The organism is Actinacidiphila paucisporea (assembly GCF_900142575.1).
Classification (GTDB): Bacteria; Actinomycetota; Actinomycetes; order Streptomycetales; family Streptomycetaceae; genus Actinacidiphila; species Actinacidiphila paucisporea.
This window is the reverse complement of sequence record NZ_FRBI01000016.1, coordinates 56,560-114,230: the sequence shown is the minus strand read 5'-3', so window position 1 is coordinate 114,230 and position 57,671 is coordinate 56,560. Positions and strand designations below refer to the sequence as shown.

Here is a 57,671-nt window from a genome sequence, read left to right as displayed (position 1 = left end):
GGCACCTTATCCGCGTCGCGCCGACGCCGATGCCCACCCGCCACGTTTGCCGCCCGGGCCCCAAGACCTCGCACCGGGCGAACGCCTCCGTCACCGGGTCCTCGCCGCCGAGGAGGCCGAGTGCCATTGCGATGTCGTGCGGGCCGTAGTCCCAGAGGACGTCGCAGTCCGCGCGCACCGGCCCGTCACCGCCGGCGGCGCTCGTTATCGCGGCCACCGCGCGTCCCGCCGTGCGCTCGCGCAGCTCTTGGAACGCCGGTGCGTGCATATGCTGGTGGCCGACCATGACCGTGCTTCGCCGGGATGCCGCCAGGACCCGGATGGAACGGGTCTCGTCCAGGCTGAGCGCTACCGGCTTCTCGACCAGCACGGGCAAGGCGGCGTCGAGCGCCAGGGCCGTGATCGCGTAGTGGGTCGCCGCCGGTGAGGCGATGATGACCCCGTCGACCGCGGCGTTCCGGATGAGCGCGGCAGGCGAGTCCCAGCGCACCGCGTCGCCGCGCCCGGCGCCGGCGCCTCCGGCCGTGTCGGAGACCAGTACCGCACCGTCCGGCCAAAGGCGGCCGACGGTGTCGAGATATCTCGAACCCCACCGCCCGGTGCCGATGAGTCCTAGCTTCGTCTGCCGCACGCGATCACCGGTAGGACTCCTGGGACCACTTGATGAATTTCCGCAGACCGTCGGCAAAGGGAACGGAGGGACGGTAACCCAGCTGGTCAGCGGCCTTGGTCAGGTCGGGGCATCGCCGCATCGGCTCGTCACTGGGGTAGCTGTCCGGATAGTCCCGCACGGTGAATTCGAGGTCGGGTGCCGGCACTTCATCGCGTATGAAAGTCAACAGGTCGATGATGGAGATCTCCGGCTCGGAGGCACCGACGTTGTACGCCTCGCCCGGCTGCCCGCGCAACAGCGCCAGCAGGAACCCGGTGATCGCGTCCGTGGCGTAGCAGAAGGTACGGGTCTGGCTCCCGTCGCCGTAGACGTCGATCGGCTCCCCGCTGGAGAGCCGGGCCGCGATGTTCGGCATGATGCGATAGTCCTCGCGGCTCAAGCCGGGCCCGTAGACGTTGAACGGCCGCGCGATCACCGCGTCTACGCCGAACTGCTGCACGTAGACCCGCAGAAGGCTCTCCCCGAATCGCTTCGACTCGTCGTAGCAGCTGCGCGGACCGAGGCACGAGACGTTTCCGTTGTAGTCCTCGGCGGTCGGCACGTGCGCGGCGTCGGGATTCCCGTAGATCTCCGATGACGACAGAAAGACGAGCCGCGCATTGTCGTCGCGGGCGATGTCGAGCATGTTCCGCAGGCCCTGGGTGGCGACGTCCATGGTCTCCAGCGGGAACTTGCGGTAATAGTGCGGGCTGGCGATGCCGGCCGCATGCACGACGAAGTCGACCTTCGAGTCCGGCCGGAAGGTCTGGACCACGTCGTGTTCGACGTAGGCGATGTGCGGGTCCTGGTCCGGCGCGGTGCCGGTATCGGCGGGCGTCCGCAGGTTGTCCATCGCCAGCACCTGGCAGGGCTCGCGCAGATACGCCGAGTTGAGCCGCTGGAAGACGGCCGCCAGGTACTGGCCCACGAAGCCGCGGGCGCCCGTCAGCAGGACACTCTTGCCGCTGAACTGGTGCGCGTCCGCCCCGAGGCCGATACAGATGTCGTCGATATCCGATTCGATGAGCGAGCTCAATAGACTGCCTTTCCGTCCAGCAGGTCCAGAGTCAGGGGATTGAGCCAGGCACCGGACCAGCTCTCGTGGCTGGCGACGATGTTCTCGTAGTAGTTCCAGGCGAAGACCAGCGAGCAGTACCGCCGGCCGGACACCTCCGCCAGCCGCTCGGCGCCGACCACGGGTATGTGGGTGCCGGGCGTGAAGAGCCCTCGCTTGAGGGGGCTGTCGTCCACGATGAACTCGAAGTCGTCCGCGTCGAGCGCGAAGGAGTACATGAGGGTCGTCAGCTTCGCCGGCGCGCCGTAGCCGCACAGGCGCCAGCCTTTTCCCTTCAGGGACGCGATCTGCTCACGCAGGCTCTGCCCCTGAGCCCGGATGCGCTTCCCGAAGCTCTCGTACGTCGAGGTGGAGAAGAGAGCCGCTTCTTCCTCCGATTTCACGAGTTCAGCCACCCGCGGACTCACGGAGCGGTCGCCGCTCGCCACGTAGACACGGATCGAGCCGCCGTGGGTGGGAACCCGCTCCACGTCGAACAACGTCATTCCCATGCGCGCGAAGAAGCCGACCAGCGGCCGGACCGTGTGGTAGGCGACATGCTCGTGATAGATCGTGTCGAAGAGCAGATTGTCGATGACATCGGCGAGGTAGGACACCTCGAAGATGAACACCCCGTCGGGGCCGAGCAGGGTGCGAACGGCGGCGGTCGCCTGCTCCAGGTCGCCGATGTGGGCGAAGACGTTGTTCGCCGTGACCACGGCCGCGGGCCCGAACCGCTGCCGCAGGTCCCGCGCGACGGCGGGGTCCAGGAAGGCCACCGTCGTCGGGATTCCCCGCGATTCGGCGATCTCGGCTATGCCGCGCGCCGGCTCGACACCGTGCACCCGGGTCGACCCGTGCTCGGCGAACTGCCGCAGCAGCGTTCCGTCGTTGGCCCCGACGTCGATGACCAGCGAAGTATCGTCGAGGCCGAACAGGTCGATCACCCGCTTGGCGTAATCCGAGAAGTGCTGGACGAACGACGGGGACGTCCCCGAGGCGTACACGTAGTTGTCGAACAGGGTCGACGGGCTGACCACCCCGGCCAACTGCAGGTGCCCGCAGTGCGGCGAGGGGCAGAGCTGGAGGTCCAGCGGGTAGCGCGCCTGCCTCTGCGACTTGTCCACGACGAACTCGTTCGCGCAGGGGGTGGGCGGCAGCGACAGGACCACCTGGCCGGCCGTTTCCGTACCGCAGAGCGCACACGTACGGCGTTGTCTCATCGAGCTCACGACCGAGGTCCGCCGCTGGGCTCGAAGCCGTCGGCGCCGATGGTGAACTGCCCGGTGAAGGGTGACCACCTGGCGTCGAAGATCGGTGGTAGGCGCACCACGTCGCCCTCGTGGGAATCGTGGTCGCGCTTGTTCCGGGCGAAGGTCATGAACGTGGTGCGTTCCGGGAAGTACATCACGTGCGCGACGCGGGGTGGCGTGAAGAACATCTGGCCCGTCGTGAAGGTCCTCACCTGAACGTTTTCGGTGCTGTCCGCGGGCCTCCACCCGTAGACGACGCTGCCGGACAGGACATACGCGTAGTGCCAGTCGGTCTTGTGGTAGTGGTTGGCCCGGACGGCGCCGGGGTGGCTCTCGATGAGCGCCACCGAGGTGAACCTCTCGAGAAGGACGTTGAGAATGCTGCCCGCCGCGTTGACGAACGGCTCGTCCAGCGGAACGTGCGGATCGTCGGGGTAGCGCTCCTCATCCACGCTTCTCGTGTACTCGGCGTGCGACAGTGGGTGTGGCTGCGAGTTCATGGTTTCCTCTCAGGTGGATCCGCTTCCGGTCAGTACGCCTTGTCGTGCAGCAGCTTCGCGGCGAACCGCCCCGCCCTCGCCGCGATCGCCATGATGGTGAGGGTCGGGTTCTGCCACCCGCCGGAGGGAAAGCAGGCACCGTCAGCGACGAAGACGTTCGGCGCGTCCCAGCAGCGGTTGTCCCGGTCCACGACGGAGTCGGCCGGCGACCGGCCCATCCGCGCGGTACCCAGGTCATGGACGTTGCGGCCGGGCGCCGTCAGGGTGTCCCCGACCGAGGTGAGCCGCAGCCCCGCGACGGACGCGGCCCGCTCGATCTCGCCGCGCATGGCGTGATAAAGCCGCCCCTCGTGCGGCCCGTATCCACACTCGATGATCGGCACGGGAACGCCCCACCGGTCCAAGGCGTCCCCGAGCCGCACCCGGTTGTGCCAGTACGGCAGCATCTCTCCCTGCGCGTCGATCGTGCCCGTCGCCGGAGCGGAGCCTCCACGCTGCAGCGATACCCAGAGGGCGAAGGGGCGGCTGTCGCCGGTCGCCGGCTGCGGCGGTGGGACGAGCAGGCCGCTCTGGCGCCCGGCCGGCGGGTGCGTGGGCATCGGCGGATAGCCGTCCAGGACGCCGGAGGCTGTGACCAGCGGGTGATCCATCAGACCCCGACCGAGCCAGCCGCTGCTGTTGCCGAGCCCGTCCGGATGGCGCGGGCTGTGCGAATTAAGCATGAGCCTGGCGGTCTCGATGGTGCCGCCGCAGAGGAACACGACCCGGGCGCGAGCGTGGTGCCGCGAGCCGGAGACGACGTCCACGTAGCGTACGCCGGTCGCGCGGCCGTTCTCCGGGTCGACAGTGACCGAGGTGACCCGGGCGTCCGATCGCAGCGTCACCCGGCCGGTGTACTCGGCCCTGGCCAGGGCGGTGGCCTGCATGGTGAACCCCGGCCAGCGGTCCTCGCCTTGATCGGCCGAGACGAAACGCACCGGGATCGGGCGGGTGTTCAGCCGGCGGTAGCCGTGCTGGAAGGACACTTCAGCGGGGGTGAGCTCCGGCGCCTTGCCGCGGAAGCGCCCGTCGGGCAGTTGCGCGAGCCCCTCAGCCGTGCCCCGCAGGTCGACCAGGTCCTCCACCGCACCGTAGACGGCGGCCAGGTCGTCGTAGCCGATCGGCCAGCTCAGCAAGCAGTCGTCGACTTCGCCGGCCGCCAGCTCGAACGGGGACAGGCGCAGCGCCGACCCGCCCCACAGCAACGACCGCCCGCCGACCTGCATGCCACGGATCCAGGTGTACGGCTTGCCTGGCGGCGTCTCGTACGCCTGCTCCAGGTCGTCGACGAACAAGTGGGGACCGCGCGGGGCGAAGTTGAAGTGGGTGCGCTGCACCGGCTGCCGCGTCCAGGTGCGCTCATCGTGATGGCCGGCAGCGTACGGGGCGGCGCGGTCCGGGACCTCCTCAGCGCGGCGTACCGGCCCGGCCTCGACGACGAGGGTGCGGAATCCAGCCTCGGCCAGCTCCTTCGCCGCCCAAGAGCCGGCGAAACCGGATCCCACGACGATCGCGTCGTACGCCGGACCGGGCTCGGTAACGACGTCGGTCACGTCGCGTGCCATTCGATGGGGCCGCCGATGCCGGTGTGGTGTGGCGTGGCCAGTCCACCGCGGAAGACGGACGCGGGGATCACCCGCAGGTCGAGGCTGACCCGGGTCCGGTCGGAGGCGTTGCGGACGTTGCCGTGCATGAGGTTCGCGCTGTCGAACGCGAGCATCTGCCCGTAGCGCATGGGATGGGGCCGGAAGTCCCCGGCACCCTCGCTCGACTCGATCCACAGGCAGTTCTCCGGGGTCACGTCGGTCAGCGGCACCCAGAACGTGATCTCGCAGGGGTTGTGGCCGCCGCTCCGGTCGCAGTGATAGCTGCCGACACCGTGGCGTCCCGGCCACTGGATGCGCCAGTTCGGCACGTGTTGGTAGCGGACGTCCTCGCCGACCAGCTCGGTGATCACCGTCAGGACGAACTCCCGGTACATCGAGGAGATCTCCTCGATGCCGTAGAGCCGCTGATGCGCCGCGGAGGCCTGGTCACCGAAGCCCGACACCTCCTCCGTTTCGGCGGCCGGGTGGTTGTGATGCCAGTGCGCGAGATCCGCCACGCCGGTGGCCGCGCTCACCGCGGCGGCGAAGTCGAACCGCTGCTTGTCGTAAGGAACGATCAGTTTGTTCAGCACGGGCTCCCACCTTCGTCGCGGTGCGGGGTGATCGTGAAACGCGGCTCGAAGCCGATGAGGTGGCTCAGCTGGAGATCGACGCCGCCGATGTTCGTGAAGTCCTCGCCGTGGAACAGGCTCTTGCGGGCGAAGGACGCGGTCTTGCGGCGATATCCGGAGCGCGCCAGCAGCACGGCGAGCGTGGCCAGGTGCCGCGGCGTGCCGCGGCGGTGCAGCGCGGTGAACGAGTGGCGCAGCCTGCCGATCATCCGGTCCGCCGTAGTGGGGTCCGGCGGCAGGTCCAGCCCGCGCATCCGGATCCGGTCGAGGAAGGCCTGCTGGACCGCGGTAGGCGCCGACGGCGCGACGGACACGTCCCCGCGGATCAGATCGAGCAGGAGGCGGTCGTGCCCGGCGTAGTGGGTGTGCCCGCGCCCGGCGGGCGGAATCGCTCCGGCGACGAGCAGGTCGGCCGCGTGCGCAACGTCCACGTCACCCAGGCGGGCGGCGAGGTGGGTGGTGAAGCCGACGTTCTCGCGCAGGGTGGTGGGCAGCAACGACTCGGCCGGCAGCAGCTCGGAGGCTGCCGCGTGCGTGGAGGCCAGCACGGGCGTCCCGACGAACGACGCCTCGACAAGCACACGCCCGAAGGTCTCCAGCGACGATGTGCTGGGGAAGAACAGCACGTCCATCTCCCGGTAGTCCTGCCACAGGCGTGCCCGGTCCACCGGCGGCCGGCAGGTGTAGCCCGGGACCGCCGGCTCGCCGGCCGCCCCGCCCTCGCCGATCGCCACCGTCCGGAAGGCGCCGGGAGCGCGTCGTCTCAGCTCGCGCTGCAGGTCGACCGCCTGCGAGTGGTTCTTGTCGTCGGTGTGCCGGCCGACGAACCCGATATGCGTGGTGGCGCCTCCCGAGCCGGTCCACGATCCGGCCAGCTCCTCGGGGAACCAGCGCAGCAGCGGATAGCAGACGGCCTGCCGGGAAGACGCGAGCCCCGGGAACAGCATGCTGTAGAGCGCGAGCGAATACCGCGACGAGTGGTAGAGCACGTCGTCGGGGCGCAGGTAGGGGGCCGAGAGCCACTCCTGCTGCAGATAGCCGTTCCACAGTGCGGTGCGGGCGTCGCGGACGATCCGGAAGTCGAGCCCGAGCCGTTCCCGCAGGTAGAAGTAGAGGTAGGCGTGCGGGCCGACCGTTGCCACCACGGCGTCGCAGCCAGTCAGCGCCTCCCGCGCCGCCTCGTCGGTGCGGAACAGCTCCACCACGTCGTGCGGTCGGGGCCGGACCTCGGCGCTGTCACCGAGCAGCCGCCCGACCTCGGTGTAGGCGAAGTTCGCCCCGTCCCTGCCCGGGTGGCCGGCGTAGCTGCGGAAGGTGTGGAAGCCCACCGCCGGTGCGGGCCGGCCCTCAGCGCTCATCGCGGGCGGCTGAGGCCATCAGGTCACTCAGCGCGTCGTCCGGGCGCGCGCGGGCGCGCAGCACGTCCGCGCGCTTGCGCAGCAGCGTGACCTTGGTGGCGTCCCAGTCGTCCGCGCGCAGCGCCGCCAGTACGATGTCGGCGAGTTCGGCGACGTCCTCGTCGTCGTACCCACGCGAGGTGATCGTCGGCGTGCCGAGCCGCAGACCGCTGGCGACGAACGGCGGCCTCGGGTCGCCGGGCAGCATGTTCCGGTTCGACAGGATGCCCAGATCCTGCAGCCGGCCCTCGGCGTCACGCCCCGTCAGCGCGGTGCGGGTGAGGTCGACGACCAGCAGGTGGGTGTCGGTGCCGCCGGTCAGCAGGTCGAGCCCGCCGTCGAGCAGGATCCCTGCCATGCGCCGCGCGTTGCTCACCACCCGCCGCTGATAGGCCCGGAAGACGGGGCTGGCCGCGTCCTTGAGGGTGGCCGCGAGGGAGACCAGCCCGGCCATCCCCACCGAGGACTGGAGTCCGGGGAAGACCGCCGAGTCGATCCGCGCCCGCAGCGACGCCGGGCACAGGAGGATCCCGCCGCGAGTACCGCGCAGCGTCTTCTCCACCGAGGTGGTCACGACGGTGTCCGGGTAGGCGCTCGGGTTGTCGTGCAGCCCGGCCGCGACCAGGCCCGCGATGTGCGAGATGTCGGCGATCAGGGTCGCGCCGACCTCCTGTGCTATCCCGCTGAACCGGGCGAAGTCGACGGCCCGCGGGTACGCGGAATACCCTGCGACGATGACGCGCGGGCGCTCCCGTTCCGCGATCCGCCGGATGTCGTCGTATGGCAGCAGGCCGGTCTCAGGGGCGACGGTGTAGGTCACGACCCGGTACAGCTCGGAGACGATGTGCTTGGGATGGCCGTGCGAGAGGTGGCCGCCGGAGGTCGTCGCCATCGCCATCATCGTGTCACCGGGCTTCATCAGCGCCCGGTAGGCGGCCAGATTGGCCAGGGAGCCGGAGACGGGCTGCACGTTGGCGTGCTCGGCGCCGAACACCGCGCGGGCCCGCTCCACCGCCAGCCGCTCCACCTCGTCGAAGATGGACGTGCCGGCGTACGGCTTGTTCCCCAAGTGTCCCTCGGCGGAGCGGAACTGGGCCACACCCCACGCGTGGTTGTCCCGGACCGCGGCGATCGGCGCGTTGGAGGCGGCGATCAGGTCGATGCTGTCCAGATAATGCTGGTTCTCGCGGGTCAGCAGGCGTTCGAGCTCAAGGTCATGCATGGGCAAGTCACCTCAAGGTGTCCGGCGGTTGGAAGGCCCGGGGAGGGTGGCGCGGATCAGCTGGCAGGTACGACGCGCAGCAGCGTGCCGACGCCGGCGATCTGCCGGCTCGTGACCTGGTAGACCGGCTCGACCAGCTCGGCGAAGTACCGGAGGTCCACCAGCGCATCCAGGCCCAGCTCGGGACCGCGGGCGATCAGGTCCTCGGAGGCGGCAAGGTACAGCTCGTCGGCGACGAGCAGCGCCGTGGTGATGAAGGCGAGGAGGTCCGGCATCCGCAGCAGGCGCCAGAAGTCGAAGGAGAACGCGGCCCGGAACGTGCCTTCGGCGAACGGCACGTCGACCCCGAGCAGGTGCAGGTTGTCCGCGTCCGTGTCGCGGCCGTAGTCGAAGGTGATGAGGCGCTGCGGGCCGAGCCCGCTGGTGCCGTAGCCGACGACCAGGTCGGGACGCTGCGGGTCCTGCCCGAGCAGCGACTCGACGGCGGCGCGCCAGGGTGCTATCGAGCACAGGCCCGCTTCGGCGCACACCGCCATGACCCGGCGGTATTCGGTGACCCGTTCCGCGATGTCGGCGAGCGAGCCGGCCAGGACCTCGGGCAGCCCGGCGATGAGCTCGACCTCGTAGTGCCGGTGCTTGTCCCGCAGCAGCGCCAGACTGGCGAAGTGGTCACCGATGGACTTGCGCAGATTGCGGTAGTGCGGCACGTGCCAGACGCGCAGTGTGGGCTCGTAGTCGAACCGCGAGCGGTCACGGCCGAAATGGCGGTACAGCTTGTAGGAGATGTCCAGGTCCTCGCCGCCCCACCGGGCATCGAAGTCCACGTCGAATGCGCCCACCGCCAGCGCGTCCGCCCGGTTCAGGCCGAAGTTGTTGGTGAAGCCGTACATCCAGGGTTCGGACGGCGCGGACCGGGCCCGCACATCGTGTTCCACGGGGAAGGTGTCGGCGACGCCCTTGCCGTTCATCACGGCCTGGAGCGCGGCCCAGCCTTGGACGCCCAGTTCGCCGCGGCCGCCCATCACCACGCTGTGCGGATCCTTCTCGGCCAGGCGCCAGTGGCGTTCGAGCAGGTCGGGCGGGCAGAGCGAGTCGTTGTCGAGCAGCAGCAGCCGCTCGGCGGTGGCGGCCAGGATGCCGGTGTTGCGCGCCTGGGACCAGCCTTTCGGCGAGGTCAGCTCCCGCAGCAGGTACGGCGTGTTCGCGCGCAGCTCGTTGAGCCGGGCCGGCGGCTCGCAGCCGTTGTAGACGACGATGACCTCGAATTTGTCCGCGGGCATCGTCTGGCCGGCCAGCGACTGCAGCACCAGTTCGAGGCACTGCACGTTGTAGTAGCTGGGGATGACCACGCTGAGCACGATGTTTCCCCGACGATCCATGCTGGCTTCCACGCGTTACCCCCGCATTAAGTCCAGATGTTGCATTAATCGAAGCACGCAGTGATCACGGTCGTCAATATCGGTGTCGTGCCGTCCTGTCAGGCCAGCGTGGACAGCCCGGTGAGCACGGCCCGTGCCACGTGATCCCCGTGCCGGAAGGTGATGGCGTTGGTGCCCGGGATGGCGAACGCCCGCGCCCCGCGCAGCGAGGTGTTCCAGCCCAGCGCGTAGCGCGCCCGGTGCGCGGTGCCGCCGGCGTCCACCAGGCGCCCGCGGTCGTCGACGGCGATCCGCCCGGTCGGCAGGCGACAGCCGGTCTCCGGATCGGCCAGGAACTCCTCCGAGACGGCTCCGGCGGCGTACAGCCCCCTCAGCAGCTCGTCGGCTGTGCCCGCGAGCGTCGGGTCGGGCAGCCGGGCGTCGATCAGCACGCCGGCCGGAACCTCCTCCCGGAGGTTGGCACCGCCGGCCCGGAAGCGGCCGGTCGAGGCGTCGAGCCGCACACGCATCCCCGAGCCGAGCGGCCGCACCACCCCCGCGCGGCACAGCGCCAGCAGCTCCTCCATCCGGAAGGCGGGCGGCCCGCTCGCCACCAGGTTGAACAGGCCGAACCATGCCCCGTCCAGCTCCTCGGTCCGGTCGCCGGGCGACAGGCGGGGCCGCAGGCGCGCGAGGTGCTCGAAGAAGAGCAGCTGGGCACCGTAGAGGGCGGTGTCGGCGGACCGGGCCGGGTCGGCGCTGCGCCGCAGTTCCTGTTCCAGCAGCGCGATGAACCGGACACCGAAGCCGGCAGTGGTGTTCGGTTCGAGGTGCCGCAGCGGCGCGCGCAGGTCGTCCACGTTCCATCGATGGGCCGGGTCGGGAACCGCCTTCTCGACGAGAGCGTCCAACTCGTCCGCGGTGCAGGCCGCGTGCAGGCGCTCGAAGTCCTGCCACGGCATGGCGGTGTGCCGCGCGGCGGCGGCGAACAGCTCGCGGTAGTACGCGTAACTCAGGTCCTTCACAACGAGCGGCCAGACGTCCCGGCGGAAGTCGAGCATTCCGTCCCCGGCGAGCGACTGCCCGAGCGCCTCCGGGAAGTAGCGCAGGTCGTGCACAGGGCCGTGGATCAGCCGGTGACTCGGCTTGCACCGGTACGGCATACCGCGGCGGGAACCGGCCAGCAGCCGCGGCTCGCGTCCGGAACGCACGTAGCGAAGCTCTCCGCCGGCCGTGCGGGCATACCGGCCGCCGCGCCCCTCGGTGACCAGGGCCATCAGGTCGAAGAAGGCCAGCCCCATGCCGCGGACCAGGACGTCCTCTCCGGGCGCGAACATCGCGAGGTCGGCATCGGTGACGAATCCGGGCGGCAAGTACCCGAGCCCGTGGCGCTCGGCGAACGCGGCCGTCTCCGCCTGCTCGCCCTGCGGCCGAGCGTCCAGGTGACCGAGGGCGAGGACCACCGCGTCGGCGTCGAGCCGGGCACCATCCGCCAGGTGCACGCGCTCGATGCCGTCCGGTGCGCCGGTGAGCGCCACCGCGCGGCCCTCGTGCACGGTCACCCGCGTGCCCGGCGGCGCCTGCCGGATCACGTCGCCGAGAAACCAGGACAGGTAGGCGCCCTGCAGCCGCCGGGTCGCGAACGAGGCGGGGCCGGTCTCGCGTACCTCGCCGGCCAGCGAGGGATCCACGGGCGGGAGCGTCCCGGCGGCTGTGGCCGCCGCCCAGTCGGCCAGCGACGGCCCTGGGCGCGGCGGGCCGGCGCAGCGCACGGCCTCGCCGGGAAACAGGGTGACGTCCTTGGCCAGCGAGTTCATCCGCATCAGCGGCGACTGCCCGTGCCGCCAAACCCGCCCGGGACCGGCCGGGTGCGGATCGATGAGGACAATCTCGAGAGTCCGTCCAGGTGCCAGCGTTCCGGCGTTGGCCAGCAACCGTTCCACCAGACCCACACCGACCGGGCCGGCGCCTATGACTGCAATGCGAGGCATGGCGGGCAGGCTAATCCACGGTGACGTCCATCGTGGGGCGGGCGTCAGCGGAGCAGGACCGCCGGATCGGCATAGATGGCCTCGATGACCTGCCCGGCCGCGCCGAGGATCACCGCGTCCCCGCCGAGCGGCGAGATGGCGACGGTGGGCACCTGCCCGTACAGCGCGCCGGCCCGCAGCGCCGCCTCGGTGGGCTGGAGAATCCAGGCGCCGAGCCGGGAGAATGTGCCGCCCAGCACGATCGCGCCCGGGTCCAGCGCCTTGACCACGCAGGTCAGCGCGCGCCCGAGCGCGTCGCCGGCCCGCCGCACCGCTTCCAGGGCGCCGGGGTCGCCCGCCTCGAGCAGCGCGATCAGCGCGGAGATCCGCTCGTCCGGGCCTGACCAGGTGGCCAGCGGCTTGAGCCCCACCGCGCAGAGCATCGCCTCCCGGCCGGCGACGAGTTCCAGGCACCCGCGGGCACCGCAGGCGCACCGCGGCCCCTCCGGATCCACCTGGATGTGGCCCAGCTCGCCGGCGAACCCGTGGGAGCCCCGGAAGATGCGGCCGTTCAGGATGATGCCGCCGCCGATGCCGACCTCGCCGGAGACGTGCAGCAAGTCGCCGAGCGGGCCTCCCACGCCGAACCTGAGTTCGGCGAGCGCCGCGAGGTTCGCCTCGTTCTCGACCTTGGTGGGCAGCCGCAGCTCGTGAAGGTCGTGGTCGAGCAGCGCCCCGGCCGGCACGTCGCGCCAGCGGAAGCTGGGAGCGCGCAGCATGTCGGAGTGGTCGAGCATGCCGGGCACCGCCACGACGGCCCCGACCACGGTCAGGCCCTGGTCTCGCGCGGCGGCGATGGCCTGCCTGGCCAGCAGGGACACCGCTGCGGCGATCTCCTCGGGCCGGCGGTCCCGGTTGTCGGTCGTCACCTGGTGCCGGTAGCGCACCCGGCGGCTGAGGTCGAGGACGCAGGCGGCCAGGTAGTCGACGGTCACCTCGAGGCCAAGCCCCGCGGCGCCCTCGCCGTCGATCAGGATGCCGGTTCCCGGGCGCCCGCGCTCTCCGTCGTGCACCGTGCCGCCGCTGTGCACCAGGCCGACCTCGGTGAGCACCGCGATCAGGTTCGACACCGTGGTCTTCGTGAGGCCGGTCAGCGCGGCGAGCTGTGCCCTGGTGGCCGGCTGGTGTTCCGCAATGACGCCGAGCAGAACGGCCAGGTTGCGCTCCCGCATGGTGGCGTGGCGTATGGGCGCACCAAGGTCGATCTGCATGGGGAAACGTTACAGGGCTGCCCCCGCGGAAGGTCGCCGGAGCACCACGCGGCCTCTCGGGGGCCTTGGCAGCCCACCGCCCGGGCCCTACCGTGGTCCAAATAGTTGCCTAAATAGCCGAAGGTGGTCATGCGTCATCGACGACAGCCGATAGTGGCGGCGGGCGGACCCCTGTGTCGGTGACGTCGCGGCCCGGCCTCCCGGCCGCCCCTCCGGCGCCGCCACGGGCCGCCTGGGCGGTCCTGTTCACCGTGCTGGGCGCGGCGATGGCGGACCTGCTGGACGCCACGGCGATGAACGTCGCCGCCCCGGCGATCCACAACGACCTCGGCGCGTCCGGTGCAGAGTTCCAGTGGATCAGCATCGGCTACCTGCTGGCCTTCGCGGTGCTGCTCCTCGCCGGCGGCCGCCTCGGTGACATCGCCGGCCGCCGCCGCATGCTCCTCATCGGCCTCGCCGGCTTCGCGCTCACGTCGGCGGCGTGCGCGGTGGCGCAGTCCCCGGTCCAACTGATCGTCGCGCGCCTGCTGCAGGGCGGTGCCGCGGCGATGATGGTCCCGCAGTGCATCAGCCTCATTCGCGAGAGCTTCGGCGAGGAGCACAGCGCGAAGGCGTTCGCCGTCTTCGGGCCCTTCATGAGCCTCTCCTCCGCCGCCGGCCCGATCCTGGGCGGCACCCTGATCACGTACGCGTCTTGGCGGTGGATCTTCGTCATCAACCTCCCGGTGTGCCTGGCCGTGTACCTCGCCGCCCGTCGCACGCTGCCCGCCGGGCAGCGCCCCGGGACTCGGCCGAGGCTCGACTGCGTCGGCATGGTCCTGTGCTCGGTGGCCGTCGCGCTCTTCGTCTATCCGGTGATCCAGGGCCGCGAGTATCAGTGGGCCTGGTGGACCTGGGCGATGATGCTGTCCTCGGTACCGGCTCTCGCGCTCTTCGCGCTCCACGCCCGCAACCGGCACCGGCGCCGGCTCGACGCGTTCATCGAGACGAGCCTGTTCCGCCGGCGGTCCTTCACCGGGGGGGCGGTCGTCGTCTTCCTGTTCTTCGGCGCGTGCTCAGGCGCCTTCATCATCTATCCCGTGCTGGTCCAGCTGTACGTCGGCTGGTCGCCGATCCGCAGTGGGCTGACCGGCACCTGGTGGCCGGTGGGCACCATCGCCGCGATGGGCATCGGGCACCTGCTCGCGAAGCGAAGCCCGCGCCTGGTGCTCCAGATCGGCATCCTGGCCCAAGCGCTGGGCATGGGTCTCGCGGCGCTGACCGTGGCGGCCACCGCCCGCACCACCACCCACCAGGGTCCGCACGGCCTGCTGTTCGACTCCGGCCTGACCAGTTTCAACCTGGCACCGGCGCTGCTGGTCGCCGGCGTCGGCACCGGTCTCTTCTTCGGGCAGTTCCTCAACCTGGTCCTGTCCCGCGTCAGCGACCGCGAGCTCGGGTCGGCCACCGGCGCCGTCAACGCCCTCCAGCAGCTGGGCGGCGCGGTGGCGGCGGCGATCTTCTCGACGGTGATCTTCGACCGGATCGGCCGGGGCGCGTCGCCGTTCGCCGCGGGCGAGCTGGCTTATTGGCTCTGCGCCGCGCTGCTGGTGGTGACCTGGGCCGCGTCCTTCGCTCTTCCGAACGGCTCCGCGACGGCGGACGGGAAAGGTACCGACTGATGCTGAGCTCCCCGGCGGTCAACCTGTGGACTATCCGTGACGCGCTGGCGGCCGACCGGCGCGCCGCCCTGCGCCGCCTGGCCGATCTCGGATATCGGGGCATCGAGCCGTTCGAGGCCCTCGACGACCCGGCCGGCCTGCGCGCGACGGCCGAGGACCTCGGCCTCGCCATCTGCAGCGCCCACTCGCACCGCTTCTTCGGCGCCGACCGCGACGCGGCTCTCGAAGCCGTGGCCACCCTCGGCGCCGGCCTGGCGATCGTGGGAACCGGCCTCCCCGACGACGCCTTCACCGGCCGGGCGGCGCTGGCCCGCACCGCCGACTCGCTCAACGCCCTCGCCGGCCGGGCCGCCGGGTACGGCCTGCGGATCGGTTACCACAACTACTGGGCCGAGTTCGCTTCCCGGATCGACGGCCGGCACGCCCTGGAGGTGCTGGCCGACCTGGTGGACCCGGAGATCTTCTTCGAGATCGACTGCTACTGGGCGGCCCTCGGCGGCGCCGACGTGCCTGCCGTCGTCGAGCGACTCGGCGAGCGGGTGCCAGCCCTCCACCTCAAGGACGGCCCGGTCACCGAAGGCGCGCCGCACGTCGCGCTTGGGCGGGGCGCCATGCCGACGGCGCGGATCCTGGCCGCCGCTCAGGCCGGGGCGCTGCACATCGTCGAGATGCATACCAGCGAGGGCGACGTCTTCGCGGAACTCGCGGAGAGTCGCGCGTACCTGGAGTCGGCCGCGGCCCGGCGCTGAGCGGCCGCGACGGCTCAGCCCGCCCGCCGCAGCCAGACCGCCGGGTCGTCCCGCACCTGCTGCACCGCCGTGTCCGCTGCCCCGCGCACCGCGGCGTTCGTGCCCAGCCGAGCGGCCCGCAGCGTGACCGGCGCGAGTTCCGAGGTCAGCACCCGGCGCCGCAGCTCAGCCTCGATGCCCTCGCGCAGCCGATCAAAGTACGTCGCGTAGACCCCGCCCAGCACGATCGCCGGCACGTCCAGCAGGTTGACCACCGCGGACAGCGCGATGCCCAGCGCGGCGGCGGCCCGGGGCTCGTCCTCGGCGAGCGCCTCCTGGCCGGCGTACTGCTCCAGGCAGCCGGCCGCGCCGCAGCGGCAGGGCGGCCCGTCCGGGAAAACCGTCACGTGCCCGATCTCGCCGCTCCAGCCGCGCGCGCCGCGGTACAGCTCGCCGTCGATCACCAGGCCGGCGCCGATGCCGATCTCGCCGGAGACGTACAGGAAGGTCGGCTCGGTGCCGGTGACCCGCAGCTCGCCGAGGGCGGCGAGGTTGGCCTCGTTGTCGACGGTGATCGGCAGGTCGGCGAGCTCGGGCAGGCCGCGCAGCAGCGCCGGGGCGTCCACGTTCTGCCAGCCCAGGTTGGGCGCCTGCAGGACGAAGCCCGTGGAGACCAGGCCGGGGACCGCGAGCGTGGCGCCGACGACGACCAGGCCGTCGGCCTTGGCGGCGAGCCGGGCCCGGGCACCGAGCCGGCCCAGAGCGGAGAGCGCCGCGTATGGTCCGGCCGGGCGCTGGTCGGCGTGCTCAATGAAGCGGTGACGCACCGCCCCGGTCAGGTCGACCACGCAGGCGGCCAGGTAGTCGACGTTGATCTCCAACCCGAGCCCGGCCGGGCCGGTCGCGCTGAGCGTGAGCCCGACCGCGGGTCGGCCGGCGCCGGTGCGCGGCGGCGGGTCCAGCTCAGTCAGCAGGCCACCGGCGACCAGCTCGTCGACCAGGGCGGACACAGTCGCCCGGGTGAGCCCGGTGGTGGCCGCCACCGCCGACCGGGACATCGGATCCGCGCTGTTCGCCACGGTGTGAAGGGCCAGCGCCAGATTATGGGCTCGCACGTTTGACTGTCGGACGGGGGCACTCGAAGAGGTCAAGCGAGCCATCATGGCTTGACAATGCTATACCTCGGACAAATAATTCAACCACTAAATAAATCTCATGCGTTTCCGGAGGAAGCCGTGTCTGTGCAGCCCACCCGTGATGACAAGTTCTCCTTCGGTCTCTGGACCGTCGGGTGGCAGGCGCGCGACCCGTTCGGTGAGGCGACCCGTCCCGCGCTCGACCCGATCGAGACCGTGCACAAGCTTGCCGAGCTCGGTGCGTACGGTGTCGGGTTCCACGACGACGACCTGGTGCCGTTCGGCTCCGACGCCGCCACCCGGGACGGCATCATCGCCAAGTTCAAGAAGGCGATCGCCGAGACCGGCCTGATCGTCCCGTCTGTGACCACCAACCTCTTCAATCACCCGGTGTTCAAGGACGGCGGCTTCACCAGCAACGACCGCTCGGTCCGGCGCTACGCGGTGCGCAAGGTGCTGCGTCAGATGGACCTCGGTGCCGAGCTGGGCTCCAAGACCCTGGTGCTGTGGGGCGGCCGCGAGGGCTCGGAGTACGACTCGGCCAAGAACGTCCAGGCCGCCCTCGACCGTTACCGTGAGGCGCTCAACCTGCTCGCGCAGTACTCGGAGGACCACGGCTACGGGTTCCGCTTCGCCATCGAGCCGAAGCCGAACGAGCCCCGCGGCGACATCCTGCTGCCCACCGCCGGCCACGCCATCGCCTTCACCCAGGAGCTGGAGCGGCCCGAGCTGTTCGGCATCAACCCCGAGGTCGGGCACGAGCAGATGGCGAACCTCAACTTCACCCACGGCATCGCGCAGGCGCTGTGGCACAACAAGCTCTTCCACATCGACCTCAACGGCCAGCACGGCCCGAAGTACGACCAGGACCTGGTCTTCGGCCACGGCGACCTGCTCAACGCGTTCTCGACGGTCGACCTGCTGGAGAACGGCCTCCCCGGTGGCCGCGCCTACGACGGCCCGCGCCACTTCGACTACAAGCCGTCGCGCACCGAGGACGTCGAGGGTGTCTGGGAGTCGGCGAAGGCCAACATCCGGATGTACCTGCTGCTCAAGGAGCGGGCCAAGGCGTTCCGCGCCGACCCGGAGGTGCAGGAGGCGCTGGCCGCGGCCAAGGTCGGCGAGCTGTCCACCCCCACCCTGAACCCGGGCGAGTCGTACGCCGGCCTGCTCGCCGACCGCAGCGCGTTCGAGGACTTCGACGTGGACGCCGCCGGCGCCCAGGGCTACGGGTTCGTCAGGCTCAACCAGCTGGCCGTCGAGCACCTGATCGGTGCCCGCTGACCTGTGGCGCTCGTGGCTGGGATCGACAGCCCGACGCAGTCGTGCAGGGTCGTGATCCGCGACACCGGGACGGGGCGCTGGTCCGGCAGGGCCGTGCCGCGCATCCGGTCCGGACGCCACTGAGATGCGTCCGGACGCCTGGTGGGCCACGCTGCGGCAGGCGATCGACGAGGCGGGCGGCTGGACGACGTAGCCGCCGCCTCGGTGGTGGGTCAGCGGCCGGGCATGGTCGTGCTGGACGAGAACGGTGGGTCGGCCGCCCGGCGCTGCTGTGGAAACCACACCCGCAGCGCCGGGGCGGCCGCCGCCCTGATCGCCGAACTCGCGGTGGCGCGGCATGGGCCGAAGCGGTCGGCATCGTGCCGGCCGTCGGTTTCACCCTGACCAAGCGGCGGTGGTGCGAAACGAACCGCACCCATGGGCAAAGGAGCCACCCAGCCAACGGTTGGACAGCCCCTCAACAAGATTTTCACGGCCTGCCCGCGTGGTCGTGGCCACGCTCAGCGCGAGCCGGAGACCTGGCCGGGCGGCGGGTAGCGGACGCCGATCCGTTCGCGGACCGTGTCGAGCACGCCCATGATTTCCAGCGTCGTGGCCTGCGGCATCAGCGGGCTCTCCGGCTCGCCCGCGGCCAGGCAGCGCTGCACCTCCTCGGCCTCGAACTGATAACCCCTGCCGGGGAAATCCAGGTCGACGACCTCGGCGCCGGCACCGCGGTGCAGTGTGAACGAGCGAGGCGCGAAGAAGCCGCGCGGCAGATCGACCCGGCCGGCGGTGCCGGTGATCATCGCCGCGTTGCCGGTCCCGCCGACCAGGCCGCACGTCAGCGCGGCCACCGCGCCGGACCGGTAGCCGAGCAGCAGGCCGGTGTTCTGGTCGACGCCCTCGGGCGACAGCCGCGCCCACGCCTGCACGGAATCCGGCGCGCCCAGGATCATCTGGGCCAGGTTGACCGGATAGACGCCGAGGTCCAGCAGCGCGCCGCCGCCCAGCGCGGGGTCCATCAGCCGGTGCGTGGCCGAGAACGGTCCCTGCAGCCCCAGATCCGCGTGCACCGCGGTCACCTCGCCGATGGCACCGTCGGCGACCAGGGCGGCAACCCGCCGGATGACCGGGTTGCAGCGCATCCACATGGCTTCCATCAGGAAGACGCCGCGGGAGCGTGCCCGCTCGACCAGTCTCGCCGCCACCGTATCGGTCCGCCGCTCGCCCCTGAACTTGAATCTGCCGGGGATCTTGAAGCTTCCCCGACGCCGGGAACCTCCTGTCCGCCGCCACCAACGCCGACACACCTCCAACACCTGCGGCTCAGATGAGATCCACGAACACCTGGACAACGACGCGAGCGAACTGAACGCCCCGCCGCGCACCCCTCAAGGCAACAGCCCCTGGGGCTACGACGCGGCTGGCGACGAGACCTACGGCGCCATCCTCGCCGGCCTGCTCCACCACCTCCCTATCGACAAGCTGCACCAGCTCCTTCTCCTAACGCGATCTTCAACCTCGTGGTCCGAACGAGATGTCGTACTTGATCACTCGGACCGGGATCTGCGGTACGTGGGGGCGGCCTTCGGCTGAACATGTGGTCCGACCAAGGAACACACAAGCTCAGCACGAAGGCCGTGCGGATGAGTCTGTCGCGTGGGCTGGCGGGTCCGGTATTCCAGTGCGGGTGAGGTGGCCGGCTACCAGGGTCTGGGCGCCCAGACCGGTGGCCGGGTGGTGACGCCACCGCACCGCACGTTCAAGAAGAACGCCCCGGACTGGTACGAGGAGATGCACGAGCACCAGCGCAAAGCGCACTCCTCCCGACACATCCGCGTCGAGCGCGGCATCGCCCACCAGAAGAACTGGCGTGCCCTGGCCCGTCACCACGGCCGCCGCGAGCACATGAGCGACACCGCCCAGGCCGTCGCCAGCCTGCTGTCCCACCAGCAAACCGCAGACCTGACCTCAGCGCGGCAGATGCCAACACAGAGACACATCGAAGCTTTTCGACGCCTCACCGCCAACCATGCACGAGCTCGTTAGCGCCGCCTGCTCGCAAGGGAGTTCGGTCGTTGGCCGATGTCCTTGCGCGGTAGGATCTCATCATGGCGGTTACCGGACCCAATGCCGAGAAGTTGTTTTATGTCACGACTCCCATTTACTACGTCAATGACGCCCCACACCTGGGCCACGCCTATACGACCATCGTCGGAGATGTATTGGCGCGCTGGCATCGTCAACGTGGCGACCAGGTCAGGTATCTGACCGGGACGGACGAGCACGGCCAGAAGATCATGCGCACCGCGGAGGCTCATGGGATGAGCCCGCAGGAGTGGTGCGACAAATTGGTCGAGGAGTCCTGGAAGCCGTTGTGGACGCATCTGGGGATCGCCAACGACGACTTCATCCGCACCACTGAAGAACGCCATGTCGCCCGCGTGCAGGAATTCGTCCAGGAGTTGCACGACAAGGGCGAAGTCTACCGGGGCGGCTACGAGGGCCCGTACTGCGTGGGGTGCGAGGAGTACAAGACTCCCGGTGAACTCCTCGACGGCGAGGGCGAACTGGCCGGGCAGAAACTGTGCCCCATTCACCGTAGGCCGGTGGAGATTCTCATGGAGGAGAACTACTTCTTCAAACTCTCCGCATACGCGGAGCGCCTCCTCGCACACTACGAAGAGCACCCGGAGTTCATCTATCCGGAATCCGCGAGGAACGAGGTCGTGAACTTCGTCCGGCGGGGCCTGCAGGACCTGTCGATCTCGCGTTCTACCTTTGACTGGGGCATCAAGGTGCCGTGGGACGAGAAGCACGTCATCTACGTATGGGTCGACGCGCTGATGAATTACGCGACCGCGGTGGGATTCGGCGCCGACCAGCAGCAATTCGACCGGACCTTCCCCGCGGACGTCCACCTGGTCGGCAAGGACATCCTGCGCTTCCATGCCGTCATCTGGCCGGCGATGCTGATGGCGAACGGTCTTCCCTTGCCGGGGCGTATCGCGGCGAACGGCTGGCTGATGGTCGGCGGCGAGAAGATGAGCAAGTCGAACCTGACGGGCATCTCTCCGCACCAGCTGACCGATCACTTCGGCGTCGACGCCTATCGGTGGTACTTCCTGCGGGCGATCTCCTTCGGCCAGGACGGCTCGTTCTCCTGGGAGGATTTCAGCGCGCGCTACACCAGCGAGCTCGCCAACGAACTCGGCAACCTGGTCTCGCGAGTCACGGCCATGATCGGCAGGTACTTCGGCGGCGTGCTTCCCGACGCCGCCGCGCCGACTCCGGTCGAGCGTCGGGTCATCGACCAGCTGGCGAAGACAGTGGCCGAGGCCGACAGCCTGATCGGTGACGGGCTTGACTTCTCCGGCGGCATCGCCGCCATCTTCCGCTTCATCAGCCTGGTCAACGGCTATCTGACCGAGCAGGAACCGTGGAAGGTGGCCAAGGATCCGTCGCCACAGGCGCAGGACCGGCTGGCCACCCTCCTCTACACGGCGGCGGAGTCGCTACGTGCGACCGCGGTCCTGCTCCACCCCGTGATGCCCGACACCTGCGAGAAGCTCTGGGCCTCCCTGGGTGCGGAGTCCTCGTTGGGCCCGATCGGCGACCAACTGGTGCAGGAAGCCGGTACGTGGGGCCGGCTGCCCGCCGGAAGCCTCGTGACCAAAGGCGAGGCACTCTTCCCGCGGCTGGACGAGAAGCCGGCGCAGTGAGACGCGAGGACGTCCTCCGCGCCGTTCGAACGGTGCGGAGGACGTCCCGGTGCCGCCGCGACGTCACACGAGTGGAAGCACGGAGTCCTGCGCCCGGTCCACCCGGTGCTGTTTCGCCTGGTCGGTGATCATCTGCGCTTCCATGGCCAAGCAGCTGATGACGGCGGTACTGACGACGCCTCAGGTCGCGAGGTGAACTCCATCGAACCAGGCGGGCACATCACCACCACCGAGTACGACCGGTCGGGCAACACCGTCCGCGAGCTGACGCCCGGCAACCGAGACCTCGCGCTGGCCACCAGCGGTCCGAGCCTCGGCCTGCTCACCTTGCTCGGCCTCGACGCCGTCGGAACCGCCGACCGCGCCGCCCAACTGTCCACGAGCCATATCTACTCAGCCGACGGACAGAACGAACTGGCCGTGTTCGGCCCCCGGCACGAGGTCACACTCGCCACACCCCTCCAGGCTGACGCCGGTGGCACCGACCTGCCCGCGGGCTCCGAGATACCGGCCCGCCTGCACACCGTCACCGCCTACGACCAGGGCCGTCCCACTGACGGAAGCGCGACCGCTTCGGGCCTGCCCACCACGGTGACGACGGGAGCGTCCGTCAGCGGCTACTCCCACGACGCCGACACGCACACCACGACGACCGCCTACGACTGGGCGAAAGCACTGCCCACCTCGACGACCGAAGATCCAGGCGGCCTGAACGTCACCAAGACCACCGCATACGACGCACAGAGCCGGCCAGTCACGACGGCACAGCCCAAGTCCAACGGAACCGACGCCGGGACGACCGTCACGACCTACTACTCGGCTACCGGCACCGGCGCATGCCACGCCCGGCCGGAGTGGGCAGGACTCGTCTGCTCCACCGCACCGGCCGGGGCAATCACCGGTGGAGGCTCCAACCCGACCCAGTCGCCGACCAAGACCACCGAACCTCGAACGGCCAGACCGTCACCCACGAGACGGATGCTCTCGGACGGGAGATCAGTTACAGCGACGGCGCCGGCAACACCACCACGACCACCTACGACGCCCTCGACCGGCCCGTCACCGTGACCGACTCGGCGCCCTCCACCACTACGTACGCCTACGACACGACCACAGACCGCGCGGCCTGCCGACCTCCCTCACCGACTCGGTCGCCGGGGCGCTCACAGCCACCTACGGACCCGACGGGGAACTGAGCAGCGAACACCTGCCGGGCGGCTACACCCTGAATGTCGGCACGAACAACGTGGGCGAGGAGACGTCCGCGATCTACACCCGCGACAGCGACGCCGGCGCGGTCCTGAAGGACACCGCCGATTACGCGGTCAACGGCGACATCGCCGACCACAGCGAGACCGCGGGTGACACGTCGTCGCAGAGCTACACCTACGATCAACTCGGCCGACTCGCCGGGTCCGACGATCTCGGCGGTGACGGGAGCTGCCTCCGGCATGTCTACGGCTACGACGGCAACAGCAATCGCACATCGCTGACCACCTCGCTCAGCGCTCCTGGCGCCGCCTGCACCGACACCGGCGCGACTGGGCTCCTGGACGAGCGTGCGGTGCTCACTGCCACTTCACACGCCGGCTCCCCCCGGGTCAGACCGGCGCTAGCCGGCCGGCGCGGAAGCGGTTGATGGCGTCGAGGTGCTTGGCACGCATCTGCTCGTCGCGCACGCCGAGGCCCTCCTCGGGGGCCAGGCACAGGACGCCGACCTTGCCCTGGTGCAGGTTCCGGTGGACGTCGTGGGCGGCTTGGCCGGTCTCCTCCAGGGAGTACACCCTGGACAGGGTGGGGTGGATCCTGCCCTTGGCGACGAGCCGGTTCGCCTCCCAGGACTCGCGGTAGTTCGCGAAATGCGAGCCGATGATCCGTTTGAGGGACATCCACAGGTAGCGGTTGTCGTACTCGTGGATGTAGCCGCTGGTCGAGGCGCAGGTGACGATGGTTCCCCCCTTACGGGTGACGTAGACCGAGGCGCCGAAGGTCTCGCGGCCGGGGTGCTCGAAGACGATGTCGACGTCCTCTCCGCCGGTCAGCTCGCGGATACGGCCACCGAAACGCTTCCACTCCCGCTGGTCCTGGGTGTGCTCGTCACGCCAGAAGCGGAAGCCCTCGGCCCTGCGGTCGATGACCGCTTCCGCGCCCATCCTGCGGCAGATCTCCGCCTTCTCCTGGCTGGACACCACGCAGATCGGCGTGGCACCCCCGGCCAGCGCGAACTGGGTCGCGTACGAGCCGAGCCCGCCGCTGGCACCCCAGATCAGCACGTTGTCACCCTGCTTCATACCGGCACCGTTACGGGACACCAACTGCCGGTACGCGGTCGAGTTGACCAGCCCGGGAGCAGCCGCCTCCTCCCAGCTCAGATGCTCCGGCTTGGGCATCAACTGGTTGGACTTCACCAGCGCCACCTCGGCCAGGCCACCGAAGTTCGTCTCGAACCCCCAGATCCGCTGCTCCGGATCGAGCATCGTGTCGTTGTGCCCGTCGCTCGACTCCAGTTCGACCGACAGGCAGTGTGCGACGACCTCGTCGCCGGCCTTCCAGAGGTTGACACCCGGGCCGGTGCGCAGCACGACGCCCGACAGGTCCGAGCCGATGACGTGGTAGGGCAGGTCGTGGCGCCTGCCCAGCGATGACCGGCGGCCGTAGCGCTCGAGGAAGGCGAACGTCGGCACCGGCTCGAAGATCGAGGACCACACCGTGTTGTAGTTCACCGAGGAGGCCATGACCGCCACCAGCGCCTCGCCAGGGCCCAGCTCAGGCACCGGCACCTCGTCCAGGTGGATCGACAGGCGCGGGTCCTTGTCGGCCGATGCCATCCCCTCGAACATGCCGGTGTCGCTCCTGTGCAGCGTCGCCGCCCGGTAGCTCTCGGGCAGTCGGAGAGCGGAGTAGTCACGGGCAGTCGCCTGACCGGAGGTTATGGCGTCAACGATTTCCTTCACTGCATGCCTCTTCAGTCGATCGGATGGGAGGAGCAGCCCCACCGGGCGGTTCTGGTCGCCGACGCGCTATTCGACGCCCCGCTCGCGCAGGTAGTCCGCCAGCGCGGGCACCGTGTCCAGGGCAGACAGGTCGTCGTCCATCTCGACGACGACGCCGTAACGGCCCTCGATGGCCTGGATCAGCCGCACGAAGCCCAGCGACGTCAGTCCGAGCAGCCCGAGCGGCTCGGGCTCGTCGGCGAGCGCCTCCTCGGCGCTGATCTGGCCGTCGGCGGCCTCGACGACCAGATCGGCCAGCTCGCGGTGGAGTTCGGGATACGGATCGGGCCGGGATTCGTGCTGCAGGTCTGGTCGCGGCTCGGGATGCAGGTCGGGGACGGTCACTCGGGCTCCTCCTGTCGCAGTTCGTCGACGGCGCTGACCACCCCGTCGATGGTCGGGGTGTCGAAGAAGGCGTCGAACGGCACCTCCACGCCGAGGCGTTGCCGGATACGGGCGATGATCTGCATGATCGTCAGCGAGTGCCCACCCAGGTCAAAAAGGGTGACGTCGGGGGCGAACTCGTCCACCCGCAGCACTTCCCGCCAGATGCCGGTCACGATCCCGGTCAGATCGGCGACGTCGGCCGGGCCGGCGCCGCCCTCGGTGTCGGTGTCGGTGTCCGGCGACACGGTGCCGGTCGGCTCGGGTGCGAGCGCGGCGGCCGGGTCGAGCGGGTCGGCCGCGGTGGGCACGGCAGCCACGGCGTGCAGGCCCGGCAGGGCGGCCCGGTCGAGCTTGCCGTTGAAGGTGCGGGGCAACTGGTCCAGCCAGTGGAAGTCCCGGGGGACCATGTACCGGGGCAGGCGAGCGGCGACGTGGGCCCGTACCGCTGAGAGCTGCCCCGCCCCGACCAGGTAGGCCGCCAGCTCTCCGTCGCGTACCGTCACCGCGGCCTGCGCGACCCCTGGCGCGTCGAGCAGCGTCCGTTCGATCTCGCCCAGCTCGATCCGGTGCCCGCGCAGTTTGATCTGGTCGTCGGACCGGCCGAGGAATTCGAGCTGGCCGTCGGCGCCGAGACGCACCAGGTCACCCGTGCGGTAGCACCGCCGGCCGGCCGCATCGGTCACGAAGCGCTCGGCGGTGAGCTCGGGCCGCCCGCGGTAGCCCCGGGCCAGTCCGGCGCCGCTTATGAACAGCTCCCCCGGCACGCCGACCGGCACCGGGCGCAGCCGGGCGTCCAGGACTTGCAGGGTGGTGTTGGCGACCGGGCGCCCGATGGTCACCCGGTCCGGGTGGGCCGGGATCTCGGCGGCGGTGGACCAGATGGTGGTCTCCGTCGGTCCGTAGACGTTGACCAAGCGGTCGACCAGCGGGCGCAGCCGCCGGGCCGCCGGGAGCGCGAGCGCCTCGCCGCCGCACAGGGCGGTGATCGGGGCGCCGGCCCAGCCGGCGTCGAGCAGCAGTTGCCAGCTGGACGGGGTGGCCTGCACGTGGGTGATTGCGGCGTCGCCGATGAGCCGGGCCAGCGCGCCGCCCTCGCGGACGGCCGCGTCGGCGGCGATGACGACCCGGCCGCCGGTGGTGAGCGGTGCGAACAGTTCGAGTCCACTGATGTCGAAGGACAGGGTGGTCAGGTTGAGCCAGCGGTCGGCCGGCCCCGAGCCGATCAGCTCGCCGATGGCGGCGATGAGGTTGGCCAGGGCAGCGTGGCCGACCTCGACGCCCTTGGGACGGCCGGTCGAGCCGGAGGTATAGATGACGTAGGCGAGGCCGGCGGGGTCAGTGGCGGCGGGCGGTGTCCCGGGCTCCGCGGCGAAGGCCGCGAGACCGTCGAGCGCCAGCAGTTCGACGGGCGGCACGCCCAGGTTCGCGGTGGCTTCGGTGTGGCCGAGGATCAGCTTCGTCCCGGCGTCGGTGGCGATGAACTCCAGCCGGGCCGTCGGGGAGGTCGGATCCAGCGGCAGGTAGGCCGCACCGGCGGCGAGGATGCCGAGCAGGCCGGCGACGAGTTCCACGTGCCGGCGGGCGCAGAGTCCCACCACGTCGCCGGAGCCGACGCCTCGCCGCCGCAGCCCGTGGCCGATCCGATGGGCGGCGGCGACCAGTTCCCGGTACGTCAGGGCGCCGGCGTCGCCGGACACCGCCACCGCGTCGGGGGTGGCTTCGGCGGCCGCCCTGACCAAGTCGAGGACGGTAGTGGCCGGGCGCGGCCGCGCGGTGTCGTTGATGCGCTCCAGCAGCACCTGCTCCGCGGGCAGGAGCAGGTCGAGGTCGCCCAGCGGCCGGTCCGGCTCGGCCAGGCCGGCGGCGAGCAGGGTGCGCAGATGTCCGGTGATCCGCTCGGCGTCGGCGACCGGCAGCAGCCGGGTGGGGATGTGGATGCGCCCGGTCAGACCGTCAGGGGTGTCGATGAAGTGCAGGTGCATGGCGGCGCGGACCGTCGCCGTGGCGAACAGCCGCTCCACCGGGGAGGTCGCCTGACCAGACGGATCCGGGCGCAGGCGTATGTAGCTGGTCGAGACGGGCGCCATGGCGAGGCGGGGCGGCAGGCCGGTCACGGCCCGGCCGAACGGCACCTCGCGGTGGCCGTACACGGCCCTGGCCTCGGCCCGTACCTCGCCCACCAGCCGGCCGAAGGACGTCCGCGGGTCCGCGGTGAGCGTGACGGGCAGTTCGTTGACCCACATCCCCAGCTCGCCCGCGGTTTCCGGGCGCCGGGTGGACACGTCCACGGCCACCGAGGTTGCGACGTTGCCGTATCGGGCGAGCAGCGCGTGCACGCCCGCGAGCAGCACCTCGAAGCGGGTCGCCCCGAGCGCCGCCGTGCCGGCGGTCAGCGCGGCGTCCAGCTCCCGGTCCCAGGCGAGGTCGAGGTGGGTGGCGTCCTCCGCCGCGGTGGGCGTGGCCGCGAGGCCGGGCAACAGCACTTCGGCGGGCGGCGCCGGCCGGGCGGACCAGAACTCCCGCGCCGCCGGCAGGGCCTCCGCGACGCGCCGGGCCTGCGCCTGCGCGAACCCGGCGAACCGGTCGAGGGAGCCCCGGCCGAGGGGCCGGCCGGCCACGGCCGCGGCGAGGTCGGCGACGAGCATGTCCCTGCCGAGGCCGTCGAGGACCAGGTGGTGGGCGACGATCATCACGACCGTACGGCCGTCGTCGACCCTCAGCGCCACGCAGCGGGCGAACGGCCCTGCGGAGGAGGCGGCGCCGGCGAAGTCGAAGCCGGCGGCGAGTTCGGCGGCGAGCACGGCCGGCAGCTCGTCCGCGGCGGCCGTGCGGTGGACGACCGGAGCCGCCTCGCCGGGATACAGCAGCGGTTCGCCCGCCGCTTCGGCCACCGTCGCGGCGAGCAGCGGGTGCCGGTCGGTCAGCGCGGCCCACGCTCCGTCCAGCGCGGCGGAGTCCGCCCTGTCGGGCGCGGTCACCACCGCCGGCACCAGATACGCCGCCGACGCACCGATGGCGCGTTCGGCGAACCAGAGACCTTGCTGAGCGGGGGTCATCGGGATGCCGGTCACTGCTTGCGCTCCTGCCATGGACTCGCCGCCTCCTCTCCTGCTGCTCGGGTGTCCGGCGCGGGGTCGAAGAGCGCCCGCAGCCGGCTTTTGACGACCTTGCCGCCCGCGTTGCGCGGCAGTTCGGCGACGTGGACGATCCGGCTGGGCTGCTCGTGGCCGGCCAGCCGGGTGGCGAGGAACCGGCGCACCTCGGCCAGCCGCAGTTCGCGGGTGGCGACGAGGACGGCGGCGGGGGCCCGGCCGAGTACCGGGTCGGGCAGGCCGAGGACCGCCGCCTCGACGATCTCGGGGTGTTCGTGCAGTGCCGCCTCGACCGCGAGGGTGGAGACCTTGTCCGCGCCGCTCTTGATGAGGTCGCTCTCTCGGTCGACGAGGAAGAGGTAGCCGTCGGCGTCCAGGTAGCCGATGTCGCCCATCCGGGTCCAGCCGCCCCGGAACACCTGGGAGGTGGCGGCAGGGTCGTCGAGGTAGGAGCGGGGGGCGCCCGCGCTGCGCATCCACACCTCGCCGGTCACCCCGGCGGGGCAGGGCCGCCCCGCCTCGTCGCACACCCGCAGCGCGCCCCCGGCCACCGCCAGGCCAATGGCCGCCGGGCGCTCCGGGCTGAAGATCATGCTGGTCTGGGTCGGTGCGGCCTCGGTCGAGGTGTAGTAGTTGACGATCGTGGCGCCCGGCAGTGCGGCCGCGAGCCCGGCGGCCACGGTGGGGGGCAGGGCGGCGGCGGTCGACCCGAACAGCACCACCCCGGACGTGTCATGACGGCCCAGCGCTCCCGAGGCCAGCAGTTCGATCGCCATCGCCGGTACGACGAAGACGCTGCCCACCGCCTGCTGCTCGATCAGCCGGGCGAAGTGCTCGGGGCCGAATCGTGCGGTCACCAGCATCCCGGCGTGCGAGGTGAGCGCGTTGAACAGCATGGTCTGCCCGGCGTTGGTGCCGATCGGGAAGGCGTGCAGGAACTGCCGGGAGTGGGCGAGGGTCCGCAGTGGCGGATCCAGCCGGGCGCCGTGGGTGAGGTTGGCGTGCGCCGCGATGACGCCCTTGGGACGGCCGGTCGTCCCGGAGGTGTAGAGGATCTGCGCCGGGTCGCCCGGGCGCGGCCCGTCCACCACCGGTCCCACCACGGGTTGCCCCCCTGCCGCGGGCGCCGGTCCCGCAGGCGCCACAGACGGCGCCCCGCCCACCGATCCCGCCGCCGGCAGATGCGCGAGGTCCCGCGGGCCCCAGCGCAGCCGGACCTGCGTGTTGAAGCGCTCCACGTCGGCGCCGTGCAGCAGCGCGGTGGCGCCGCTGTGCTCCAGCATGTACGCCACCTCGGCCGGCGCGGTCCTGGTGGACATCGGTACGGCGACCGCCCCGGCGGCGAGCACACCGGTGTAGGAGCAGGCGTAGGCGATCCAGTCCCTGGCCCCGTACAGCAGCCCGACCCGGTCGCCGGGACGGACGCCGGCCTCTCGCAGTCCGGCGGCTGTCCCCTGCGTCCTGGCCTGCCAGGTGGCCAGGTCAAGTGTGTCGGCGCCCTGCGTCACAGCGATGTGCGCGGGTTCCGCGGCCGCCCGGGCGGCGAGCAGCCGCGGCACGGTCAGGGCGACCGGGGCGCCCGAGCCGGCGGCCGGCCGAAGGCGTCGCGTGCTCATCACACCCCCTGGCCGGTCGGCGCGGTTCCGGCGGTGCGGACCGCCGTGCCGTCGGCGAGGGCGACGCGACGGCGTACCGCCTCCGCCCCGACCTCGTCGTCGGGCCGGGCATCGGGGACCTCGTCGTCGAAGCGGGCGGTCCTCGGCAGCCGCATGGCCGTCAGTGCCACGGCCGCGATGGCGACCGCGAGCAGCAGGTAGAGCAGCGCGATGCCGCGGCCGGGTCCGACGCCCAGGACCCGTCCTGCGGTGCCCGCGAACGCACCACCGGGGTTCATCAGCGGCTGCAGCAGGTGCGAGCCGGCCGGGCCCAGCACCGCCCAGCCGATCGGCAGGGTGGACCATGCGATCACGGTGTTCACCGCGAACACCCGGCCGTGGAACCGCTGCGGGACCTTGACCTGCACGATGGTGGTGTAGACGCCGTTCAGTACGACCAGTGCCAGCGACATGCCGAACGCGCCGACCGCGATGACCCACACCGCCGGTCGCAGGCCGACGACGACGCAGAAGGCGGCAAGCACCAGCGCGCAGCACAGCACCGTGTACAGCCGCCGGTGCCGCGGCCCGCCCCACACGGTCATCGCGAGGCCTCCGAGCAGCGCCCCCACACCGCCGGCGACCGAGACCTCGGCGACCTGGTGCAGGCCCGAGAAGGCCAGCACCAGCGGCGTCACCATCAGGAACAGCGGTGACAGGAAGACGTTGAGGGCCATGAAGAACAGCAGCATCGAACGGAAGCCGTGGTGGCCCCAGGAGAACCGGAAGCCCTCCCTGATCTCGGTGGCCAGGCTCTCCCGGCGGCGCCAGGCGAGTGTTCGCGGGAACCGTACGAGCAGCACGATGGCGACCGCGACGGCGTAGCTGATCACGTCGATGGCGAGGATGCCGCCGAGGCCGATCACGGCGAGCAGCGCCACCGACAGCAGCGGCATCAAGGCGGTGGCGCCGCCGCCGACCATCTGCACCACACCGTTGGCGTGGCCGAGGTACTGCTTGGGGACCAGTTGCGGGATGGCCGAGCTGTACGCCAGGCGTTGGAAGGCCAGCGCCACCGAGAGCAGCGCGAGCAGCGGGTAGATGTGCCAGGTCTGCAGCGATCCTGTCCACAGCAGGATGCCGAGAAGTAGTTGGGTGCCGCCCGCGCCGATGTCGCCGCAGAGCATGACGCGGCGTCTGCTGTGCCGGTCGACGATGGCGCCCGCGAGCGGCATGGCCAGCAGGCTGGGCACCAGCCCGACGACGGCGAGCAGCGCGAAGTTCAGCACGGACCCGGTGCGCTCCAGCACCCACAGCGGCAGCGCGACGTCGGTGAGGGTCGAGCCGAGCAGGGAGACGAGCTGCGCGAAGGCGACGACGAGGAAGCGGCCCATGCTGGGCCGGGGGCCGGCGGGCGTGACGGGACCGGTCGACCGCGATGTGCTGTGCAGCCACCAGGTCGCGCGTTCGCCGCGTGCGGGACGGGTCAGCGGTTCCGCCTGCTCCGCCGCGACGGCGGGATCGACGGTGGTGACGATGTCGGCGAGTTCGCCGGCCCGCCACTTGAGGTAGAAGTGGCCGGCCTCGTCCAGCACGACCAGGGCGGTGCGGTCGGTGAGGAAGTGCCACTCCGTGAAGCGCTCGGCATGGAATTCCGTTGCCGGATCCCGGCCGCCGACGACGCTGATGATGGGTGCGCGCAGCCGCTGGGTACCGGAGTGCATCAGCTCGGTGTAGTACGCCTCCGCGTTGTCGGAGTCCTCGCGCATGGTGCGGATGAGGTGGCGGGCCTGGGCGGGTTCGAGGTCGTTCATGTCGACGCCGAGCCCGGTCAGCCAGTTGGCGTACAGGGTGTCGGAGCGCAGCGACTCCATCCGGGCCGCCCGGGACAGGGCCGACCAGATGCGGTTGCGCGGCCGGGCGAACGGGAAGATCGCCCCGATGTAGACCGCGTCGATCTCGCGGCCGCCACGTTCCAGCCGGCGGGCGATCTCGACGGTGAGCGCGGAGCCGACACCGCAGTGGCCGTAGAGCGCGAGCGGCCCTTCGACCTTCTGCAGGATCTCCGCGCAGCAGCGTTCGGCCAGTTCCTCCAGGGGCAGTGCCGGTTCGTCCAGGCCGACGTCGTGGCCAGGGATGGCGATGGAGAACAGCCGCTGCCCGGCCGGCAGCGCGTCGGCCAGCGGCTGGTAGACGACGGCGCTGCCGCCCCCGTAGGGCGCACACACCAGGGTGCGCACCCGCTGTCCTGCCGGTGCAGGGCGGGTCAGCTCGTGCACCAGGCCCCGGGGGCCGCGCTGGTCGAGGGGTACGTCGACCAGTTCGGCGAGTTCGCGGACGGTGCGCTGTCCGAAGACGTCCATCACGGTCACGCCGGCGCCGACGGCGCGGCGCAGTCCCGCGACCATCTGGACGGCGAGCAGGGAGTGCCCGCCGAGGTCGAAGAAGTCGTCGTCGAGGCCGACCTGCGGAACGCCGAGCAGCCGGCCCCACAGGTCGGCGATCAGGATCTGCGTGTCGGTGACCGGCTCGGCGTACGCGGCCGCGACGTCGCGGACCCGCTGCGGTGCGGGCAGCCGGCGGCGGTCCAGCTTGCCGTTCGCGGTCAGCGGCAGCTCGGGCAGCTCGTCGAAGGTGGCGGGCACCATGTAGTCGGGGAGCCGCCGCCGCAGCGCGGTACGGAGTGCGGCGCTGTCCTGGGGGGCGTCCACCACCAGGTACGCGGCAAGCCGCCGGTCGCCGGGGAGGTCCTCCCGGACGGCGACGGCCGCGTCGCGCACCCCCGGCCGGTCACGCAGCGCCGCCTCGATCTCGCCGAGTTCGATGCGCAGTCCCCGCAGTTTGACCTGGGTGTCGATGCGTCCGAGGAATTCCAGCGTCCCGTCGGGGCGCCACCGGGCCAGGTCGCCGGTGCGGTACATGCGCTGCCCGTCGGGGCCGGTGACGAACTTCTCAGCGGTCAGCTCGGGCCGGTTCAGATAGCCGTGGGCCAGCCCGAGCCCCGCCAGGTGCAGCTCGCCCGGCACACCCACCGGGAGCGGCTGGGCGCGGTCGTCGAGCACGTGGACGCTCATGTTGTCGATGGGGGCGCCGATAGGGACCCGGGCACGGCCGGCCAGCCGGTCGGCGGTGCAGTGGTAGGCGGTCACGTCGATGGCGGCTTCGGTCGGGCCGTAGAGGTTGTGCAGTTCCGCGGCGGGCAGCGCCGCGAGTGTGCGCAGCGCCAGGTCGACGGGCAGTTCCTCGCCGCTGCAGATGATCCGCCGCAGGGTGCCGCATCGTTCGGCGTCCTCCTCGGCCAGGAACACGGCGAGCATGGACGGCACGAAGTGTGCCGTGGTGACGTTCTCGGCCGCGATGAGGTCGCGTAGGTAGGCGGCGTCCTTGTGCCCGTCGGGTCGGGCCAGTACCAGCCGGGCACCGGCGAGCAGCGGCCAGAAGAACTCCCAGACGGACACATCGAATCCGGCGGGGGTCTTCTGCAGTACGGTGTCGGCCGCGGTCAGGCCGAAGCGGCGCTGCATCCAGTGCAGCCGGTTGACGACGCCGCGGTGGCCGTTGACCACCGCCTTGGGCTGCCCGGTCGACCCGGAGGTGTAGATCACGTAGGCGGGGTCGCCGGGTCCGGCGAGCGGTTCGGGGCCGGTCGCGTCGGCGTCAGGCCACAGCGCGGGGTCGTCGAGTCCGAGCACCGGGCACCCGGTCGGTGGCAGGGCGTCGCGCGCCGTTCCCGCGGTCAGTACGGCGAGGGGTTCGGCGTCGGCGAGCATGTATCCGAGCCGTTCGGCCGGGTGGTCCGGGTCCAGCGGAAGGTATGCCGCCCCGGAGATCAGCACGCCGAGCAGGGCGACGACGAGGTCGGGGCCGCGATGTGCGCACACGGCGACGATCCGTCCGGGCCCGGCGCCGTCGCGGCGTAGCCGGCCGGCGATTCGGTTGGCGCGCGCGGCCAGCTCCCCGTAGGCCAGGGTGCTGCCCTCGGAGCCGACCGCGGGCGCGTCGGGGGTGGCGGCCGCGCTGGCCAGCACCAGGTCGTGCAGGGTGGCGTCTTCGGGGAAGTCGGCCGCCGTGTCGTTCCAGGTGTCCTGCGCTGTCCCGCCGGCCCGGCCGGCGGAGGCGAACAGGCTGCTGAGCGGCCGGCCCGGGTCGCGGGCTGCCTCGCCCGCGAAACGCGTGAAGGTCTCCGCCATTCGCTCGACCGTCTCGCCGTCGAAGAGGTCGCGGTTGTAAATGACCGCGCCGGACAGGCGGTCCCCGGCGATCAGGTCCAGTTCCAGGTCGAACCGGGTCGCCACGACCTCCACGACGAACGGTTCGACCGCGGGGCCGGCCGCCGGGGCCGGGCCGGGCACGGCCGGGGTGCGCATCGACAGGACGGCCTGGAAGATCGCCGACCGGCCGGTGTCGCGGTCCACGTCCAGCTCGGTGACCAGCTGCTCGAACGGCAGCTCCTGGTGGGCGTAACCGTCCAGGACCGCGTCACGGACCCGGGTGACCAGCTCGGTGAACGTCGGGTCGCCCGCGGCGTCGATCCGGGTGATGAGCATGCTGACGAACATGCCGATCAGCGGCTCGAGTTCCGGATGCGTACGCCCGGCCTGCGGTGACCCGACGGCGAAGTCGTCCTGCCGGGAGTAGCGGGAGAGGACGGCCGCGTAGGCGGCGAGCACCGCCATGTAGAGGGTCGCGCCCTGGCCGAGGGCCAGCCGCCGCAGGGCCGCGGTCGCCTCTTCGTCCAGGTCCACGCCGACGGGGGCGCCGCGGTAGGTCGGCCGTGCGGGCCGGGGGAGGTCGGTGGGCAGCTCGAGCGGGGGCAGACCGGCCAGCCGGTCCTTCCAGTAGGCGATGTCGCGCGCCTGGGCGCCGTCGGCCAGCCGCCGCGCCTGGCGTTCACGCTGCCACAGTGCGTAGTCGCCGTACTGCCTGCGCAGCGGCGCTGCCGCCGGCCCGCCGTCGGCCAGCAGGGCGAGCACTTCACCGAGAAGGAGCTCGGCCGACCAGCCGTCGCAGACGATGTGGTGCACGGTGAGCGCGAGCACGTGGTCGTCGGGCGCCAGCGTGTAGAGGGCCGCGCGCAGGAGCGGGCCGCGGGCGAGGTCGAACGGCTCGGCCAGCCGTGCGGCGACCGCCTCGCGCACCCACGCCTCACGGGAGGCCGGGTCTGCGCCGGCCGCCTCCGCGGCCTCCAACGGAATCGAGACCGTGGCGTCGATGTGCAGCACGGGCCGCCCGTCGTCGGTGGCGCCGAAGCGCATGCGGAGGCTCTCGTGCCGGGCCGCGACCGTGTCGAGCGCGGCGCTCAGCGCGGCCGCGCCGAGCTTCCCGCGAAGCCGCACCACCACCGGGACGGTGTATGCGGCCGTGCCCGGCGCGTACTGCTCCATGAACCACAGCCGCTCCTGCGCCGTGGACAGCGGGACGCCGGTGCCGGCCGGGCGGGCCGGGATGACATCGGCCGGGGCGGCGGCCTGCCGCAGCCGGGCGGCGAGCAGGGACCGCTTGGCGGCCGAGAGTTCTCCTGAGGTGGTGGTCATAGCGTCGCCGTTCGGGCTGCCAGCTCCGCTGTCGCCTCGTCGTCGGTCAACCGGTCTATCTCCGCGACCAGTTCGGTTTCGACCACCCGCGCGAAGCCCGCCACGGTGGGCTCTTCGAAGAGCAGCCGGACCGGCAGGTCGAGGCCGACGGCGGCCCGCAGCCGGCCGATCGCCCGTACCGCCAGCAGAGAGTGGCCGCCGAGGACGAAGAAGTCGTCGAAGGCGCCCACATGGTCGACCCGCAGCAGTTCGGCGAAGATCGCGGCGACCATGTGCTCCGCGTCGGTGCGCGGCGCCTCGAAGGCGGCCCGCACCTCGTCGTCGGCCGCGGGCGCGGGCAGCGCGCGCAGGTCGACCTTGCCGTTGGCGGTCAGCGGCAGCGCCGGCAGCGCCACGACGACGCCGGGCACCAGCAGCGCCGGCAGCCGCTCGGCGGCGTAGGCGCGGACCTCATCCGTGGCGGCGGTGCCCGTCACGTACGCGACGAGCAGCTGGCCGACCGCGGTGACGACGGCCTGGCCCACACCGGGGTGCCCGGTCACGACGGCCTCGACCTCGCCGGGTTCGATGCGTACGCCCCGGACCTTGAGCTGTCGGTCGAGCCTGCCGAGGAATTCCAGCACCGGCTCGTCGCGGCGCCAACGGGCCCGGTCGCCGGTGCGGTACAACCGCCCGCCGCCCAGCGGGTCCGGCTGGAACCGTTCGGCGGTCAGCTCCGGCAGGCCCAGGTAGCCGTCGGCCAGCCCGGCGCCGGCCAGACACAGTTCGCCGACCGCGCCGCGCGGCACCAGCCGCCCGGCCCGGTCGAGCAGATACGCGCGGACCCCGCCGATCGGGCGTCCGATCGGCGGCCGGCGGCCGGTGTCCGCCTCCGTCAAGTCGACGGCGGTGGCGATGACCGTCGCCTCGGTCGGACCGTAGGTGTTGGTCAGCCTGACCCGGTCGCCGTGGATGTGCCGCCAGCGGGCGACCGCGGCCGCGTCGACCTGCTCGCCGCCCAAAATCACCAGCCGCAGCGCGGCCGGCCAGGATGGCCCGAGGTCCAGCAGCGCCTGCCAGTACGCCGTCGGCAGGTCGAGCACGGTGATCGCCGGGTCGGCGGCCAGCGCCTCCGGCAGTGAACGTGTCCCGCCGGGCAGCAGCACGAGGGCGGCGCCGGCGGCCAGGGCGGGCCAGATCTCCTCGGCGTGGGTGTCGAAGCCCAGCTCGGCGAACTGCACCACCCGGTCGGCGCGGGTCAGCCCGTAGGCGCCGGCCATCCAGGCCACGCGCTCCCGCAGCGCGGCCTGCCCGACCAGGACCGGCTTGGGCGTGCCCGTCGAACCTGAGGTGAACAGCACGTAGGCGGCGCCGGGCTCGCGCACCGGGGACTCCGCGCCGGGCACGATCCCGTCGGCGGTGATCACCGCGGCGACACCGGACTGCGCGATCAGCAGGCTGCGGCGGTGGGCGGGCAGTCCCGTGTCGAGCGGGACGTAACCGGCTCCGCTGCGCCAGGCCGCCAGCAGGGCGGCTATCCGGTCGGGGCCGCGCGGCACGCTGACTCCCACCAGGTGCCCGGGGCCGGTGCCTGCCGCCCGCAGCGCGTCGGCCAGCATGCCGGAGCGCTCCCACAGCTGCCGGTAGCTGACCTGCTCGGCGCCGCTGTACAGGGCGACCGCGTCGGGCGCGGCGGCGACCGCCTGCTCGATGGCGGCCAGCAGTGGCGGGCCGCTGTCGGCGGCGGCCGGGCCGGTGCCGATCCTGATCAGTTCGGCCGCCGCGGCCTCGTCTACGAGCGGCAGTTCCCGTACGGGGGCGTCCAGATCGGCCAGGACGGCGCGCAGCACCGCGGTGAACCGGTCGGCCAGCGCCTCGGCGGTGGCCGCGTCGAACACGTCGGCGCCCGCGGTGAGCAGGATGTCCATCCTGGCCTGCCCGGTCCGCGCGTTGATCGCCGTCGGGGTGACGAACACGTCCATGGCCACGTCGGTGAGGGTGCGGCGCGATCCGTCGCCGAATCCCTCGGCGGTGACGCCTTCGAAGCCCTCCGACCCGTCGAAGCCGGTCGCCGAGACGTCCATGGTGGAGTGCAGGGTCAAGGTGGCCTGGAAGAACGGGTTGTGGCTCGGGTCGCGGGCCAGGCCCAGGTCGGCGACCAGCTGCTCGAAGGGGACCTCCTGGTGGGCGAAAGCGCCCAGGCAGGCCGTCCGGGTCCTGCGCACCAGGTCGCGCACGGTGGGGTCGCCCGACAGGTCGGCGCGCAGGACGAGCATCCTGACGAAGTAGCCGAAGACCGATTCCGTCGCCACGTCGTCCCGGCCGGCGACCGGCGTGGCGACGCAGAGGTCCTCCTGCCCGCTGAACTGGGCCAGCATCAGCTGGTAGGCGGTCATCAGCACCATGAACGGGGTGCAGCGCAGCTCGCGCGCGACACGCTGCAGCTCCGTCCACGTACCGTCGTCGAAGACCCGCTCCGCCGAGACGCCGGCCGAGGTGCGCCGCGCCGGGCGAGGCCGGTCCAGCGGCAGATCGAGCACCGGCGGCTGGTCGAGTACCGCCCGCCAGTATGCGAGCGACGCCTCGTCGCCGGCGAGCTGGGCGCGGGCGTGGTCCAGGTAGCGCAGGCCCGGCGGGGCGGGCTCGATGCCCCGGTAGGCTTCCGCGGCCTGTCGGTACAGCAGGTTCAGCGACCAGCCGTCGCCGACGGTGTGGTGCGTGACGGCGCACAGCACGTGCTCGGTCGGGTTCAGCCGCAGCAGGCCGATCCTGATCAGGTGCCCTTCGGCCAGGTCGAACGGCCGGACGATCAGCTCCTCGACGGCTCGCCGCGCCTCGGCCAGGTCCGCGACATCGGCGCGGTGCACCGGCGTCACCCGTGGGGCGAGCACCTCCTGCACCGGTTCGCCGTCGGATTCGACGAACCGGGTGCGCAGGCTCTCGTGCCGGGCGATAACGGTGTCGAAGGCGTGGATCAGGCGGTCCGCGTCGAGGTCGCCGCGCAGCAGGACTGCAGCGGAGATGTTGCAGGCGACGTCGTCGGGGTCGAGGCGGTTGAGGAACCACAGGCGCCGCTGTGCCGAGGTCAGCGGGCCGCGATCACGCTCGGACATACGCCGCTCCCCAGGTCGCGCCGTCGGTTGTCGCCCTGCGGTCGTCGGCGAGCAGGCGGTCGAGCAGGGACAGCAGGCCGGGGGCCTGCCAGTCCTCGACGACCGCAACGACCCCGGCCGCCTCGAACCGCCGCAGGTAGCCGGGGTCGCGGACAGTGGGTACCGCCAGGACCGGGCTGCCTGCGGCGCGGGCGGCGTCGGCGCCGGTGACCGAGTCCTCGAAGACCAGTTGCTTCTGCGGCGGCACGCCGAGCAGGTGGGCGGTGGCCCGGTAGACGTCCGGCGCCGGCTTGAGCCGCGGCACGTCCTGCGCCGCCACCACTCGGGCCGGCCCGAACAGCGCCAGCAGCCCCGCCCGGCGCAGGATCTCGACAGCGGTGCCTCGTTCGGTCGCGGTGCCCACGGCCACCGCGATGTCCCGGGCGCACAACAGGTCGAGCACCGCGGCGACCCCGGCCCGCGGGACGATCTCGTCGACGGAGCCGATGAGGTCGTCGAACGACTGCTGCTTGGCGGCGAGCGTCTCGGCGGGAGGGACCGCGTTCCGCGACAGCGCCGCGATCTCCTCCGCCACCTGCGGGTCGGGGCCGCCGATGAAGTGCGGGAGCCGGTGCAGCGCCTCCTCCCTGGTGAGTTCGACCCCGGCCTGCCGGGCGGCTGCCAGCCAGGCCTCGTGGTGGAAGCGTTCGAGGTCCACGAGGGTGCCGTCGAGATCGAAGGCCGCGGCCGATATCCGGGCGGTCATCGTGCGGCCCCCCCGCCGGCCCCGCGCCGCGCCAGCCTGACGACGGCCATCTCCTCGTCGTCGTACCAGATCGCGGCCTCGTACCTGGGGGCGACCAGCGACAGGAAATAGCCCAGGTCGTCGATCATGCCGATCCCGTCGCCGGGGTCGCGGCGCACGTGCTTGGACTGGACCAGCAGGGCCGTGTCAGCGATACGCAGGCTGTCCATGATCAGCGCCGACAGGTCGATCGGGGTGAGCATCCGCCACAGGTCGAGGTGCACGGCGCAGTCGAAGGAACCGTCCTGGTAGTGCGTACGTGCGCCGAACAGGTGCGGGTTGTCGGGTCCGAACTCGGCGCCGTGGTCGATGGTCGTCATCCGGCCGGCGAAGCCCGCGGCCCCGACGTCGAACCCGATCCACAGGCTGCTCGCGGAGTCCGGCAGGCCGACGGCCTTGTGTACGCGATCGGCGGCGACCCGGCCCGGATGGCCGCGGAGGAATTCGCGGCAGTCCTCGTAGTACGGCAGCGTCCGGGCGACCCGGCGGTGGTTGTCCGACGGGTGGGTGAAGAACTCGATGTCGTAGTGCCGGTACTTGTCGACGAGGAAGGGCAGGACCGGTTTGGTCTTCTCCCACTCCGTCGTCCAGTCCCTGAAGTGCGGCGCGTGGAAGCACAGGGCGGTCGGGTCGTAGCGGAAGCAGCTGTTTTCGCGGCCGAAGTACCGGTAGATGCGGTAGGTGAAGTCGGTGTCCTCGTAGCCCCACTGGACGAACGACTCGTCGAAGCCGCCGACGGCGAGGTACAACTCGCGCGACAGCGACAGGTTGTGGGTGAAGCCGAACATCCACGCGGTCCGCCGGTAGACGTCGAAGACGCCGGCGTCGCTCGGCGGCAGATCGCGGTGGTCGCCCTCCATCGGCAGCAGGCCGCTCTCGTCGGGCACCGCCTGCCGCAGCGCCGCGAAGGTTCCCCAGCTGGGCTCGATCCGCCGGCCGAAGACCACCTCGGGGCCGGGGTCGCCGGGCCGGCGAAGGTGCCGTTCCACGAGGTCTGGGGCGGCGTAGGAGTCGGCGTCCATCAGCAGCAGCCGGTCGCCGCGGGATGCGGCGGCCCCGGAGTTCCGCGCGGCCGACCTGCCCCGGTTGACGTCGTGCCGGACGTAGCGCAGCTGGAGTTCGGCCTCGTGGCGGCGGACGACCGCGTGCACGTCCTGGACGGAGGCGTCGTCGACCACGACCACCTCGAAGCGGTCCCGGCCGACTGTCTGGCGGGCCAGCGACCCGAGGGTCAGCTCCAGGCACTCGGCCTGGTTGTAGGTGGGGATGATGACGGACAGCACGCTAGACCCCCAGGCGAGCGTCGGTGGATGGCATCGGGCCGGCGGCCGCGGAAAGCCCGCCCGGCCGGCCGCTGCCTTGCAGGATTACCGCCTGCCGCTCCCACTCGGCGCGGGAGTCCGGCCGGGTCGGGGCGCCGCGGCAGATCACGTACCGGTGCGGCGTCATGGTCAGGTTTCCGTCGAGCCGGCCCAGCAGGGCGGCGTGCAGCCGCTCCGGTGTCGCCAGCTGCGCCGTGACGAGATACGCGACCAGGTGGGACGTGCCGTGGCCGGTGTGCTCGACGAACACCTCGGAGGCGACCGTCTGCGGCAGGCCGGCGACCAGTGCGCGGACAGCGTCCATGTCAATCCGGCAGTTGTCGACGACGGCGCTGTGCTCGGGAACGGCCAGCGGGCTGATGCCGACCAGCTCGGCCACCCGTTCCTGGCTGAGATCGCCGGCCTCGAAAAGCTCGATCAGGACCACTTCCAGCCCGGCCAGGACCTTCCGCGCACTCTCCGCGTCCAGCAGGCGGCTGTCGCTGAACAGCTCGATGACCGCGCGCGAGCGCAGCGCTTTGACGTGGAAGTACAGCTGCAACTGCTCCTTGTCGCGGCCGTCGAGGTCCGAGACCACGGTGGACTCGGTCAGCTCCCGAAGTTCCGCGGCGGCAGGGGCCGACGGCGGCCCTGCGGTACCGGGCTCGTACGCCACGTTCACGGTGCTCAGCAGGCCCAGGCCGACCCCCCGCACGGACGTCGTCGTCTCCAGCAGCCGCGCCACGTCCCGCGGGTCGCTCTGACCGCGCAGATAGGCGAGCGCCGACGCCTGGTGCGCGTTGCGGACGGTGCGGGCCAGCGAGCCGGTGTCCAGTCGGACCAGCGCGGGGGCGCCCTGGTAGAAGGTCCCCACCGAGACGATGTCCTCCGGGGTGAACCGGTTGCCGGCCGCGAGGAACAGCGGCACGACGTCTGTGTCCGTCCTGATGCCGATGATCGTCGACAGTGCGGCGAGCACCGCGGCGGCCGGGCTGACCCGCAGCCGCGCCGCGACCGCCCGCGCCGCCGCGGCGAGTGCCATCGACTGGAGGCCGAGGCCGGGGAACAGCGGGGTCTCCCCGGCCTGCGGCAGGTTCGGGAAGGCGGTCTGCGGAGTCGTCTCCAGCATCCGGCGCCAGTAGGCCAGGGAGACATCGTTGGATTTCCGGGCCGGCCGGGACCTCTCGAACGCAGCGCGGGCGCGCGACTGCCGGCCCGCGAGTGCGGGTTCGGCGCGGTCGTTCCGCAGCAGCTCGAGGAATTCGGCGCGCAGCACGGACAGTCCCCAGGCGTCGACCGCGAGATGGGAGAAGACGAAAACGACCTGCCGGGGCCGCCCCTCGGCGACGACGACGCTCACCTTGAGCGGCCACTGGCTCCCGTGCGCGAACGGCTCCCGCCACAGCCGGTCCTCGTCCTGCTCGGCGAGCCGGCGAACCCGGCCTGGCACGGTTCCTGCGATCTCCACCGGCAGGCAGCCCTCCCCGTCGCACTGCTGCCGGGGTTCGCCGTCAGGACCGGCGGAGAACCGGGTCCGCAGCACCTCGTGGCGCCGGACGAGGGCGTGCAGGGCGCCGAGCACCCTTTCGCAGGTGGCGTCCGGCGGCAGGTGCACCCGGAGCCGGAGGCTGATGTAGTGGTTGTCGGGGGCCAGCGACTCCAGGATGTCCCAGGCGAACCGCTGCCCCCAGGTCAGCTCGGCGCTTCCGCTCTCCAGCCCTGCGAACTCCAGCGACAGCAGCTCGCGGGTGGGCGCGGAGGCCGGCGCTCGGCCCGTCATGACGCACCGGAGGTCGTGTCCCCGCCGCCGCGGGTGAAGAGCATGAACCAGTCGCCGACCCCGACCAGGTCGCGTACGTCCGGGTCGGCGACGGTCGGCTCGCGCGCGGCGAGGACGTAGCCGTTGCGTTCGAGCACCGGGGTGAAGTCCACCCGCAGGTAGTCGTCCTCCAGGCTCAGCAGCCGGTCGCCCTCGTTGGGCACGATCATCAGGGCGGGCACGCCGATACGGGCCAGCAGTCCGATCCACGCCTCGATCGCCGAGAGCGGCATCTCGGAGAAGCTGTGGATGTTGACCGCCAGGTCCGGCCGCTCCGCCGCAAGCCGGTCCTCCATCTCGTCGAGCCGGAGGACGGTCGCCTTGTGGTCGACGTTGCGGTGCCGCAGGTAGTGCTCGCTCAGGAACGTCGACTCGGGGATCGCGTCGACGCAGAGGTAGCGCGTCAGGCCCGGAACGCAGTCCACCATGCGGTGGGCGAGACGGCCGTAGCCGGCGCCGATGTCGACGACGGTGGCCTCCGTCCTGGACAGCAGCCCCCAGTGGTGGTCGAGGAAGTAGATCTCGTTCATCGAGTCGAGCAGGTCCCTGCTCACCGTCGGCAGCTCCTGGAAATCGAACGTCCAGCAGCCGAATGCGCCGTCCTCGCCGGTCCGCTCCAGGAGTTTGTGGGTGTCGAGGGAGCTGACGTACCGCGCGAGGAGGAAGAACTTCAACCGGGCGTTGTCCCCCAGCTGGCGCAGCTGCCACACGTAGGCGTTGTCGCCGCGGAAGTACTTCAGGTTCAGATCGCGCAGGCGCCGGCTGCGCCGCCAGAAGCGGCCGGGCCGGAACGGCGAGTCCAGCCGCCGGTAGCGGGCACGGAGCGCCTCCAGGTCGGGATTGCGGTCGTCAAGGACGGCGGCCGTCCCGTCGGGCAGAGGCCGGGAATCGTCGTGGCGCCCGTGGCCCGCGTGGATCCGGAAGCTGCTCAGTTCGGTCGAGGTCCGCGTCAGGGTCAGGCCGAACAGGCCCACGAGGTAGCGGACGGTCAGGAAGATCCTCGAGGTGTAGTGGTTCACTGCGATCACCCGTCGACAGCGGCTCGGTAACGGCAGGCGTCGCCGCCGCTCAGGACACGGACAGCCATGTGGCCGAGCGCCACGTGCAGATCCTCGGTGAGGCCGTAGTCCGCCTGCCCGAAGATGACGTACCGATCCGCCAGTGACGCCAGCTCGCCGGGGTCGCCGAGCGCGGCCAGCACCGTCATCCCGAGGTCGCGACCGACCGTGGCGGCGCGGACCAGGTTCGCCGAGCGGGCGCTGACGCTCAGCAGCAGCAGTACGTCGCCCGGCCGGGCCCAGCCCGGCAGTTGCCGAGAGAAGATCTCGTCGTAGGAGTAGTCGTTGGCTATCGCTGTGATCCGGGCGATGTTCTCGGTCAGCGCCACGGCCTGCGGCGCCCCGTCGAAGGCCGTCGAGGCCGCCATGAGGTCGCTGGCGATGTGGATGGCGGCCGTACTGCTGCCGCCGTTTCCGGCCACCAGGACCCTCCGGCCCTCGCTCAGCGCCAGGACCAGCGCCTCCAGCACGTCGGCCATCGCACCGGCCTCGAGCTGGGCGAGAGCCAGGGTCAGATCGTCGACGTAACCTTTGACCACAGCCTCAGCTGCAGCCGACACGGACGTCGGCTCCGCACCCGGGTCGCGCATGGGAGCGCTCCCATCAAGCATCCGCATCCCCCATCGCAGATCCTCAAACACCGAAGGATCGGGATCTTGTCAGGGGATATGGCGCACCGTCAACCCGAATTGGCGAGCCAATGGATAGGCACAGAGCCACAGTTGTGCGTGTCGCGACCACCCCGCGCAGGTCGGGAGCGGCCGCCGGCACGGGGGGTTCCCCTATCACTTTGGTCAAGGTGGATGGGTGCTGGTTCGGGCGTCTGGAACGATGTGCCTGTGCATGCTGATGATCAGGTTGGCGAGGGTGTCTCTGCGGACCTCGCGGTGTTTCTCCGGAACGCCGCCGACGCTCGTCCGGTGAAGATCGTTCCTTCCGTCTGCGGCGGGTGCGTGTTCTTCGTGCTCGTTGACGATGTCGAGGGCGGAGCCGAGCGGGTGTGCGCTGGTTGCGGCGGCCGTGCGTTCCTCGCGGATAGCGAGGAGTTCTGGGAGGACGCGGATCCGGGCGAGGCCTGCTGCCCGTGCGGGAGCGAGGAGTTCGAGACCGCGGTCGCGTTCTCCCTGGCCGATGACGGATTGGTTCGCTGGGTGACCGTTGGGCTGCAGTGCCGGAAGGACGGCGCCGCGGGGGTCTATGCCGACTGGAAGATCGACTACGGCCCCACGGACCACCTCCTGACCATGGTCTAGGTCTGCGGAGCGACGGCCCGAACAGGCTGCGGTTCCGTCGCCGAAGAAGACCGGACCCCACACCAACATGACGCGGTCGCTCGCACCAGCGCTCTCGGCGATGCGGTGACAGCCGCCGACTGGCCGGACCCCCGAGATCGGACGCTCTCCAGCGTCACCTCCAGCAGGTCGTGGCCTTCACCACCTCGCCCCCGGTTCGCTTTGGCGTGCGGGCAGTGCCGAATCCCGACCCTGCTGCACAGGGCCGCGGTTGGCGCCTGGATCGCGCGCGTCTGCCGGACGAGGCGATCTGCTTGGCGTGTCCGAACGCTGACACCGAACCGCTGCCGACGATCACCCGATTCCCCACCGGTAGCGTCAACTCCCCGTCCGAGTGGCCGGTCCGGGCGCGCTCAGGCAATTTCACCGCCCGGCAGGCACGACTTCCACGTCGCGGCGCAAGGTCCGTTCCTCTGCGTCGGCCAGCCAGAAGAAGACCGGCGGCAGGCCGAGCTCGATCACCGCCAGTGCGATCTGAAACCACTGCGGCCATCCATGCACGGCGAGCGAGAGCAGTCGGCCCGCGCCCCCCAGTAGGAAAACGCCGGCCAGCCACCGCACCACCGGAGCCGGAATCGGACGCTGCCGCACGGCCCAGAGCCAGGTCAGCCCGTAGCCGGCGAACGCGGCACCCATGAACCGGCCCCAGCTGTCGACCGTCGCACCGGCGGAAGCGGCACCGGGGATCGCCGCGTTGCCGAGTGCCACGTGGAAGAGGCCGATCGCCACACAGGTCCAGCCCATCAGCTGTGCGAGTAGACGCAGAGTCCTGGCCATGACTCCTCCAATCCGTCCTGAATGAAGCTTAGTTGACATGTGCCTACTACGATGGCTGCACTAGTAGATGCATGTCAACTAATCTCGGTTCATGCCTCCGCGCCAACGACTCAGCCCCGCCGACCGCCGCGCCCAGCTCCTCGCCGTCGGCACACGGCTCTTCGCCGCACACCCCTACGCCGACGTGCTGATGGAGGAAGTCGCCGAACAGGCCGGTATCTCCCGGGCCCTGCTTTACCGTCACTTCCCCAGCAAGCAGGCTCTCTTTGCAGCCGTCTACCAGCAGGCAGCGGACCAACTGCTCGCCGAAACACAGCTCGACCCCGCCGCCCCCCTGGTGGAGCAGCTCATCCAGGGCATGGACGTCCATCTCGACTACTTTGTGGCGAACCGCAACGCCGTCCTCGCGGCGAACCGAGTCCTCGCGGGCGACCCGGTGATCCAGACGATCATGACGAACGAGCTGGAGGCACTCCGTGCCCGACTGCTGGCCGTACTCTCGCTCGCGGACGAGAGAGCCCGCGAGGCCGTGTCCGATGTCCTGAAGAGCTGGCTGGTCTTCGTCCAGGTCCTCTGCGTCGACTGGCTTACCCACGAGACCTGCACCCGCACTCAGCTGCGCGACGTCTGCATCGGCGCAGTTCTCGGCGCCCTCCGACCGCTGCTCGCTGAAGACCCTGCCCCCGACTGGCCGCCACAAGAGTTCGGTGCAGCTGCCCAGGGCTGCCCGCCCCACAAGTGGTAGAGAGCCCGATGCGCCGCCAGCAGGTCGGGCTCAACCGTCTGGATGGGGAAGCCGACGCTACAGGTGGGATGATCGGCCAGATCCTGCTCAGGAGAGCAACGGAGCACCTTTGCCGGTGCGCGGCTTCGGCGAGCAGCCGTTCGAAGCCCTGGAGTCCCCACAGCGGCTTTCGGTGGCCGCGTCGACCAGGGCGCTGCCCATGATGCCCGGGACGATCATCACCGCGCCGTGCGCCACATCCGCCACTGGCCCGCGCGGCCGGGTCAGGGGCGGCTAAGTTGCCGCCTGCCGGATTTTCCCCTGTGTGTCCCCCCAAGTGCACCGTCGTAGTTGTCGACGGCCATGGTCAGCAGGCGTAACCGGGCCGGCCCGGGTTCGGTCGGCATCGCTCGGGTTTCCTCCCCTGGAAGGTCGGGTGCTGGCTATTGTTCCCAGCAAAGGCGGCGGAGGTGATGGGCACCGGCTCGGCATCAGCTTAATCATCCAGCCTGGTGAGGTGGCATGTCGGTACTTGTAGAGAATGCCGCCGAGTCGGCCGGGGTTTCGCATGTCGAGGCGGACGATCTGGCCTGGATCGGTGATTGGCGCCAGCAGGACAGCAGCGGGTGAGCGTTGGCGATGGCCTTGTGCCGCCGGCGCCGTTGTGTGACGGGGCGAACTCGTGCAGAGCGTGGAATAGGTGTTGTCGGTTCCGGATGCGGTTGCGGCCCGGTAGTTCGTGGCTTCCGTGTGCGCTCGTGCCGTCGAACGGATGTCGGGGTTGCCGTTCGCCCGACTGGGGGCAGGGGGTCGCAGGCTCGAATCCTGTCGTCCAGAGGGTGCAGAGAAGGCCCGCTGGACTGGCATTTGGCCAGGTCAGCGGGCCTTTTCCGTTGCGGGCAACGGTTTCCCTGTGATGCTCCGGATGGCGTCACGGGACTCGGTGGGGCTTTTGATCGCGAACTTCAGGCCGTGGGATGCGTAGCTGTAGCGGCCGAGCATGCCGCGCCGCCCTGACCTGGCCACCGGGGGGCGCCTCGGCCAGGCGGGCGGAGATGTCTCCGTGGGTCAGGCCCCGGGCGGACAGGGACAGCACCATCTCATCGACACCGGTCAGCTGCAGCCCTGCGGGTGCCGAATACCTCATCCATGCTGGTCAGGCCGCATGTTGGTACGCATGGAGGGTGCCGCGGAGTCGCGCTCGTCGGCGTGTGTCCAGAGGGTCGATCCGGTCTAGGTCCTCCATCGGACCGGGCGGAGAGTGGAGCGGGCGGGCGTTCGCAGGATCGTGTGCGGTCTGCGCCCGTTGTAGAACGCCTCGAACTCGCACAGGCAGCAGGAGATGGCGCTGGTCCGGGGGCTGCCCGTGTACGTCCCTTTCCGCAGCGAAGGCCGGCTCAGGCGGCAGTCCGCAGGTGTTCGTGCGCCCACTCCTCGAAGCTGGTCAGGTCGAGGCCCAGCGCACGAGCGAACTGCGGCCGGGCCGGCTGGCCGACCACCTCCATGAACTCGTGCGTGGCACCCATGTCTCCCATGCCGGCGGCGCGGGCCTGTTCCTCGGTCATGTCCGGGGCCGTCAGCGGGACACCCAAGGCGCGGGAGAGGACCTCCGCGATGTCGGTCATGGTCAGATAATCGCTGGTGAGTTCCAGTTCCACTCGGTGGAACTCGGCGGGGGCGGACAGGGCGGCTGCTGCGGCTCGGCCCACGTCCTTGGCTGCTACGAGCGGCAGGTGCGTGTTCGGTTTGACGACGGTGACCAGACCCCCCTCCACGCCGCGGGGGAAGTAGAACCGCATGGACGGCTCGAAGTTCTCCATGAAGAACGACGGCTTGAGCAACGTCCAGTACGGAAAGTCGAATGCGCGCAGCCGGTCCTGGATCGCGGCCTTCGCACCGAGCGGGGCTTCCATCACTGCCCACTGCCCTTCGGCCCAGCCCGGAGCCTCGACGTGCTGTCCCACGCCGCTGGTGGAGGTCTGGATGAACTGCTCCACGCCGGCGGCTCGCGCAGCCGTCATGAGGTTGTCCGCCTGGCTGACCTCGCCGGCGAAGTCGAACCCCTGCTCGGTGTACGCGGGCATCTGCACGGAGAAGACGGCCCGCACGCCGTCCATGGCCGCCGCAAGGGTCGCGGGTTGGGTGAGGTCCCCCACGAACAGGCTGGCGCCGAGTTCTTCGATGACCTGTGCGCGCGGGGTACTCGGATCGCGCACCAGGGCTCGCACCGGTGTTCCCTGTGCGAGCAGGGCGCGGGCGGCTGCGCCGCCTTGGCGGCCAGTGGCACCGGCGACGAGAACCGGCTCTGAGGCGGTGGTCATGAGAGTGCATCCCCTCAACAGTCACGCACAGCACAAACGGCGGGGCCCGCCGTTTCATGGGCGCTACAATACGGCGGGGGCCGCCATTTATCAACGGGGGAGACCATGACCGGCCAGCGCTCAGACGCCCGCCGCAACTACACGCACATCCTCGCCGTGGCCGAGGCCGAGGTGGCGACCCGAGGAGCCCAGGCATCCCTGGAGCAGATCGCCCGCACCGCAGGCGTCGGATCAGCCACCGTGCGGCGGCACTTCCCCACCCGCAAAGCCCTGCTCGAAGCCGTCTTCAAACAGCGCATCCACGGCCTGTGCGATCGCGCTCGTACACTCTGTGGCGACCACGACAGCCGCTCCGCGCTGGTGGAATGGCTGCGTGAACTGCTCGCCTACTCGCTCGCCGCCCGTGGTCTGGCAGACGCCCTCTCCTACCAGCCCCTGCAGGACGAGGCCACCGAGGACTCGTGTGCGGCAGTCATCGGTGCGGCCGGCGCCATGCTGCTCCGCAAAGCCATTGACGACCAGGCTGTCCGGGCGGATATCACCATCGACGATCTGCTCACACTGATCGTCGGAATCGCCTTGGCCACGGAGAATTACGCCGACCCGGCGATGCAGGCGGACCGCGCCTTCCGACTTGCCGTCGCAGGCTTTGGCCATAACGGCACCTGAGCGCTGCGCCGTGACGTCCAGCGCGCGCTCGACCCGGTCGCCGCCCCCTCCGCAGTGGCATCCGGCCACAGGCCGGCGTGCCGCGAGCGGGGAGCCGAGGTGAGCATGTCCGGGGAAACCCTGAGCGCCGGGTGGGAAAAAGGACCTGGGGGGCCTCGCGGGCATGACTTACGACCTGGCTGTTTGGGAAGGCGACAAGCCGGCGGACGACAAGACCGCCGGCCGGGTCTTCAGTGACCTGTACGACCGCTACATCGACAGCGAGGTGGAAGAGCCTCCGTCCGAACGCATAGCGGCTTACGTGACCGTGCTGCTTGAACGATGGTGTGACATCAGCGAGGACGAGGAGGACACCTCGCCTTGGTCGACGGGTCCGTTGATCGGCGAGGCCAGTGGTCCGCTGATCTACTTCCCCATGCGGTGGAGCATGGCCGAGGAGGCGTCGGCCTACGCCGTGACCGTGGCGGAGTCCATGGGACTGGTCTGCTTCGATGTGCAGCCAGACCGGCTCAGGCCGTGAGCAGGGCCGCCCATACGGCGGTAGCCGATGAGGACTGCTGCTATGCCGACGAAGGCGAGAAAGTGCTCGGCCGTACGTTCGTACCGGCGGTGGAGCCTTTGGCAGCCTGCCAGCCAGGACACCGTTCTCTCGACCACCCACCGATGTCGGCCCAGCCGTTCTGAGGACTCGACGCCCTCGCGGGCGATGCGATGGCGGATTCCGCGCTCGCGCTTCGCCTCCGACCGCGACGGATTCGTCATGTCCGAGGGCAGCGGCGTTCTGGTGCTGGAACGGGCCGCGGACGCCGCCGCCCGCGGTGCCCGTGCCCGAGCCGTGCTCGCGGGCACCGGGTCCACCACCGACGCGGATGACGGTGGCACGGCTGCTGCTCCTCACCAGCAGATAGCGGCGCGGGTTACAGCTGCGGCATAAGTGCCGACCGGCGCGGGGCGCTGCAACTCTGGAGCGCGCGTCGCCCAGAAGGCGTGAGCGTTCACATTCAGTGTGAGAGGTCCAGGTGTGCGCAGTCGGCCAGTGGAGGCACTGCCTCGGTAGAAGGGCCGAAATGAGACTGACACATCTGTCGGCGCCACCTCAAGGGGTGTGCGGCACGAGCCGGCGCCGGCGCCGGCCCCGCGCGCCAGCCGTCCGCGCGGGGAACTCGGCTCCTGGCGCCGATGCGAGCACAAAGGCGCCCAGGGCACGGGTTGGCAGGGGAGGGCTCACCGATGATCGTGTGAATCGGTTCCTGTCGTGAGGCTTGACACCGCGAGGGGTGCAGCTGCAGCTTCTTGTATCCGAAACATATGTCCCTCCAGTGGCGCCGTATTTCCGACCGATCGGTGTGTGTGAGCGCTAACACCGTGGGTGCCTGTCACGCGAGCCGAGGGGTCGGGCGGTCCGGGCGGCCCCCTTCTCCCTGGTTGTCGGCGAGTTGTGGTGGGACAAGGCCAACCCGGCGGGTCGCTCCCCGCCTTACGGATTCAGCGCCGCCCCGGCCGGTTCACCACCTGCCCGTGCCGGGTCCGTCTACAAGGAGGATCGTGTGAAGCGACAACACGTACAGCCGCCGCGCCGTCGACGCCTGGCCCTTTGGTCCGTGGCCGTCGTGGCGCTGCTGACCGGGGCTGTGGGAACACAGCCGGCCACGGCGACCGCCCCTCGATCCACGCCGGCCGTCCCCGCCGCACCGGCGGCGGACGTCAACGGCGTCACCGCGGGCAATGCCGCGATCGCCTCGACCGACCTGGCCGGCACGTGGGGGTTCACCCCGGCGGGCCGGTCGGCGACGTCGATCACGGTGCCGGGCGGCGGCTGGTACAAGCAGGGCTTCACCGATGTGAGCGAGGCGGTGTACTCCCGCACGATCACCGTGCCGGACTCCGGGCAGCCGCAGTCCACGTGGATCGAGTTCGGCGCGGTGAACCACCAGGCGACCCTGGCGGTCGACGGGCGGACGGTGGCGACCAGGACCACCGCCTTCACACCGTCGAACTTCGACATCAGCGCGTACGCGGCACCGGGTACCACGCACACCATCACGGTCGATGTGAAGGGCAGGGGCGCCCTGAAGAACCCCGCGAACGGCAGGTACCTGGTGCCCGACGCGGCCGACTGGGCCGAGGCCGTACCGCAGGGGATCTTCCGTTCGGCGTTCCTGCGCGTGTATCCGGCGGTGTACGTCAGCGACACGTTCGTCCGTACGTCCGTGGCCAATCAGACCCTCACCTACGACGCGTCGGTGACCAACACCTCCGGCGCCACGCGGACGGTGACGCTGACCGGTTCGCTCGCATCGGACAACGCCACGTCGTTCAGCTACCCGGCGCTGCCGAGCAGCACGGTGACCGTGGCCGCCCACTCGACCGTCAAGGTGACGGTCGGGCCGGTGGCGTGGAACCTGGGCTCCTCCTCGTACTGGTGGCCCAACGTCCCCTACCGGCAGGGGTTTCGCGCCCAACTGCACCGCCTGACGGTCCATGCGGCGACCGACGACGGCCGCACCAGCGACGCGACCTACCGCTTCGGATTCCGGGAGAGCAGCCAGAACGGCGAGTACTACTACCTCAATGGCGTGCGGGTGAACTTCCGCGGCGACAACCTCCAGGGCGCGGACTTCGACCGCGTCAACAACGGCGGCAAGGGTGACGCCTACGACACCCTGCCGGGCTTCCTCGCGCCCTCCTCGGGCAACGGCGGCTGGCCGCAGGCGGTCGACAACTACCAGCGGCTGAATTACAACGTGGTCCGCATTCATCAGGAGCCGGCCAGCCCCTACATGCTCGACGTGGCCGACGAGATGGGCCTGATGATCATCGACGAGACCGGCATCCGCGGCTCCAACAGCCTTCAGGACTTCGTCGCCGGGCACGACAACATGGTCGACCACGCCCGCGCGCTGACCCTGCGCGACCGCAACCACCCGGCCGTGATCCGCTGGAGCCAGAGCAACGAGCCCGGCAGCAGCGGTATGGACTCGGAGCAGTTCGAGAAGGACCTGTACGCGGCGATGAACGGCAACGACGGCACCCGGCCGGTCAGCGTCGACGCGTGGGTCGGCGCCCCGGCCAACCCCTACCCCACCATGACGTACTCCAACTTCGATGTCTTCGGGCACTACTTGGACGGTTTCGGCACCTACGGCGAGAAGGTCGTGTCGGTGGCCGGCCGGCCCGACGGCGAGGGCGAGTACATCTGGCCGGCGTGCAACACCAAGCAGGGCTTCGAGTGGTTCGCCACCACGATGGTGGCCAAGCGTGGCAAGGACGCCAGCGACTTGCGCCCCTACACCCTGCTGTCCGCCTGGGCGGGCGTCATACCCGGCGTCCGCACCACCGACTTCACCCCCGAAGAGGGCGGCCATCCCGTCTACGGCGCCGACAACCTCTCCGACCCGTGGAGCAATCCGCAGATCCAGCGTATCCAGGCCGCGTTCAACCCCGTGGCCGCGATCGACCTGCCCTACTGGTCGGCCTCGGGCGTGTCGGACTCGGGCGGCAGCTTCCCGCTCCCGCAGGCGGTTCCCGGATACGCCGCCAACAGCACCGTGAACCGTACGATCTCGGTGTTCAACGACGACTTCACCGGCACCGCCGTGGGCTTCGCCTGGAGCGCCCACCTCGACAGCGCCACCGGCCCGGTGATCGCCTCCGGGAACACCACCCTCACCGTCCCGCTCGGCTCGAAGGCGACGCAGACCGTGTCGTTCACCGCGCCGTCCAGCGGCTCACGGGTCTACCTCGTCCTGTCCACCAGCAAAGGCGGGACGACCGTGTTCAACGACGCGGTCGAGTACTTCACCCTGGGCAGTTCCACGAGCCCCGCGCCGGGCACCTACCGGATCGTCAACCGCAACAGCGGCAAGCCGCTGGCCATCGCCGGCAACTCCACCGCCGACGGCGCCAAGGCCGTCCAGCAGACCGGCGGCGGAACCTGGACCCTCAGCGCCTCGGGCAGCGCCTTCACCCTGCGCTACAACCCCACCGGCAAGGTGCTCGACGTCAACGGCTTCTCCTCGACCGCCGGGCTCCAGCTCCAGCAGTGGACCGCCACCGGCGGCACCAACCAGCAGTGGTACCTGCGGCCCACCGGCGACGGGTACTTCACCATCGTCAGCCACGACAGCGGCCTGGTGGCCGATGTGAACGGCCAGTCGACCAGCGACGGAGCCGCCGTCGTGCAGTGGACCGCCAACAACGGCGCCAACCAGCAATGGCAGCTGACACCGGCCTGAGCCGGCGGCCCGCCCGTCGGATGTGCCGCCACCTCCCCGTGGCGGCACATCCGGTTTTTCTCGTCGTAGGCCGGCAGTTGCGCCTGGGTGGGCGACCCCGAGGACGTGCGCAGGCGCTGCAACCGGTTGACGAACCAGCTCTGCGGTGAGTCCGCTCCGCCCGTGTACGCCGCTCTCCCCGTCTCGCCCTCCGGATTCGTCCGGACATCGGAGTCCAGAAATGTAGCTCATCCGGCGGCCGAGCTTGGCGGATCCGGGTTCCACCGAGAACGCCCTACCCGGGCTGCGCCGCCCCTCACCGTGGGCGGCGGCAATCCCAACGAGAGGGGATCGACATGGAACTCAAGGGACGTCTCATCCGACTCGCCGGTGCGGGCGCGGCGCTCGCACTCGGCTCGACGGTGATGGTCTTCGCGGCGCCATCTGCGACCGCCGCCTCCGCCAACGTCTCGCTTCCGTACGGGGCGAGCTACTACACGGGCACGGCCACCTGGTCCAACCGGTCGGTAGCCATCGACGGATCGTTCAAGGCCACCGGGTGCCGGCGGGTCTATGCGCGGGCATTCGCAGGCTCCACCTCACTGGACTTCAGGAGCACCAGCACCTGGTGCGACACATCCGGGCCGGCGGACTTCACCCTCGTCGCGGACGTCGTCGGTGGGTCCGACAACATCTGGGTCTACATGACCGACGAGAACGGGAAATACCTCAAGGAGCAGACCTGCTATCGCAGCTCCGGGGTCTGCATCGACGGCCTGCACTAAGTGGCTGTTGTCGTTCCGAGCTTGGTCCGGCCAGGCACCGGTCACCAACGTCGGATCGCATGACGGCTTGATGACGGCCGTTGCGGGACGGTGTCGTCGCGCGCGCTGTGACGTCGGGTGCGCACGGCGCCCTGTGTGAGGGGCCCGGTCTCCCAGATGGGAGGCCGGGCCCCGCTCCTTCACGGAACCATGGCGTGCTGTCAGGTGGCGGGCAGGATCTTCCAGAAGGTGACGTTGGAGTTGGAGCGGTTGGAGTAGGCGTTGGTGTCGACGTCGTAGCGGGCGCAGGATGCGCTGCTGGCGCGCCACGATCACCCGAGCCGACCAGCTCTTCGCCCGGCTTGACTCCTTCCTGCCCAAGCGCTGAACTCGCGGAGAGAGCCCACAAAGGCTGGCTGTTCTGCGGCGGTGGGAGACTGCCCCACCGCCGTGACCGTCGCCGTCCGCGAGAGCGTCCGGCGCGACCGCCCGGCCGCGGCGGCGGCAAGTGCCTGGACGGGCTGCAGATTGGTCGATCTGCTCAGAAGCATCTCCAGTGACGTGGAGCCGGGCAGCGGGTAGGGCCCGGGACCACCAACGCCTGTTTTGGCCAACCACCTCAGGTGCCTACAGCCGGCCTGGTCCTGGCCACTACTCCGGAGCGATCATGTCGGGATGAAGCAACCTCGCGCTGTTCGACAGCCGCTCCGGCCCGATCCCGTGCTCTACCCCGACCTTGCGGCTGCCGGGAGCCTGGCTGTCGCCCTCGCACAGTGCGCCGCCGACAACGGCCTGAATGTCGGTGAGATTCGTACCTCGCGTGACGGCTCGTCGCTCACCTACGCTGGAGTCCAGAGCCGTAACCCTCGGCTCGACGGGTTCAGCGTCAACCTCGGGTCAAAGCAACGAGTGTTCCTCGTCGCGGCCTGGGGGCAGGGCGTGAACCTCACGAACGGCTCCACCAGGGAGCTCACCGACCTTGCGGTTGCGGCCGCGGCCTGGCGCGAGGGCGTCTCCTTGGCCGAGCTGCAGAGTGCGGCGCCGTTCCTGGAGGTGGGCGCCCTCGCCCTCGCCCACGAGCGCGGCCCCGAGCATGCTGTGGCGGAGAAATGGTGCCGATACCTGGAGCCTGATCGATACGAGGATTTGGAATTGATCCGCGCGGCTTACGACGAGCCCAGGCTGCGCGCGCTCTTCCCGTTCACCAGCCACGGCAGCCTGCTGTTCAGCCGCTGCACCGGCTGGCCTTTCTCACGGGACGTGTCCGCCATCTATCCGCTCGGCGGCGGTCGCTATGCGGTGCGGCACCGCGGCGAGGACTTCTCCGTCGAGCCCTCCTACACAGCGAAGGAGGCCGCAGCGGCGGTCGTCGCTCGAATGCCGGCAAGCTGGGGGCAGGCCATTGCCGGGACCGAGCACGACCTGCGTGACCGTGAGAGCCGCTGACGCCGTACCGGATCGGGGCGGAGTCTCGCGGCTCTCAGGAGCGTGCCAGTGCCACTACGCCGTAGCGTTCGAGGACCGGACACGGGCGCAGGATCTGTTCCGCGGTGGCCGCCGCCTCGGGGCAGGACGTCGGTGAATTCGGTGCTCCCGTGTACTTCTCGTTCGCCGCGGTGGCCGTCACGTGTCGGGCTGCTCGCCCAGCCAGGCGAAGGCGGACTCCTTGATGTCGCGCTCCAGGTCGCTGCCCTTGGTCGCGAAGACCCGGCTCACCGGGAATCCGCTGGCCTCCAGCAGATAGGCGAGGGCGGCGTACTCCCGCGGGTACCGGGCGACGATCTCGGCGTCGATGTCGACGATTCCGGCGGGGAAGGTGAAGGTGCCGAAGTCGTAGACGCTCTTGCGGTCGCTGATGCGCCAGACCCCGTCCCGTTTTTCCAGCCGGTCGATGAACCGGTTGTGGCCGTTGCAGCCGAGGCGCAGGTCGACGTTCTCGCCGATGATGACGGCATTGGTCTCGCTGACAGCGCGGGTACCGCCGGCGGAGAAGGTCACCACAGGCGCGGTGATGAGGTGCTTGGTCCGGAAGGCGGAGGCTCCCATCCGGGCGGAGGCGTCCACGAAGTCGTACGCCCGCCCCTCGAACCAAGTGATCTCGATCCGGCCGTCGGGATGGAAGAGACCCTTCAGCCGGTCCCATTCGCCCAGGTCCCGGTGGATCCACCCGGTCATGAGATCGGCAATGTCCTGTCGATCCTGCGAGGTCACGTTCATGCGTCCAGCGTGCATCTGCAGGAGCGATAGGTCCAACCGAAAGATACGATCAACCAATCGACAGGAGCGATGGACAGGAGTGGATGGTGGAGCTGCGGCACCTGCGCTATTTCGTCGCCGTCGCCGAGGAGCGGCACTTCGGCCGGGCATCCGCCCTGCTGCACGTCACCCAGTCCACCCTCAGCGCCCAGATCCAGGCTCTGGAGCGAGAGGTGGGCGGACGCCTGTTCTCCCGCACCAGCCGACGCGTCGAGCTGACCGAGGCCGGTGCCCTGCTGCTGCCCGAGGCCCGCAGAGCCCTGGCGCAGGCCGATCGCGCCCTGCAGGTGGCCCGGGAGTCGGTGCACGGCGAGGCGGGAACGGTCCGGATCGGCTTCTCCGGCGTCGCTGTCCTCCAAGGCGTCCTCTCCGACGACCTGCGCGACTTCCACCGGGCGCACCCACGGGTCGGCCTCGCCCTGACCGAACTTCCGCCGACTGCCCAGATCCAGGCGGTGCGCGACGGCGCGCTCGACCTCGGCTACTGCCCCGACCTGGGCCTCGGCGACACCGACGGCCTGCATGTCACGCACCGCGCGCCCACTCCGCTGTCCGTCGCCCTGCGCACCGACCACGAACTGGCGTCCGCATCAGCAGTGACGACCTCCGCCCTGCGCACCCACGAGCTCATCGTCTTCGCCGGCAGCGAGGAGGACGAGACCGTCCTTTCCCGGCTCTGGCCCGCCGCCGAGGAGGACCGCTCCCGGGTCCGCCTGGCCGGCAGCACCCTGGGCGCCCTCGCCCTGGCTCTGGCCGGCGCCGGCGTGGCCCTCGTCCCCACCGCCACACAGCGCATCACCCTGCCGGACCTGACCTACCGGCCCCTGCACGGAGCGCCGCCGGGACCGGACCTGCTGGTCCTCAGCCGGCACGACGAGACCTCAGGAGCGGTCCACGCCTACCTCGACCGCGTCCCCGCGCCATGATCCCGCCGCCGTCAGGAACGCGCCGCTCACCTCCCGCGGCGCGGCACCCGTCAATCGCCCTGGCCTCCGCGCCGAGTTGACGGCCACTTGCTGGGAAGGCACCAGAAAGGCGCGTCGGAGAGCGGCACCGGGGCTTCGTGTGCCTCTCGCAGCATGGGGGCTGCGGGCGTGGCGTTGTGCGGTGTGGGGGCAGTACGTCCGCGGCGTGTTCTCTACGGCGAGGAGCCATCCCTGCGCGCAACTGCCGTCTCTGCCACTGCTGCTGTGGCCACCGCACTGCTGCCAGGGGGGTTGCAACTCGCACACCGAAAGACTTCGTGCACGTGCCCCGCCCGGCGGCGGGCTGGCCGGAGCGGAAGGTGGCAGTTAGGCAGCCGGGCTGCAGGTCACGGCGAGTCACCGCCCCAGCCCCATGCGGCGGCGCTACCGGGCCGCTGCCGGTACCAGGCCCGGCCACCGGCTCCGAAAGCTCCGATTTCCTCGTCGGTGAGCTCGGCCGCCGTGGGTCTGCCCGGTGGTGACGACGAGTACTGCAGTCCACGGCACGGTCAGTCACCGTCACCGGGCCCGACGGTGTAGTCCCAGGCCAGCTCCCACACTCGCAGCGCCGAGCCCAGGTCCGCGGT

43 protein-coding genes and 2 pseudogenes (2 of these 45 only partly in view) are annotated in these 57,671 nt (G+C 70.8%); 16 read left to right on the top strand and 29 right to left on the bottom strand.

Annotated features, from left to right (window positions below; genetic code table 11):
* The 11 genes from BUE44_RS22915 to BUE44_RS22865 all read right to left on the bottom strand — a co-directional run.
* Positions 1–631, bottom strand: partial view of a Gfo/Idh/MocA family protein gene (locus tag BUE44_RS22915; protein ID WP_073500865.1) — the 5' portion only. It extends 260 nt beyond the left edge of the window; 631 of the gene's 891 nt are visible here — the first part of the coding sequence; the start codon lies at positions 629–631; its stop codon lies beyond the left edge, outside the window.
* Between the two features lie 4 nt (positions 632–635).
* Entirely contained in the window at positions 636–1,688 is a 1,053-nt protein-coding gene (locus BUE44_RS22910; RefSeq protein ID WP_073500864.1) for an NAD-dependent epimerase/dehydratase family protein, read from the bottom strand.
* A complete protein-coding gene (locus BUE44_RS22905; protein ID WP_073500908.1) occupies positions 1,685–2,929 on the bottom strand; it encodes a class I SAM-dependent methyltransferase in 1,245 nt (414 codons plus the stop codon). The genes BUE44_RS22910 and BUE44_RS22905 overlap by 4 nt, the downstream gene beginning before the upstream one ends.
* Positions 2,930–2,934: 5 nt before the next feature.
* On the bottom strand, positions 2,935–3,411 hold the full coding sequence (locus tag BUE44_RS22900; protein WP_159450285.1) for a cupin domain-containing protein: 477 nt from the start codon (positions 3,409–3,411) through the stop codon (positions 2,935–2,937).
* Between the two features lie 77 nt (positions 3,412–3,488).
* Positions 3,489–5,051 (bottom strand): GMC oxidoreductase, encoded by a 1,563-nt coding sequence (locus BUE44_RS22895; protein ID WP_159450284.1) that lies wholly within the window; start codon positions 5,049–5,051, stop codon positions 3,489–3,491.
* On the bottom strand, positions 5,048–5,677 hold the full coding sequence (locus BUE44_RS22890; RefSeq protein ID WP_073500861.1) for a phytanoyl-CoA dioxygenase family protein: 630 nt from the start codon (positions 5,675–5,677) through the stop codon (positions 5,048–5,050). The genes BUE44_RS22895 and BUE44_RS22890 overlap by 4 nt, the downstream gene beginning before the upstream one ends.
* On the bottom strand, positions 5,671–7,074 hold the full coding sequence (locus BUE44_RS22885; RefSeq protein WP_107415805.1) for a glycosyltransferase: 1,404 nt from the start codon (positions 7,072–7,074) through the stop codon (positions 5,671–5,673). Before BUE44_RS22885 ends, BUE44_RS22890 begins: the two co-directional genes overlap by 7 nt.
* Positions 7,064–8,335: a serine hydroxymethyltransferase gene (locus BUE44_RS22880; protein ID WP_073500859.1), complete on the bottom strand. Its 1,272-nt coding sequence runs from the start codon at positions 8,333–8,335 to the stop codon at positions 7,064–7,066. The genes BUE44_RS22885 and BUE44_RS22880 overlap by 11 nt, the downstream gene beginning before the upstream one ends.
* A gap of 56 nt (positions 8,336–8,391) precedes the next feature.
* Positions 8,392–9,714, bottom strand: a complete 1,323-nt coding sequence (locus BUE44_RS22875) for a glycosyltransferase family 2 protein (RefSeq protein ID WP_079189984.1) — start codon at positions 9,712–9,714, stop codon at positions 8,392–8,394.
* 98 nt (positions 9,715–9,812) lie between these two features.
* Complete coding sequence (locus BUE44_RS22870) at positions 9,813–11,684, bottom strand: FAD/NAD(P)-binding protein (RefSeq protein WP_073500857.1); 1,872 nt, start codon at positions 11,682–11,684, stop codon at positions 9,813–9,815.
* Positions 11,685–11,728: 44 nt separating this feature from the next.
* Entirely contained in the window at positions 11,729–12,934 is a 1,206-nt protein-coding gene (locus tag BUE44_RS22865) for an ROK family transcriptional regulator (protein ID WP_073500856.1), read from the bottom strand.
* 179 nt (positions 12,935–13,113) lie between these two features.
* Between BUE44_RS22865 and BUE44_RS22860 the strand changes: the two genes are divergently transcribed.
* Positions 13,114–14,595 carry an MFS transporter gene (locus BUE44_RS22860; RefSeq protein WP_073500907.1) on the top strand — a complete coding sequence of 494 codons (1,482 nt, stop codon included), beginning with the start codon at positions 13,114–13,116 and terminating at the stop codon, positions 14,593–14,595.
* On the top strand, positions 14,595–15,344 hold the full coding sequence (locus BUE44_RS22855; protein WP_073500855.1) for a sugar phosphate isomerase/epimerase family protein: 750 nt from the start codon (positions 14,595–14,597) through the stop codon (positions 15,342–15,344). Before BUE44_RS22860 ends, BUE44_RS22855 begins: the two co-directional genes overlap by 1 nt.
* Before the next feature lie 14 nt (positions 15,345–15,358).
* On the opposite strand, the gene BUE44_RS22850 is transcribed toward BUE44_RS22855, so the two are convergent.
* Positions 15,359–16,483 (bottom strand): ROK family transcriptional regulator, encoded by a 1,125-nt coding sequence (locus BUE44_RS22850; protein ID WP_322940543.1) that lies wholly within the window; start codon positions 16,481–16,483, stop codon positions 15,359–15,361.
* A 75-nt stretch (positions 16,484–16,558) separates the two neighbouring features.
* Between BUE44_RS22850 and xylA the strand changes: the two genes are divergently transcribed.
* Positions 16,559–17,743 (top strand): xylose isomerase, encoded by a 1,185-nt coding sequence (gene xylA / locus BUE44_RS22845; RefSeq protein WP_073500853.1) that lies wholly within the window; start codon positions 16,559–16,561, stop codon positions 17,741–17,743.
* 500 nt (positions 17,744–18,243) lie between these two features.
* Here the strand turns inward: xylA and BUE44_RS37565 are convergent, their stop codons facing one another.
* On the bottom strand, positions 18,244–18,933 hold the full coding sequence (locus tag BUE44_RS37565) for a Gfo/Idh/MocA family protein (protein WP_159450283.1): 690 nt from the start codon (positions 18,931–18,933) through the stop codon (positions 18,244–18,246).
* 451 nt (positions 18,934–19,384) lie between these two features.
* On the opposite strand from BUE44_RS37565, the gene BUE44_RS22835 reads away from it, so the two are divergent.
* The 4 genes from BUE44_RS22835 to BUE44_RS22820 all read left to right on the top strand — a co-directional run bounded on the left by BUE44_RS22835 (position 19,385) and on the right by BUE44_RS22820 (position 23,086).
* Positions 19,385–19,774, top strand: a complete 390-nt coding sequence (locus BUE44_RS22835) for a transposase (protein ID WP_235002366.1) — start codon at positions 19,385–19,387, stop codon at positions 19,772–19,774.
* A 62-nt stretch (positions 19,775–19,836) separates the two neighbouring features.
* On the top strand, positions 19,837–21,447 hold the full coding sequence (gene metG, locus BUE44_RS22830; protein WP_073500852.1) for a methionine--tRNA ligase: 1,611 nt from the start codon (positions 19,837–19,839) through the stop codon (positions 21,445–21,447).
* A 192-nt stretch (positions 21,448–21,639) separates the two neighbouring features.
* Positions 21,640–22,515 (top strand): hypothetical protein, encoded by an 876-nt coding sequence (locus BUE44_RS37560; RefSeq protein WP_159450282.1) that lies wholly within the window; start codon positions 21,640–21,642, stop codon positions 22,513–22,515.
* Between the two features lie 178 nt (positions 22,516–22,693).
* On the top strand, positions 22,694–23,086 hold the full coding sequence (locus BUE44_RS22820) for a hypothetical protein (protein ID WP_073500850.1): 393 nt from the start codon (positions 22,694–22,696) through the stop codon (positions 23,084–23,086).
* Here the strand turns inward: BUE44_RS22820 and ccrA are convergent.
* The 11 genes from ccrA to BUE44_RS22765 form a co-directional block, all read right to left on the bottom strand.
* Positions 23,049–24,401, bottom strand: coding sequence for a crotonyl-CoA carboxylase/reductase (gene ccrA / locus BUE44_RS22815; RefSeq protein ID WP_073500849.1), 1,353 nt, complete (start codon positions 24,399–24,401; stop codon positions 23,049–23,051). The genes BUE44_RS22820 and ccrA overlap by 38 nt on opposite strands.
* Positions 24,402–24,467: 66 nt before the next feature.
* Positions 24,468–24,785, bottom strand: coding sequence for a phosphopantetheine-binding protein (locus BUE44_RS22810; protein WP_073500848.1), 318 nt, complete (start codon positions 24,783–24,785; stop codon positions 24,468–24,470).
* Positions 24,782–27,916, bottom strand: coding sequence for a non-ribosomal peptide synthetase (locus BUE44_RS22805; protein ID WP_073500847.1), 3,135 nt, complete (start codon positions 27,914–27,916; stop codon positions 24,782–24,784). Before BUE44_RS22805 ends, BUE44_RS22810 begins: the two co-directional genes overlap by 4 nt.
* Positions 27,895–29,535, bottom strand: a complete 1,641-nt coding sequence (locus BUE44_RS22800; protein WP_073500846.1) for a class I adenylate-forming enzyme family protein — start codon at positions 29,533–29,535, stop codon at positions 27,895–27,897. Before BUE44_RS22800 ends, BUE44_RS22805 begins: the two co-directional genes overlap by 22 nt.
* Positions 29,535–35,048, bottom strand: a complete 5,514-nt coding sequence (locus BUE44_RS22795; RefSeq protein WP_073500845.1) for a non-ribosomal peptide synthetase/MFS transporter — start codon at positions 35,046–35,048, stop codon at positions 29,535–29,537. Before BUE44_RS22795 ends, BUE44_RS22800 begins: the two co-directional genes overlap by 1 nt.
* Positions 35,045–38,140 carry a condensation domain-containing protein gene (locus BUE44_RS22790; RefSeq protein ID WP_073500844.1) on the bottom strand — a complete coding sequence of 1,032 codons (3,096 nt, stop codon included), beginning with the start codon at positions 38,138–38,140 and terminating at the stop codon, positions 35,045–35,047. Before BUE44_RS22790 ends, BUE44_RS22795 begins: the two co-directional genes overlap by 4 nt.
* Positions 38,127–38,885, bottom strand: coding sequence for an HAD family hydrolase (locus tag BUE44_RS22785; RefSeq protein WP_073500843.1), 759 nt, complete (start codon positions 38,883–38,885; stop codon positions 38,127–38,129). Before BUE44_RS22785 ends, BUE44_RS22790 begins: the two co-directional genes overlap by 14 nt.
* Complete coding sequence (locus BUE44_RS22780; RefSeq protein WP_073500842.1) at positions 38,882–40,207, bottom strand: glycosyltransferase family 2 protein; 1,326 nt, start codon at positions 40,205–40,207, stop codon at positions 38,882–38,884. The genes BUE44_RS22785 and BUE44_RS22780 overlap by 4 nt, the downstream gene beginning before the upstream one ends.
* Position 40,208: 1 nt before the next feature.
* A complete protein-coding gene (locus BUE44_RS22775) occupies positions 40,209–42,005 on the bottom strand; it encodes a condensation domain-containing protein (RefSeq protein WP_073500841.1) in 1,797 nt (598 codons plus the stop codon).
* Complete coding sequence (locus BUE44_RS22770) at positions 42,002–43,063, bottom strand: putative sugar O-methyltransferase (protein ID WP_143172553.1); 1,062 nt, start codon at positions 43,061–43,063, stop codon at positions 42,002–42,004. Before BUE44_RS22770 ends, BUE44_RS22775 begins: the two co-directional genes overlap by 4 nt.
* A gap of 5 nt (positions 43,064–43,068) precedes the next feature.
* Positions 43,069–43,662, bottom strand: a complete 594-nt coding sequence (locus tag BUE44_RS22765) for a D-sedoheptulose-7-phosphate isomerase (protein ID WP_159450280.1) — start codon at positions 43,660–43,662, stop codon at positions 43,069–43,071.
* 279 nt (positions 43,663–43,941) lie between these two features.
* Here BUE44_RS22765 and BUE44_RS22760 point away from each other — a divergent pair, with 279 nt between their 5' ends.
* Positions 43,942–44,355, top strand: coding sequence for a hypothetical protein (locus BUE44_RS22760; RefSeq protein ID WP_073500838.1), 414 nt, complete (start codon positions 43,942–43,944; stop codon positions 44,353–44,355).
* A gap of 402 nt (positions 44,356–44,757) precedes the next feature.
* Here the strand turns inward: BUE44_RS22760 and BUE44_RS22755 are convergent, their stop codons facing one another.
* Positions 44,758–45,171 carry a DUF4345 domain-containing protein gene (locus tag BUE44_RS22755; RefSeq protein WP_073500837.1) on the bottom strand — a complete coding sequence of 138 codons (414 nt, stop codon included), beginning with the start codon at positions 45,169–45,171 and terminating at the stop codon, positions 44,758–44,760.
* Positions 45,172–45,262: 91 nt separating this feature from the next.
* Here BUE44_RS22755 and BUE44_RS22750 point away from each other — a divergent pair, with 91 nt between their 5' ends.
* Positions 45,263–45,916, top strand: a complete 654-nt coding sequence (locus tag BUE44_RS22750) for a TetR/AcrR family transcriptional regulator (RefSeq protein WP_073500836.1) — start codon at positions 45,263–45,265, stop codon at positions 45,914–45,916.
* Positions 45,917–47,292: 1,376 nt separating this feature from the next.
* Here BUE44_RS22750 and BUE44_RS22735 read toward each other — a convergent pair.
* Positions 47,293–48,216 (bottom strand): NmrA family NAD(P)-binding protein, encoded by a 924-nt coding sequence (locus tag BUE44_RS22735; protein ID WP_073500833.1) that lies wholly within the window; start codon positions 48,214–48,216, stop codon positions 47,293–47,295.
* Between the two features lie 105 nt (positions 48,217–48,321).
* Between BUE44_RS22735 and BUE44_RS22730 the strand changes: the two genes are divergently transcribed.
* The gene (locus BUE44_RS22730; RefSeq protein WP_073500832.1) at positions 48,322–48,885 is read left to right on the top strand and encodes a TetR/AcrR family transcriptional regulator; all 564 of its coding nucleotides are present in this window, start codon (positions 48,322–48,324) and stop codon (positions 48,883–48,885) included.
* A gap of 163 nt (positions 48,886–49,048) precedes the next feature.
* Complete coding sequence (locus tag BUE44_RS22725) at positions 49,049–49,405, top strand: hypothetical protein (RefSeq protein WP_073500831.1); 357 nt, start codon at positions 49,049–49,051, stop codon at positions 49,403–49,405.
* Between the two features lie 17 nt (positions 49,406–49,422).
* On the opposite strand, the pseudogene BUE44_RS22720 reads toward BUE44_RS22725, so the two are convergent.
* Positions 49,423–49,617, bottom strand: a pseudogene (locus BUE44_RS22720) (transposase); the annotation flags it as partial.
* A gap of 1 nt (position 49,618) precedes the next feature.
* Between BUE44_RS22720 and BUE44_RS36610 the strand changes: the two are divergent.
* The 4 genes and pseudogenes from BUE44_RS36610 to BUE44_RS22700 all read left to right on the top strand — a co-directional run.
* A pseudogene (locus BUE44_RS36610) lies at positions 49,619–49,789 on the top strand (beta-ketoacyl synthase N-terminal-like domain-containing protein); the annotation flags it as partial.
* Positions 49,790–50,432: 643 nt separating this feature from the next.
* A complete protein-coding gene (locus tag BUE44_RS22710; protein ID WP_073500829.1) occupies positions 50,433–53,120 on the top strand; it encodes an RICIN domain-containing protein in 2,688 nt (895 codons plus the stop codon).
* A 335-nt stretch (positions 53,121–53,455) separates the two neighbouring features.
* Positions 53,456–53,884 (top strand): hypothetical protein, encoded by a 429-nt coding sequence (locus tag BUE44_RS22705; protein WP_073500828.1) that lies wholly within the window; start codon positions 53,456–53,458, stop codon positions 53,882–53,884.
* Between the two features lie 654 nt (positions 53,885–54,538).
* Positions 54,539–55,309, top strand: coding sequence for a DUF6193 family natural product biosynthesis protein (locus BUE44_RS22700; protein ID WP_073500827.1), 771 nt, complete (start codon positions 54,539–54,541; stop codon positions 55,307–55,309).
* Between the two features lie 177 nt (positions 55,310–55,486).
* Here the strand turns inward: BUE44_RS22700 and BUE44_RS22695 are convergent, their stop codons facing one another.
* Positions 55,487–56,080 (bottom strand): nuclear transport factor 2 family protein, encoded by a 594-nt coding sequence (locus BUE44_RS22695; protein ID WP_073500826.1) that lies wholly within the window; start codon positions 56,078–56,080, stop codon positions 55,487–55,489.
* 83 nt (positions 56,081–56,163) lie between these two features.
* Between BUE44_RS22695 and BUE44_RS22690 the strand changes: the two genes are divergently transcribed.
* Complete coding sequence (locus BUE44_RS22690; RefSeq protein ID WP_200804495.1) at positions 56,164–57,045, top strand: LysR family transcriptional regulator; 882 nt, start codon at positions 56,164–56,166, stop codon at positions 57,043–57,045.
* 548 nt (positions 57,046–57,593) lie between these two features.
* On the opposite strand, the gene BUE44_RS22685 is transcribed toward BUE44_RS22690, so the two are convergent.
* Positions 57,594–57,671: the end of a serine/threonine-protein kinase gene (locus tag BUE44_RS22685; protein ID WP_143172552.1), read on the bottom strand. The gene runs 3,513 nt beyond the window's last position; the window shows 78 of its 3,591 coding nt (coding positions 3,514–3,591); its start codon lies off the right edge, out of view; its stop codon occupies positions 57,594–57,596.

Coding starts and splice junctions, on each gene's coding strand:
- BUE44_RS22880 (WP_073500859.1), bottom strand. CDS start 8,335: ATGCATGACCTTGAGCTCGAACGCCTGCTGACCCGCGAGAACCAGCAT.
- BUE44_RS22735 (WP_073500833.1), bottom strand. CDS start 48,216: ATGACCACCGCCTCAGAGCCGGTTCTCGTCGCCGGTGCCACTGGCCGC.
- BUE44_RS22790 (WP_073500844.1), bottom strand. CDS start 38,140: ATGTCCGAGCGTGATCGCGGCCCGCTGACCTCGGCACAGCGGCGCCTG.
- BUE44_RS22750 (WP_073500836.1), top strand. CDS start 45,263: ATGCCTCCGCGCCAACGACTCAGCCCCGCCGACCGCCGCGCCCAGCTC.
- BUE44_RS22785 (WP_073500843.1), bottom strand. CDS start 38,885: ATGACCGCCCGGATATCGGCCGCGGCCTTCGATCTCGACGGCACCCTC.
- BUE44_RS22795 (WP_073500845.1), bottom strand. CDS start 35,048: ATGACCACCACCTCAGGAGAACTCTCGGCCGCCAAGCGGTCCCTGCTC.
- BUE44_RS22695 (WP_073500826.1), bottom strand. CDS start 56,080: ATGAACGTGACCTCGCAGGATCGACAGGACATTGCCGATCTCATGACC.
- BUE44_RS22870 (WP_073500857.1), bottom strand. CDS start 11,684: ATGCCTCGCATTGCAGTCATAGGCGCCGGCCCGGTCGGTGTGGGTCTG.
- BUE44_RS22700 (WP_073500827.1), top strand. CDS start 54,539: ATGAAGCAACCTCGCGCTGTTCGACAGCCGCTCCGGCCCGATCCCGTG.
- BUE44_RS22690 (WP_200804495.1), top strand. CDS start 56,164: ATGGTGGAGCTGCGGCACCTGCGCTATTTCGTCGCCGTCGCCGAGGAG.
- BUE44_RS22865 (WP_073500856.1), bottom strand. CDS start 12,934: ATGCAGATCGACCTTGGTGCGCCCATACGCCACGCCACCATGCGGGAG.
- BUE44_RS22775 (WP_073500841.1), bottom strand. CDS start 42,005: ATGACGGGCCGAGCGCCGGCCTCCGCGCCCACCCGCGAGCTGCTGTCG.
- BUE44_RS22800 (WP_073500846.1), bottom strand. CDS start 29,535: ATGAGCACGCGACGCCTTCGGCCGGCCGCCGGCTCGGGCGCCCCGGTC.
- BUE44_RS22705 (WP_073500828.1), top strand. CDS start 53,456: ATGGAACTCAAGGGACGTCTCATCCGACTCGCCGGTGCGGGCGCGGCG.
- metG (WP_073500852.1), top strand. CDS start 19,837: ATGGCGGTTACCGGACCCAATGCCGAGAAGTTGTTTTATGTCACGACT.
- BUE44_RS22755 (WP_073500837.1), bottom strand. CDS start 45,171: ATGGCCAGGACTCTGCGTCTACTCGCACAGCTGATGGGCTGGACCTGT.
- BUE44_RS22725 (WP_073500831.1), top strand. CDS start 49,049: ATGACTTACGACCTGGCTGTTTGGGAAGGCGACAAGCCGGCGGACGAC.
- BUE44_RS22905 (WP_073500908.1), bottom strand. CDS start 2,929: ATGAGACAACGCCGTACGTGTGCGCTCTGCGGTACGGAAACGGCCGGC.
- BUE44_RS22875 (WP_079189984.1), bottom strand. CDS start 9,714: ATGGATCGTCGGGGAAACATCGTGCTCAGCGTGGTCATCCCCAGCTAC.
- BUE44_RS22855 (WP_073500855.1), top strand. CDS start 14,595: ATGCTGAGCTCCCCGGCGGTCAACCTGTGGACTATCCGTGACGCGCTG.
- BUE44_RS22850 (WP_322940543.1), bottom strand. CDS start 16,483: ATGGCTCGCTTGACCTCTTCGAGTGCCCCCGTCCGACAGTCAAACGTG.
- BUE44_RS22885 (WP_107415805.1), bottom strand. CDS start 7,074: ATGAGCGCTGAGGGCCGGCCCGCACCGGCGGTGGGCTTCCACACCTTC.
- BUE44_RS22730 (WP_073500832.1), top strand. CDS start 48,322: ATGACCGGCCAGCGCTCAGACGCCCGCCGCAACTACACGCACATCCTC.
- BUE44_RS22805 (WP_073500847.1), bottom strand. CDS start 27,916: ATGGCAGGAGCGCAAGCAGTGACCGGCATCCCGATGACCCCCGCTCAG.